The sequence below is a fragment of the Roseburia zhanii genome (assembly GCF_014287635.1).
Taxonomy (GTDB): Bacteria; Bacillota; Clostridia; order Lachnospirales; family Lachnospiraceae; genus Roseburia_B; species Roseburia_B zhanii.
On record NZ_JACOPH010000017.1, the window covers coordinates 1 to 47,991 of the forward strand.

Here is a 47,991-nt window from a genome sequence, read left to right on the forward strand (position 1 = left end):
CCTAGTGTAGAAAATATAGCACAATAGCACATATCGCTACGAAACAAAAAACGGCTGCTAGCCTTGATTTTACTGTCTATACAACCGTTTTTTTACTTCCCAACTGTCAAAGATGGGATGGTATTTTCTCCCAAAAGTCAAAAAAAACTGCAAAGACAGTCGTTTTTACCTGCCTTTACAGCCTTTACCTATATTCTTGTCAATACATACTGAATGAGTACATCAATGCCGGCTGCCCATAATAAAACAGCTCCTATTCCGTATGCTTTCTTTTTCTGTTCAAATCCAAAGCGGTATCCTGTGTAAACACCTGCGATCACCATTAACAGTGAACAGACCCCCAGTAAAAGGATACATGCTCTCATACGAATCTCCATGAGTCCAAATGCAAATCCTGCAAGCAGAGTATAGATTCCTGTTCCGACAATCCCCAGCAGGATTTTTTTCCAGCTGAACGTATCCTGCCTGTGTTCATAGATACGTTCATTGCGGACTGCCTTTATGATCAGATGAACCCCTAAGCCTGCAAAAATGATCGCTGCGATCACATTCGAAAGCAGTATCTCATTTTCTGCAACACCTTCCTGACGCATCAGCCGTCCGGAACCTAAACTGCCTAAATATAATACAGCCATCTGGAATACAACTGTAAGAATACTGATCTCTGCCAGTTTCTTTTTATCAATTTTTGCAACCACAGAGCCTTCACACTCCATGGTTGCAAAGATATCTAAGGATACACCGCCTATTATCAACAGATTTTCTATCCAGTTCATAAGCGTATCTCCTTTGTATTATTTTATTTCTTCTGACTTGATGATGAATTTTACATCTCCGGTCACTTTGTCAGATTTTCCTGCAAAGCTGTCATATCCTTTTCCTGCATCTACAACTTTCTGAAGTCTGTCAACAAATGGTTTGATATCTCCGGTATAGCTGTTGACTAATTTTTCAATTCCTTCTTCATCGAATTTAACGATACCGTCTGCTAATTCTTCAGAACCATCTTTTAACTTGCCGATACCATCAACCAACTGGTTTTTACCATCGGTTAATTTTGCTGCACCGCTGTTTAATTCATCATTCTTAGATGCAAGTGTCTGGCTTCCTGTATACAATTTATCGATTCCAGATGTCAATTCCGGCATCTTTCCTGACATACCATTGACTGCTGTATCTAAAGCTGACATTCCGCTTACTAAGCTGTAGCCTGTTTTCTTATCTTTCTTCTCAATGCTTGCTGCGATCTGTTTCTTCGCTGATTCTGCACCTTCTACAGCTGCCTGGCCTGCTGCTGTTCCTGCGGCTGTCTTAGCGGCTGTTTTTACACTTTCTGCTACGGATGTACCTATAGAATCTTTTGCCTGTGCTGCAACGCCTCTGACAGTTGATTCAGCAGTCTGCGGTGCAACCTGTGTTGCTGTTGCAACTGCTACCTGTCCGGCACTCTCTGTGATCGCCTGCTGTAATCCGGCAGATACATTTGCTGCTGCGGCTGCTCCTGCTGCCTGTGCTCCTCCATCATTTAGCATCACATCTGCGGTTGCTGCTCCGACTAAAGTAGACTGCATTGCACTGATCTGCTCTGCGGTAAATCCTGCTGCTGTGTACTTTGCGATCATTTCCTGTACTTTTGCCTGAATTGCTGCCTGACCTGCTTCAGACTGTGCATACTGCATCTGTCCTGCTGCTTGTGCTGCACTTGCGATCTGGGAAAGCTGTGACTGGACGGCTGCATTCTGGGAAAGCTGTGCTGCTGCCTGTGCTTTTGCCTGCTCAGAGATCTGTCCTGCCTGCGCCTGAACGGTTGCTGCTGCCTGATCTTTGACTGCTGCGATATTTGCATCAGATGTTAAAGTACCTGCAAACTGTTCCCCTGCAGTTGCTTTGATGTTCTGGTAACTCTGTGCATTATTGGTATCTGCAAACTGTGCCTCAACTGCTTTTTCTGCTGCTGCTTTTGCTGTCTGCATAGCTGCATTCTTTTCGTCACTGCTCATTGCTGTGTTTAAAGATTTATCTAATAATTTCACACCGCTATTCAATGTGCTGACACTTGATGTAAGCTGTGAAACACCATTGACTAACGTTGTGCTCTGTGATTTTAAAGTTCCGATTCCGTCTGCTAAGGTCTTTGTTCCTGCTGTATAAGCACTGATACCACTCTGTAAGGAATCCATTCCTGTGGAAAATTCACCCACACTGTCACTTAAAGTACCAAGTCCGTCTGAAAGATCTCCGGAACCATCTTTTAACTGATCCATGGCATCTGTCACATCATCTACTTTATCATCGATCTCTGAAGTATCAACGGTCTTATCAGACATTAAATCTGAGCAGCCGCTGACAACACTCATGATCGTGCTTAACTTAAAGTCTTTTACATCGGCTGTCATTTCTACATATTCCGGGATTGTTACATCATCTGTAAAGTCGCTGTCGGTAACCTGTAAACTTTCTTTTAATCCCGGAAGGGCTGTTCCTACTACCATGTTGTTATTTCCATTGGATATGACTTTTCCGTTGGTTACTTTGATGTTTGTGAAGTCTTCATTCAATACCATACCGGAGATTACCATGAATGGTACATAAACATCACCGTCTTTTTCGTTATTGGTATAATCAATACGGATCTTTACTTTTCCGCTCTGTCCTGCTAATTTATCCGGCTCGATTTTCTTACCATCTAAGTAATAGGTGATCTTTGTTGTTACCGGAGATTCTTTTGTGGTTGTTCCCTGATAATAAATATCATTACCGTCTGCTTTCCATTTTACGGAATCACCAGACTGTGTGAACGTTTCATCTCCTTTGACATTCTTGATATCTTTCAGATCAGATACATCTTCTAAGGTATCTGTTCCATCGAGGTTTTTCAGCCATTCACTGACGATCGTGGATTTTGCATTACCGGCAGCATCTGTGATCACATATACAGTTTCATCTTTTCCAACGGTATCTTCTGCATCATCACTGTTATCTTTTGCCGTTGTATCTGTTTTCTTTGTAGTATCCTTTGTATCTTTCGTATCAATCTTTGTTTCTGTAGATTCTACTGTTTCTGTCTTTGTGCTCTTTGCTGCGTATACATTATATACGGTTGCGCTGCTGCTTACGACTGCAACGGTTAAAACACCTGCTACGATACGGATCATATATTTATTTTTGAATCTGTTTTTTAACTCTGCTAATTTCATGTTGTTTCCTCCTATGATAATGAATAATTATTTATTGCTGCTATCCGGTTTGAATCCGATACTTGTATGAAGGATCAGCTTATCAAATACCATGAACATTGCCGGAAGGATAAATGCTACTACAAACAAACTGATGATCGCACCTCTTGCAAGCAGTGTACACAAGGAACTGATCATATCAATACTTGAATATAAACCTACACCAAAGGTTGCTGCGAAGAAACTCAATGCACTGACTAAGATTGACTGTAAGGAACTGTTTAGTGCAGTTGCGATCGCTGATTTCTTATCTGCTCCATGATTTCTTTCCCGCTTATATTTGTTTGTCATTAAAATTGCATAGTCAACGGTTGCTCCTAACTGGATCGTTCCGATTACGATAGATGCGATAAACGGAAGAACCGTATGTGTGTAATGCGGAATACCCATATTGATAAAGATTGCAAATTCGATTACCGATACTAAAATAACCGGAAGGGAAATGGATTTTAGTACAACCGCAATGATGATAAAGATCAATACGATCGATGCTGCATTTACGACTTTGAAATCTGTGTCTGTGATCGTGATCAGATCTTCTGTACAAGGTGCTTCACCGATCAGCATTGCGGATTCATCATATTTCTTGACGATCTCACGGATCGCATCACACTGTGCATTGACTTCATCTGTACCTGTCTTATACTCTGACATTACATAGATCATCTGGTACTTACCATTATTCAACATCTCTTTGATATCAGATGGAACAAAAGAATCCGGCACCATCGGACCTACAACGGAATCTAAACCTAATGCGAACTGTACACCGTCTACTTTTTTGATTTCATTTTCCATCTGGTTTGCTGTCTTAGATGGCAGATCACTTGATGCAAGGATCACATGGGTTGCACCCATGTCAAAATCACTTTCCAATGCATTTCCTGCTTCTACACTCTCTAAGTTCTCCGGAAGTGTTCCAACCAGATCATAATATACGGAGTTATGATTCTGACCATAGAACATCGGGCCTACAACGACTAAGAATATGATCAGGAATACCACATAATGTTTTGTTACAAAATTTCCGATCTTTCCGATCTGCGGTACGATCGGTCTGTGTTTTGTCTTTTCGATCGGTTTATCTAAAATCAGGATCATTGCCGGAAGGATCGTTACACAACCGATAACACCAAAGACAACACCCTTTGCCATAACGATTCCAAGATCCATACCTAAGGTAAATGTCATAAAGCACATTGCAAGGAATCCTGCGATTGTTGTAATGGAACTTCCGACTACAGATGTGATCGTCTGGGAAATCGCATGTGCCATCGCACGTTTCTTATCTCCCGGATAACGTTCCTGATTTTCTTCATAACTGTGCCATAAGAAAATGGAATAGTCCATTGTAACGGCTAACTGAAGAACTGCTGCAAGTGCCTGTGTAATAAAGGAAATCTCGCCTGACACAAAGTTTGTTCCTAAGTTATAGATGATCGCCATTCCAATACTTAATAAAAAGATCACCGGAATTAAGAAGGAATCCATCGTCAGTGCCAATACTAAAATAGATAAGCCTGCTGCGATCACAACATACATGATTGCTTCACTGTTACAGATCTTTTTAATATCGGTAACGACTGCTGACATACCACTCAATAAGCACTGTCTGTCGGTCAGTCCTCTGATCTCCTCAACCGCATCTAATGTTTCATCGGCTGACATGGATGTATCAAATGTAATGATCATCAAAGAACTTCCTGTATCTGCATCATAGAGCATATCTTTCATATCAGATGGAAGTACATCCATTGGAATGGAGATATCAGCAATGGAACCATACCATAAAACATCTTTGACATGTGCCACATTTTTGATTTCATCTTCAAGTACTGTAATTTCCCTATCTTCCATTCCCGAAACAACTGCTACACTGAATGCTCCTGTTCCAAATTCATCTAACAGGATATCCTGCCCCTGCATGGTTTCGATATCTTTTGGAAGATACGAAAGAATATCATAATTGATTCTTGTATTCAGATATCCGATCGCTGATGGTATCAGAAGCAGAAGGCTTATGATTAGTATCGGTATCCGGAATTTGACTACTTTTTTTCCAAACTTAATCATATCTTTTCATCATCCTCTTTCTTATTTTTCTGTAACTTAGTATAAAAAAAAAGATTGAATATGAAAATATTCAATCTTTCCTGTCTGTTTTTTGTAAATATACAAATTGGGAGATTTGTATATCTGTCGAAAACATTGTATTAAATTTGTTCGTATGATTAAGTGTTCATATGTTGTTATTTTTCTAAAACAACACATCATCAATCGAAGTCTTCATCACATATTTATAAATCTCAGAGAGCTCCTTCGGTGAAACCGTCATACCACTTTTGATCCATGAAATCACGATCGAGCACATCGACTGTGCATAATAATCTGCGATACGTTCCGGTGTCAGCCAGTGGAACTTCGGTATCTTATTCTTTGCACTTTTTTCAATGATCTCTAATAAGATCTCTTTGACACAGCCTTTCGCAATGGATTCAAACGAATTCTGTCCTTCTAACTTGACCGCCTGCATATAAAAATCGCGGTCTTTTTCAATACTTGAAAACAACAGAACAAATGCTTCTGTTACCATACGGTTCTCGATCAGTATGCCGATCGGTTCTAAAAGTTCTGTTAAGATGATCTTCTCTAACAGTTCATACTTATCCTGAAAATGATTGTAAAACGTCGGGCGTATCACACCCGCACCATCCGTGATCTCTTTAATGGTGATCTTTTCAATCGGGCAATGCACTGCAAGCTCTTTAAAACTATTTGCAAGCAGGATATCCACATCATTCTTTCCCTGCAAGGCTACATTTCCTCCGTTTCTCTCTTTTAAGCCTACCTTTAAGCTCTTTCTGTGATCATTTTATCTAAATTTGTCCTGACTTTCTTCATATAATATAGTGTAATGCAAAATGCAGCAATCTCTGCGATCGGGAATGAGAACCATACGGCTGTCAGATTTCCTGTCAGAGATAAGAGATAAGCTGCCGGAATCAAAATTCCAAGCTGACGTATCAGCGATAAGATCAGGCTATAGACACTTTTTCCAAGTCCCTGAAATACACCGCTGGCTACAACGGAAATTCCTGCAAATATATAACTTAAACATAAGATACGAAGTGCCGGAACACCGATCTGTAATAAGGTTTCAGATGCATTGAACAATAACAGCAGTTTGTCCGGTATCAGTTCTGCGGTCAAAAGTCCGATGAACATGATCGTAACACCTGCGATCATACTGCTTTTCATTACTTTTAAGATTCTCTCTTTATGTCCTGCACCAAAGTTGTATGCCACGATCGGGATCAGACCATTGTTCATGCCGAATACCGGCATAAAGATGAAGCTCTGCAACTTGAAGTAGACACCGAATACCGCTACTGCTGTAGATGTAAATCCTAATAAGATCTTATTCATTAAAAATGTCATAACAGAACCGATTGCCTGCATTAAGATCGCCGGAACTGCTACTTCATAGATCTGCTTTAAAACGACTGCGTGTGGACGCACCTGTCTGATGGAAAGTGTGATCTCTTTGTTCTGTTTCTGATTAAAGAAAAATGCAAAAAACATTGCCACGATCTGTCCTGCTACGGTTGCAACTGCCGCACCTGCAATGCCCATTTTCGGGAAGCCGAACAGTCCAAAGATCAGGATCGGATCAAAGATCAGATTAATGACTGCACCGGTTGTCTGCGTGATCATCGTACATACGGTTCTTCCTGTTGCCTGCAGCAGACGCTCAAAGCAGAACTGACCAAACATACCAAAACTACATGCTGTACAGATCAGCAGGTAGGTCTTACCATATTCGATGATCTCCGTAATATCTGTCTGCATCTTAAAAAACATATCCGAAAACAGCACTCCGATCACCAAAAAGAACAGATAGTTACATAGTGCCAAAAAGACTGCTGTATTTGCTGTCTTATTGGCTTCTTCAAACTTCTTCTCGCCTAAACGCTTTGACAGCAGGGCATTGACACCGACACCGGTTCCTGCTGCTACAGCGATCATAAAATTCTGCACCGGAAATACCAAGGATACCGCTGTCAGCGCATACTCATCGATCTGTGCCACAAAGATACTGTCCACAATATTATAAAGTGCCTGTACTAACATGGATATGACCATAGGCAGGGAAATATTGACAAGCAGTTTATTCACCGGCATCGTTCCCATTTTATTTTCTTTTACTTCCATTTTCTTTTGTTCCTCTCTAGGATAATCACAACGTTCACAGACGGTCTGTAAACGCTATGCCTGATCTATTCGTCAAATTCCACCGTCACAAAATAACCTTTCGGTGTTTCTTCTATATTGACCACTTTTCCTTCTTTGGATTTTAATCTTTCATTTGCCCTGTAATTTGCAGACATGGCATATGCCTTGCCTAAGGTATAATAATAAGAACTGGGAAGTTTTCCCTCTGTTATAGGAAGAATCTCTCCAATCTTTAACAGCCCCTGCCGTTCCATCTTAAATTCCATCTGCCGCATCTTATATATCCTCTTCTTCTAAGATCTCGCTGTCTACGGCTTTTGCCTGTGCAAGAATACTCTTTGCGGTTTTATTCACACGGCTGATGATCCACAGATCAGACAGCCCGTCATAGATCAGTGCCACACCGACTACCGTGAGGGCAACTGTGATCACGCCAAAGCAGTCAATGATACACAAAATACCAAGTGCCATACCAAGCAGTCCTAACAGCAGTATCACCCACCAGTTATCATAACTGCCACGTTTTGTTTCCAATGCATATTTAAAATCTTCAAATCCATGCACGAACAGTACCACACCGATACCGATCAACAGAAGATTCTCAATACTTGCCGGTCTTAAAAAGATGAATACACCAACAAGTGTAAGTACTAAACCAAGCGGCAGATTGATGCCGTGATTTTCTTTGGTATTCATAAAATAACTGATCACTCTTACCACGCCTAAAACCGCGATTACTGCTCCGATGAGCTTACATGCTGCGATCGTCACTTTTACCGGCCATAAGATCAGTACCACACCAAATGCAAGACATAAAAGTGCACTGATGATCGCATCCATTTTTACTCTCTCAAAAAATTCTTTCATAACTAATCCTCCTTATCCTATGTTATTTTTCCTCCACTAAGATCGACGGAAGTGCGATCTCACTATATTGTGTAGAAATGATCTTTCCACGGGAAACCCTTGAATAGATTCCCTGAAATACTCCGTCATAGACGAATAATCCTGTCAGATTCGACACATCGATAAAGTCTGCATCTGCCCCTTTTGAAAAATCAATATTTTTTGTCTGATATGGTGTACAGAATTCCTGCACCAGATAACCATGGATACGGTGTGCATCAACAATCTCTTTCCACTCTGCTTCTGATTCATATTCCACTCCGGCAAACACGCCTTTTGAACCATAGGAATCTAACGGCTTTAAGATCCAGTTATCCTTCTGTGTGATGATCTTCTCATATGGAAGATACTCTGCATCCATCAATGCGGTATAGGGCACATGTGCCTCTACATAGGCATTTTCGGATTCTGTTAAAAATGTCTTCGTTTTCGGGTGGTGCAGGATATGATAGAGCACCTTGTTATGGACGATCTGTGTCGTAAAATCACCGATCAGGCAGACTGCTTCTGCCTTGACTGCTGCAATAAAATCACTGACTTCCTCATAATGTGCCATAATATCACTCGTGACTGCACGACGATAGATCAGATCGATCGGCTTTTCTTCTTTTCCATATAATCTGCCATCTTTAAATGTCAGATCACGTATCTCACAGATCTCACATTCTATCCCATGTTTTCTGTAACAGTCTGCAAAGATCTCAAATTCATTATTCGTCGCACTTTCCATGAAATCCACGATCGCAACATGAGGCTTTTCTACGGCTCCTTCTGTCTGTGCATAGATCGCAAGTGATGTTTTTACCCACGATTCAAATAATTCAAATGTATGCAGGTGATATTTTTCTGATAAATATTCATATCCCTTTGTATAGCGGATGCCACGGTTTAATTCACGATCCTCATTCATGGCACTAGAGCCATCTGTATTAAACTCACAGAAGCAGAATTCTTTTGTTGCTTCATTATAAAAGATGTCGATCCTTGCGATCGGAATATTACTATTGTAACGTTTTTCCCTTAAGATCAGTTCTTCTAACCGTTTGTCATATCCAAACAGACTGCGGTACTCTGCATCGCTTCTGTAATGGTCGATGACCTTATCGAAAATACCGTACAATTCTTTGATCAACTGTCTGAAATAAGCAATGTCCTCTGTCGTAAACATCTTTGGTACATATAAGGTACTGACGCATCTGCCATGATATTTCGCTGTGGAACCGTTCATATACGAAATCTCTTTTAAGGCACTTTTTGCATGTACTTTTCTATCCTGTCTGATCTGTTCGCAATATTCTCTGTTTAACTCTGCAAGCTGTAACATAAATATCCCCTTTTCTTATTTACGGTCTTTTTATAATGTCTGCATATTTTGCCGGAATGACCGCCATCAGATCTGACGGTGCTAATGCGATCGTAAGACCGATGCGTCCACCGCTGATATAGATCTTATCAAATGTTTCTGCCGTATCATGGATCACCGTCTGAAACTGTTTTTTCATGCCAAGCGGAGAACAGCCTCCTCTTACATAACCTGTGATCTTTGTTAAATCTTTGACAGCGATCATTTCGATCGATTTTTCACCGACTTCTTTTGCGGCTTTCTTTAAATCCACTTCTTCTGCGATCGGTACGACAAATACATAAAACTGATTGCTTTTTCCTTTGAGCACTAATGTTTTAAAAGAAGCCTCTACCGGTGCACCCGTCAATTCTGCTGTATGCAATCCATCAATAAATTCGTCACATTCATATGTCAATGCCTCATATGTGATCTTATGTTTATCTAACATACGCATGGCATTTGTCTTTGCTTCTTTTCCCATTGATTTATCTCCTATCGATAATAGATTTCGCTTTTTCTGCCATTGTATTCATCAGACGGATTGCTTCATTGGCATCTGTATCACCAAGCTGTGCGATCAACCGGTCGACAAAATCTAAGATCCTCTGATGTTCCTTTTCATAAACTGACAGATTCCCGTCATTTAATTGTATCAGAATCTGCCGTTTATCTTCATTCGAACGCTTACGGATTATCATTCCACGCTTTTCTAATCCTGTCAATACCTTATTCATCTGCGATTTTAACAATCCGGTCTTTTTACACAGATCCGTTGCAGTCAGTGCACCCTTATGCTCCATTTTCGCACGATACAAAAGGTTACAGATATGTGTTTCATTATAAGACATGGCATCTACCATCCGGTCGTTGCGGACAGATGCAGACAGGTTCAGCCATGCGGCAAGCAGTTCTTCGTTCATTTGCTGCATAATCAGATGCTCCTTTAACTCCATAGATGGTTATAGTATAGCAAAATTTCCTTGTTTTTACAACGAGTGGAATCCTAAACTTTCCATAAACATGGACGTCTAACATTTAAATGCTACTATTCACAGTTACCTTTCCATACATTCGCAATCCCGCACTTCGTGCTTCAAACCTTGCTTCTCAAGCGGATTGCTCATTACTGGAAAGTTTATAAAAAGTTTAGAATTTTTGTTAGCACTCCCTCTTGACGAGTGCTAATTTTAGTGCTATAACATAGTCAACAAAGGAAACAAGGAAACGATCCAAAGATTGCAATGCACATAGATTTTTGTAAAGCAGCCGGATCGTTACTGACAACATACATATAGAAACAAGGAGGAATGACTTATGTTGATGCCTAGTATTTTTGGAGAAACTTTATTCGATGATTTATTTGATGACTTTACAACTCGCCCGGCGAACCGTCCGGCAAGATATGCTGCAGCAGATCCATCTGTGATGCGTACAGATATCAAGGAACAGAAAGACGGCTATGAACTAGAGATCGATCTTCCGGGTTATAAAAAAGAAGATATTGCCGCAGAATTAAAAGACGGTTACTTAACGATCACTGCTTCTTCGAAAAAAGAGGCGGAAGAAAAAGATGAAAAAGGTACCTATATCCGCAGAGAAAGATATTCCGGTTCGTGCAGCAGAAGTTTTTATGTTGGCGAAGATATCACACAGGAAGATATCAAAGCAAAATTTGAAAACGGCATCTTAAAGATCGGTGTTCCGAAAAAAGATGCTAAGCCTAAAGTTCCGGAAAATAAATTCATTACGATTGAAGGCTGACACCAAAGGGATACCAGTGATACCGCTGTGTATCCCTTTTCTTTTTTCTATGACAGGAGGTGATGTACCATGGCAGCAAAAGATTATTATGCGATTTTAAATATCAAACGTGATGCAGATGAAAAAGAGATCAAACGTGCCTACCGGAAACTTGCCAAAAAATATCATCCCGACACCAACCCCAATAATAAAGAAGCGGAACAGAAATTTAAAGAAGTCACAGAAGCCTATAACGTCCTAAGTGATCCTGAAAAGAAAAAGAAGTATGACCAGTACGGATCTGCTGCTTTTGACGGTAACTTTTCAGATGGCTTCAATGCGTCAGACTTCTATGGAAATCATTTCCATGAACAGACATTCCATGACGGCAGCAACGGATTTCACTTTCATTTTTCAGGCAATGCAGATGGTGATATGTTTGACGACCTGTTTGGCAGTTTCTTCCATGGCAGCACAGGCAGTACAAAAAATACTTATACGAATGACGGCTTTTCTTTTCATAATAATTATAATGAAAAAGGTGCTGATGCTCATGCTGATATCCATATCAGTTTTGATGATGCCGTTTTTGGCTGTGATAAGGTGTTACAGATCAAAACAGATAACAGCACTTCAAGTTCGTTAAAAGTCCACATTCCAGCCGGTATTGACGAAGGACAGAGCATCCGTTTAAAGGGCAAAGGTGAAACCGGTATTCATGGCGGCATGGCTGGAGATCTTCTGTTAAAAGTACATGTCGATAAAAAAGCCGGCTATGAACGGAAAGGCAATGATGTCTATGTAACCACGAATATCCCTTATCCGACAGCCGTTCTTGGCGGGGAAGCGATCGTACCTACCTTAACCGGAAAGGTATCTTGTAAGATTCCTGCCGGAACGCAGTCAGGAAGTAAGATCCGTTTGAAAAATAAAGGTATCTGTTCCATGAAAGATCCGGCAAAAAAAGGGGACGAATATCTGGTTATCCAGATCGATGTCCCGAAACATCTGACCTTAGCAGAACAGCAGAAATTACGGGAGTATGATTTACTTTTTTCACAACATTCTGTATAATGTATATTTACAACAGTACATGTGAAAGGGTTTCCCCTATGATTTCTATATTGTTATATATCGTCCTTGGCTATCTTTCCGGCAGTATTTTATTTGCACGGATCGCAGCAGGACTTTTTCATAAAAATACGATCTTAACGGAGAGCGCAGATGCAAATCCGGGAACTTCCAATGCGTTTGTCTATGGCGGTTTTTGGTGTGGGATATTTACACTGTCAGGTGACCTGTTAAAAGGATTCCTTCCGGTGTATCTGTTTTTGCACACACAATATGCATCTGCCCTGCCGTTTTCTTTTCTCTTAGCGGCTCCGGTACTTGGACATACATTTCCCATTTTTTACAGATTCAAAGGCGGCAAAGGAATCGCCGTCAGTTTCGGCTGTCTGCTCGGGCTATTGCCCGAACGTCTGCCGGTTGCCATACTGATTTTTTATTTTTTGTTTTTTACACTTATCCTTCAGATCTATCCAAACTTTTACCGTACGTTGATCACTTATCTGTGCAGTGCGGTGACTATGAATATTTTACTGCCGGATACAGGCGTGATCTTAGGATTCTGGTTCATTACCGCTATCTTGTTCTGGCGTTTTCATATCAGCAGCGAAAAAAGAGAAGAAATGAGGTTTGCATTTTTATGGAAGCATTGATCTTATCGTGCGGCACCGGCGGCGGTCACAATTCTGCCGGTATTGCAGTCAAGGAAGAACTTCTGTTACGTGGTCATCATGTGACCATGTTAAATCCTTATACTTTATATCAGAACAGTCTTGCAAAACGTGTAGATAAAACCTATATCAATATCGCACAACATGCCCCAAAAGTCTTTGGTGCTATTTATCGTGCCGGTAATCTCTACCGCAGGCTGCCCGGACATTCTCCTGTCTATTATGCAAACGGACATATGGCAGAGATCGTCAGAAAATTTTTAGAAGAACATCCTGTGGATATCATCATCATGCCGCATATTTTTCCTGCAGAGATCTTAACCTATTTACGGGAACATGATGTTGCGATTCCGAAAACGATCCTGATCTCTACCGATTATACCTGTATCCCTTTTGTGGAAGAATGTCTCTGCGATGCCTGCATCGTTCCTTCCGAAAAACTGATTTCTGAATTTTGCGGCTGGGGGATCAAAAAAGAGCAGATGTACCCATTTGGTATTCCTGTCCGGAAATGTTTTCATTCTGAAATTTCTAAATCAGATGCCAAAAAAGCATTACATTTAGATGAAGATAAGCGTTATCTTTTGATCTCCGGCGGAAGTATCGGTGCCGGAAAATTAAAAGAAACATTAAATATCCTTTGTGAGATCACAAAAGGGACACCCTACTGCCTGATCGTGATCTGTGGCAATAACGCATCCCTTTATAAAAATCTGGAACATTATCAAAGTGAGTATGTGACCATACTCGGACAAACAAATGACATGGCACTCTATCTTCGTGCCTGTGAAGTCTTTTTTACAAAACCCGGCGGACTCTCCACAACAGAAGCTGCCGTTATGGAAGTACCGCTTGTATTATTACCGCCGATCCCCGGCTGTGAATCGAAAAACTTACGCTTTTTCACAGAAAATGGTATAGCAGTAAAGGCAGAACTTTCGGCTGACGGTCTTCGCAAGATCCTTGCACTTTCAGAATCTGCATCTGCATGTGATAAGATGTGCCGCTCCCAGCGGAATGTGATCTCAAAAGATGCCGCAGAAAACATCTGTGATCTTGCCGAAACCCTCTGCGATTCTGCATCAGAATAACTTACTGCACTTTATGATCTAATGGATACATATTTGTGCTAAGGTATTTCATTCCGTTATCTGCAAGTATTACGACAATATTCTTACCTGCATTTTCCGGACGCTTTGCAACGGTTGTGGCTGCATAGATGGCAGCCGCTGCGGACTGTCCTAAGAATACACCATCTGTACGTGCGATCTCACGTCCTGTCGCATAAGCATCTTCTCCCTTCACATCAATGCATTCTTTATAATCAAATCCAACGATGAACGGTGCTTTAATTCCTATGCCTTCCATAATGATCTCTCCCCATTCGTTTTGATTTTTTACAACTTTATTATAAAAAAATGTGCCATTGGATATAGGCACATTTTTGTATGTTTGTGTTTATTTAATAGAAGATGTTTCTGAATCTGATGTATTTTCAAGATCCACTTCATTTAATTCCTTCGCACCGTCTAAATAGATCCACTTGATATTGTAAGTCTTTCCCACACAGTTTCCAATATTATTGACGTAGTCCTCTAATAATTTTTGTGCTCTCTGCTGTGCATTTGCAAGCAGTAATGTGTCCTTTTCTGCTTCTTCTTTCATGTGATCCTGTGCTTGTTTAAAGGCTTCTGTCTGATGCTCTGCTTTTACTTTTGCAGACTTCGTATCTACAATATAGGAATCCTCATTCAGCGTTGTTTCATCTACTTCAAAGCCTAATACCTTTGCCGGTGGAATCGTGATCGTCACCGTATCATTGTCTACTTCGATATCCACAAGCGATGCATCGATTCCCATCGTTACAATACCATCATACTCAATCCAGAATCTTCTGTCCTTTTTCCACCATAAAATACCTGCTGCATCTTCCCTGGTATATTTAGCGACATTGTGATAATAGCATTTCATTGTTGCCAGTTCACAGATTGCTTTCATCTGCGATGCCTGAGGAACGATCTCCTGTTTCGGTTCGGTCGTTTTTACACACGCCATACAGGAAAAAGCCAGCATAAAAACAAGTAGTATACTTATTATTTTTTTCATCTTAAAAGCCCTCCTTAATCAATCTGGAGCCGATATTCACTATCAAGCTGTTCAACAAACGGACTGATCAATGCTTCTATGATGTTCTGAAGATTCTGCTCTGCAATATCATAAATCGCATTCTTTGTTTTGCTTTCCTCTATGGCATCTTCCTTGCATTTTTTATAGGCTTCTTCTGATACGGTTGCTGTATTCGCCGCATTGTTTATAAATATGTAATCTAACGATGCTATATCGACATTGACCTCCTGAATTTCAATCTCCGGCAATTTTACTGTGATCACTTTCTGATCATGATCCACATCAACTTCCACTTTTTCAAAATCAATTCCGGCTTTTATCCTTGCATCATAGGATACGTAGTAATCTACATTTTCTGGGTTCTGTTCATTCATTACTTTTGCAACACCATTGTATACCGCTTCATATGTGGAAAGATCACTGACTTTGATGATCTTTTCCAGCGTTGATTTGCTGATGATCTCTGCTTCTGTGTTCTTTGGTCTAAATACAGCGAATCGCAGGATAATGATAGCAATGAGTATGACTGCTATAAGCACGGTATAAAATTTTATCTTATTTGCTGCAAGTTTTCCTAATTTTTTCATCAGCATTATGGATTCCCCTTTTTCTAATTTTTAAAATGTATAAAAGATAAAATGCCCTATCTGACATTCATTCCGGGATTTTCCTTTCTGGGTATTAAAAACCGCCATTCTGATACGCTCTGGCAATAACATAAGATGGCTCATAAAATGCACTGCAATTATAATTATCAATCGTATTACAGATTTCATCATTATATACACGTATCATTCCCTCTACAAAATCTTCATCTTTTCCAAGCGTATCCACGATCAATCTTTGATATACTTCCCCCATCTCTAATGGCGATGGAATTTTAGATACTAACTCTCCATCTACATCCGTTATGTCATATCTGCCTTCTTCTAAACCATACTCCTTAATCCAATCAGCTTCTACCTGTAATGGATTCGCGCAATGAAGTACATTTGCACAACTGATCAGATGATACCATTCCTTTTTTGCAATTCCATTTACCACATACCGGTTCTTTTGATGCAGATGTCGTGCTATTCGCTCTATCATATAACAAATAAAGTACAAATCGTTTATTTTTATCTCCTCATCTTCAAAATAAATATTTTTCATAATTTGTCACTTCCTTCAAAACGAATACATGCAAGTGCTTGCTGGTTGCAAAAGACGGTCCAGCCACTTCAAGATTGCTTCCATGATAAATGATATTCTTCTCCATGTATGCAGCCTCCTAGTCTTTGTTTCAATTTATTTTTATAAATGATATTCCTTATATAACTTCTCACGATATTCTAAATCTGCAAGCACTTTTTCCACATTTTCGCTCTGATTGCCCTGCATCATAAGCTGTAATAATTTTGTTAAACGAGATTCGCCTTCTATTATACCAGCCTGTTTTCCCTCTAAAATGCCAGCCTGTTTCCAGATTTCTCTCTCACTTTTCAAATGCTTTTCTTCATCATATTCAAATATGCTCATCTCGATCGCCTCCGCACGATTTTTCCTTATCTTTAAACAACATACGGAATACTGTATCCTTATAATTACGATTTACATTGCTCTCTGTCATCTCATCTCCTCCTTGTATTTGCAGGAGTATTCAAAATCCCCCTGCTTATTTTTGTTTGATTGGAATATAAAGCATGGGTTTTCTGAATGTTTAGAAATTAACAGACTCTTTGATTTGATTATAGAAAATATGCTTTTTTTGATTCTAGCATGAATCCTTAAACTTTGCAATCAACTTAAGTGCAGGGAGCATGTATTGATATACAATGATCGGATGACTATGGTATAATGATAAAAGAATTTTTGACCACGCGGATTTTGTGGAGTGTGTAAACTACAATTTAATCACATCATGCAACAAACCATAACCTTGTAAACATACTTTCCTTGATAACAGACTGTTCCTATATGAGTCAGCATACGAAATTGTCTGTCAGTTATTATAAAATTGTATCGGAGGAGTGCCATATGAGTGAATTGATTAAATCTGACAATGAATATAAAGAATGGATTACGAATTTGTCATGTGAATATAAAAAAAATCAGCTTAGAGCAGCAGTAAAGGTAAATGAGGAAATGCTTAGATTTTACTGGATGTTAGGTAAGGGTATTTCTTTATTAAGTGATAAATACGGATATGGTTCTGGATTTTACAAAATTGTAAGTGAGGATTTTAAAGATATTTTTCCAGAAGTGAAATCATTTTCTCCAACTAACCTTAAGTATATGCGTTATTTTTATGAAATGTATCCTAATGCACAGAATCGTCCACAAGCTGTGGACGATTTAACCATGATTTTTAGAATCCCATGGGGACATAACAGGACAATAATAGATAAATGTAAAAATAACACTGAAAAAGCTTTATTCTATGTGCAAAAAACTTTGGAAAATAGTTGGTCTCGTGATGTATTACTTAATTTTTTAGATAGTGATTTATACGAACGACAGGGAAAAGCAATAACAAATTTTTCTGATACGTTACCGGCAGAGCAGAGTGACTTGGCACAGGCAATAACAAAGGATCCATATAATTTTGATTTTTTGACTTTGCGTGAAAAGTATGATGAAAAGGAATTAAAGAATGCACTTATAGAGAAGGTTAATAATTTTCTTATGGAGTTAGGGACAGGCTTTGCATATATGGGCAGAGAAGTCCGAATTGAGGTTGGTGAAACAGAAAAATATATTGATATGTTATTTTATAACACCCAAAGACATTGCTATGTTGTGGTAGAAATAAAGACAGGAAAATTTGATTCTTCTTATGCCGGTCAGTTGGGCACTTATGTAGTAGCTGTTAATCATCAAATGAAAACAGAGGCAGATAATCCTACTTTGGGACTATTGGTCTGCAAAGATATGGACAAAGTGGAAGCACAATATGCGTTGGAATCTACCAGTCAGCCTCTTGGAATTTCCAGTTATGAATTGTCAAAACTTGTTCCAGAGGAATTTAAGGGCAGTATGCCAACGATTGAAGAAATTGAGGCAGAACTGAATGAATAGTTTACTCACTTTGTAAATACTGTTTCTTCCCATTTTACACAATACCCATTTATAGCATCAGGAGGACAACATATGGCTGCTACAATCATTTATTTAACAATTTCATTATTAGTTTCACTTATTTTTATCATACCTGGAATAAAACAGTACAAATCTGAAAAACCAGTAACAATTAGCACTGGAGAAAACCCACCTTGTGAAGATGAACTGACAAGTGTTACAGAATGGAACCACAGACATGGCAGAAATTTTATTATCTTAGGTTGTGCACTTTTTATGACACTGTCCGTTTTTGTATATTTCATTGAAAAGCTTGATAGTGTAATATTTCAGGTCATCATTCTAATGATAATGATATTTGCTGAAATCGCCTGGGTTATAATTGATCACAATGTAATGAAAAAGAACATGATAAAAAAATAGAATTTATAGCCATCTAGTGCATCTTATCATCAATTTATGCATCTTACCGTCCGATTTATTGCACAAAACAATCCTACCTATATAGTAGTAACTAACAAGATCAATTTTACTATTTATCAGGAGGACATAAAATGATGTATAAACTCTATAAGAAAAATGAAGTTACTTTTGCGATTGTTTTGATCATAATCTATGTGATCGGCACTTCCACAACCGAAGCAGTCACAGAAACCATAGGTGTGCTCAAACTTGTACCCGCTATTTTTCATCTTACTTTTACTATCGTAATGATCAGATGGCTAAAGCACCACAAACTGAACCATAAATATGGACTTTTTCTTCCTAAGTATAACTTGAAATATGTCTGGTTCTTTATACCGCTTTTTATTGTTGCTGGCTTAGGTCTGGTAACAGGATTCAAGATCAGGTATTCTTTACCTGAAACCATATTTTATATTACAAGTATGCTGTGTGTCGGCTTTTTGGAAGAAATCATATTCAGAGGTTTTTTATTTGTAGGAATGTCTAAAAACAATTTACGTTCCGCAGTTATTGTATCCTCTATCACTTTTGGAATCGGGCATCTGGTAAATCTTTTTAACGGTCAGTCATTTTTTGAAACAATGATACAGATCCTTTTTGCGATTGCTGTAGGATTCACGCTTGTCGTTCTTTTTTATAAAGGTAAAAGCCTGATTCCCTGCATCATTTTCCATGGACTGAATAATTCGCTTTCCGTGATTGAAAAAACGAATCGTGAAGCCGCTGAATTTTTTTCCATGAGTGAACAGCAATTTGAAATCATATTTGTTGGAATTGCCATCTTTCTTCTTATGATATATAGTATCTGTATTATGAAAAACTGTAACGATGAAGATGCAAAATAGTTACAAAATTTAAAATATTCGGAGAGAAAACATGGATTTAAAGGTTACTCAGATTCCCAAAAGTGAAACGGAAACTTTAGAGATCAGATGCCATAAGGTGTCCGATGAAGTGAGAGAAATCGTTTCCTTTATTAAATCAAGACAAGGTATGATAAGTGGAAAAATTGACGGAAATATCTGTGAAATACCCATTTTAGATATTTATTATTTTGAATCAGTCGACAAGCGTTCGTTTGCTTATACCGCATCAGATAATTATGAAATAAATATGCGGATTTATGAACTAGAGGAACTGCTGCGTCATGGCTCATTTGTCCGAATACAAAAGGGAATGTTAGTAAATCTTTTAAAGATAAAATCCATAAAGCCGGGATTAAGCGGCAGATATGTTGCACTGCTTAAGAATAAAGAAGAAGTGATCATTTCCAGAAATTATGTTCCGGCTCTCAAAAAGACATTAAAAGGAGGCAGCATATGAATTTGAAACATAAATTTTATCAGGCAATAAAATTATATTTTATGCTCGTGACTTTCATCAGCATTTTACTAATGATTCTTGGACTTGCATTTGATTCAGAGCGGACGTTTAGCTATTCTGTATTTCTCTCCCCTCTGATCTATGCAGCAGTTGGTGTCCTTCCGGTTTTTCTGCCGGGACACGACAAAGAATTAAGTGTAAAAATGCTGATCTTAAAGAAAATCATCGAACTTGTTATCATAGAAACCATTATTTTTATCCTTGCGTTCTCATCAGATACGATCCCTACAGAAAAGCGAACGATCGTCGCAGGGATCGCACTTGGAATATTTGTGATATATATTTTAGCAAATGTATTGGAATATTTGTTTGAAAAGAAAGAATCAAAGGAATTGAATGACAGCCTTCTGAATTATCAGGAATCCGCCGGAATTTCTCCTTTTAAACCCACCGAAGATAATGTATAATCGTCTATAGATAAAATCAGTTACAGATCAACAATATTTATCGAGGATATATACATGAACAAAAAAGCATTACACACATTAGAATATGATAAGATCATAGATACCCTGACAGAGTTTGCCTATAGTCAGGCCGCAAAAGAACAGTGCCGTAATCTACTGCCGATGACCGACCTTGAAGCGATCAATACCGCACAGCGGCAGACAGATGATGCACTTTTACGGATATTTAAAAAAGGCAGTCTTTCTTTTTCCGGTATTCACCCTGTCAGTGCTTCTTTGAAGCGTTTAGAGATCGGTGGCAGCCTCAGTATGTCTGAGTTTTTACAGATCAGCTCTTTACTTGAAGTTGCAAAGCGGGCAAAGAATTTCAGCCGAATGGACCTTACCGATGAGAAAAAAGATTCTTTAGACGATATGTTTGAGGTATTAGAACCGCTCACTCCGCTCAATGACGAGATCAAACGCTGTATTCTCTCCGAAGACGAAGTCAGTGACGATGCCAGCAGCACATTGCGGTCGATCCGCCGCTCGATCGGTGGTATGAATGAACGTATCCGTACACAGATGAATAAAGTTATGAATCAGGCTAACGGCAGCGGTTATCTGCAGGATGCCGTGATCACGATGCGTGATGGCAGATATTGTCTTCCGGTCAGGGCAGAGGCAAAAAATCAGGTCCCGGGTATGATCCACGACCAGTCCTCAAGCGGTTCTACTCTGTTTATCGAACCTGCGGCTGTTGTCAACCTGAATAACGAGTTAAAAGAATTATTTTTAAAAGAAGCAAAAGAGATCGAAGTCATTCTGGCAGACCTTAGTGTCAAAGTCTATGAATATGCAGCACTTATCAATGATGATTACAAGATCTTAACCACATTAGATTTTATTTTTGCAAAAGCACAGTTAGCAAAAATTCACAACGGTGTTGCTCCTATTTTTAATACCAACGGACGCATCAATATCCGAAAAGGCAGACACCCGCTGTTAAATCCGAAAAAAGTTGTTCCTATTGATGTGATGCTCGGTGATACGTTTGACCTTCTGATCGTCACAGGACCGAATACGGGTGGTAAAACGGTATCATTAAAGACTGTCGGGCTCTTTACTCTGATGGGACAGGCAGGACTTCATATTCCGGCAAATGACCGTTCGGAACTTGCTGTTTTTGAAGATGTATTTGCAGATATCGGAGATGAACAGAGTATTGAGCAGAATTTGAGTACTTTTTCTTCCCATATGACAAATATCGTATCCATTTTAAAACATGCCAACGAGAAATCTTTTGTTTTATTTGATGAATTGTGTGCCGGAACTGATCCGACAGAAGGTGCTGCACTTGCGATTTCTATTTTATCAAGGCTCCATGAACGCGGTATCCGCACAATGGCAACCACACATTACAGTGAGATCAAAGTATTTGCACTTTCTACAGATGGTGTGGAAAATGCCTGCTGTGAATTTTCTGTAGAAACCTTAAGCCCTACTTACCGCCTGCTGATCGGTATTCCGGGAAAAAGTAACGCTTTTGCGATTTCCGGAAAACTCGGCTTAGCACCTGATCTGATCGAAGATGCAAAAAGCAGGATCACAGAATCCGAAGCGAATTTTGAAGATCTGCTCTCAGATCTTGAACACAGCCGTCTGACGATTGAAAAAGAACAGGCAGAGATCAACTCCTACAAGCGGGAAATTGCCTCATTGAAGCAGCGTTTAGAGCAGAAACAGGAACGTATTGAAAGCAGTCGTGATAAAATCTTAAAGGAAGCAAATGAACAGGCTCTTGCAATCTTAAAAGAAGCCAAAGACTTAGCCGATGAAAGTATCCGTAATTTCAATAAATTCGGACAGATCCATGCACCGGCAAGTGAAATGGAAAAGGAACGTACAAAGCTCCGCAAAAAAATGTCTGATACACAGGCACAGCTTTCTAAAAAGAAAAATGATAACGTTCCAAATCACCGTGCCCCGAAAAAACTCCGTATCGGTGATTCTGTCAAAGTGCTTTCGATGAATCTGACCGGAACGGTACACACACTCCCGAATGCGAAGGGTGATCTGTATGTACAGATGGGTATTTTGCGTTCTCTTGTAAATATCAATGATCTGGTCTTATTAGAAGAAGATACTTCTCCGACCAGCAAAAAATATGCCAAAACCAGTGCAGGTAAGATCAAAATGAGTAAATCTGCTTCTGTTTCCACAGAGATCAATCTGATCGGCAAAACAACCGATGAAGCAATCGCTCTTTTGGATAAATATTTAGACGATGCCTACCTTGCACATCTTTCTTCTGTCCGCATTGTACATGGCAAGGGTACCGGAGCCCTGCGCGCGGCAGTACAAAAGCACTTAAAACGGCAGAAATATATCAAATCTTTCCATCTTGGAGAATTTGGTGAAGGTGATGCCGGTGTCACGATCGCAGAATTCAAGTAATTTTATGAATATATAGGAGGTACTCATGGTTGCAAAACAGAAAATACTAATTGTCGACGATGATGTCAATATTGCAGAACTGATCTCGCTTTATCTGACAAAAGAATGTTTTGATACAAAAACCGTCAATGATGGGGAAGAAGCCCTGATGGCATTTGAGCAGTATGCACCGAATCTGATCCTTTTAGATCTGATGCTTCCGGGCATTGACGGTTATCAAGTCTGCCGCGAGATCCGCAGCAAATCCGATACGCCGATCATCATGCTCTCTGCCAAAGGTGAAATCTTTGACAAAGTCTTAGGCTTAGAACTTGGAGCAGATGACTATATTATGAAGCCGTTCGATTCCAAAGAATTAGTTGCCCGTGTCAAAGCTGTCTTAAGACGTTATCAGCCTGTGGCAAAAAATGAACCTGTCACGGTCAACATCAAATGCGTGGAATATCCGGGACTTGTTGTAAATCTGTCGAATTATTCCGTACTTTACAACGGACAGCCGGTCGATATGCCGCCAAAAGAATTAGAACTCCTCTATTTCCTTGCTTCCTCTCCGAATCAGGTATTTACCAGAGAACAGCTTTTAGACCATATCTGGGGCTATGAATACATCGGTGATACCCGTACCGTAGACGTTCATGTCAAACGTCTGCGTGAAAAAATAAAAGACAATGCTTCATGGAGTCTTGCAACCGTCTGGGGCATTGGCTATAAATTCGAGGTAAATGGGTGATCTTATGAAAAAAACAATCTATCCCAAGCTGCTTGGCGGCTATTTACTATTTGGTATTCTGGGATTTATCGTCATTTCCACGTTTACAGCCCATTTTTCTTTTGAATATATTGAGCAGAAAGAAGTGTCTAATCTCTATAAAGAAGTGAATCTGGTAGCTTCTGACTATGCCGTCAGTTATTACAGCAATGACATCACGCTTGCTGTTTTTGAAGACCGCTTAAAAGCCTTAGACAACTATCTCTCTGCGGATATCTGGGTAGTCAGTACAAATGGCGATATTCTGGTAAATTCAGCAAAAAAAACCGATCTTTTAAACTTAGATCATATCGATAGTTTTGACATCGGGGATTTTGGCAACCGCTATTATCAGACCGGAAAATTTTATAATTACTTTGATGAAGAACAGCTGAGTGTATTCGCACCGATCTCAATCAATTACCATGTGCGTGGATATGTCTTTATACATAAACCGATTGAGCGGCTGCATACCTATACAGAAGGGCTTTTGGATATTGCCTATCTCACATTGGCGATCCTGTTTCTCTGTGCATTTATGCTGCTTGCCATCTTCGCCTATACGATCATCCATCCGATCAAAAAGATCACAAAAGCAGCAAATGAATACGCCTCCGGCAACTTTGAACACCCTGTCGATGTACATTCCAATGACGAGATCGGTTATCTGGCGGCTTCCTTAAGTTATATGGCAAATGAACTGAATACTTTAGAGGAAGATCAGCGGAAATTTGTTTCGAATGTATCACATGATTTCCGTTCCCCATTAACTTCCATCAAAGGTTATGTAGAGGCTATGCTTGATGGTACGATTCCTGTTGAAAATCAGGAAAAATACTTAAATATCATTCTATTTGAAACAGAACGCTTAAACAAGCTGACAAAAAGCCTGTTGGAACTGAATAAATATGGCAGACGGGGAATGATCCTTGATATTACAACATTTGATGTGAATTATATGATAAAAATGACGGTTCAGACTTTTGAGGGAATCTGTAAGAATAAACGTATTTCGTTTGAACTGATCTTAACCGGACAGACATTGTTTGCCCGTGCCGATATGAGTAAGATCCAGCGTGTGGTCTATAATCTGATCGACAATGCAATCAAATTCTCATCATCGGATTCGGTCATTACGATTGAGACTACGGTAAAAAATGAGAAAATCTTTATTTCTGTCAAGGATCGGGGAATCGGTATTCCGAATGACAGCATCAATAAGATCTGGGAACGCTTTTATAAGACCGATCTCTCAAGAGGCAAAGACAAGAAAGGTACCGGTCTTGGACTTTCAATCGTAAAAGAGATCATTCAGGCTCACAAGGAAAATATCAATGTTATCAGTACCGAAGGCGTTGGTACGGAGTTCATCTTTTCTCTGCCTTTATATCAGCCGGAAGATGAATAAGTGGATACCACTTATTCATCTTTTTTTCTGCGGTAAAAGAATAATACCACGCCTGCCACTAATGTAAAAATAGATATAAACTGCGAGGTTGATAAACTACCCACAGAACCTCTTTCTAAATCTCCCCGGAAAAATTCAAGTACAAACCGTCCGATACTGTATGTCATAATATAGACAGCACCGATCGTTCCACGTTTCATATCTTTCTTTTTCCACAAATAATACAGGAAAACAAAATTCAGAAAATCGAGTCCTGAAGAAACAAGCTGTATCGGAAATACTTTAATTCCCACCGGTGCATAGAGAGAATTCTCAAATTCAACTCCAAAGATACTGTCTGTGTGTTTTCCATAACAGCAGCCTGCTAAAAAGCAGCCTATCCTTCCAAATCCCTGTGCCAATGCGATCACCGGAGCTGCAATATCAAATGCTGCCCAGAAATCCACCTTTTTGATCCTGCAATATACATACGCTGTCAAAATCCCACCGATCAGACCGCCATATACCACAAATCCATTTGATAACTCATGCAGAATGATCGACGGATTCTTAATTAGTTCTGGTAAGATCGTGATCAGATATAATATCTTTGCTCCTAAAAAGCCTCCTGCGACAGCGATCACTCCCATTGTGGTGATAAATCCATCCTCTGCTAAACCACTTTTCTTTGCTTCATGCTCTCCTAAATACAATGCCACAATTACACCTATGGCGATCATCAGCCCATAACTGTAAATCGTAACTGGCCCAATCTTAAATAATTCCGGTAACATATGGATTCCTTTTCCTTTCTTATATGTCAAAAAACTCCGGTCTCTAACAACCGGAGTTTCAATTCTTACAATATCAATCTTATACAAGCTCTAAAAGAACTTCTAATGCACCGTCACCTTTACGCTGACCGATCTTAACGATTCTTGTATAACCACCGTTACGATCTGCATATTTTGGAGCAATTTCATCAAATAATTTTGCTACAAGATCGATCTCTTTTGTATTTTTCTTTCTACCAGCAGCTTCTGTCGGAACATCTTTTGCTGAATAAAGAACTTTTAACATTTCACGTCTTGCATGAAGACGGGATGGCTTATCTTTCTTGATTGTTTTTTCAACTTCGTCATATACAGTAACTTTCTTACCATCTACAACTTCTTTTACTCTTTTGCCATCTTTATCTTTGCGGGCAACTTTTGCTTTTACAGTAACTTCTTCAAAGTTATCTTTTTCTTTTACTGCTAAAGCGATGATGCCTTCAACGATTTTCTGTACTTCTTTTGCTTTTGCTTCTGTTGTAACAATCTTACCGTCTTTGCTTGCGATCAAAGATGTTACCTGTCCTCTTAATAAAGCTTTTCTCTGGGAAGATGTTCTTCCTAATTTTCTATATTTTGCCATTTTTCTATTCTCCTTTTTGTGGTACATCCGGCACGCTCATTGGTCTTACTGTCCGAATGCTGCATATAGGTGCACTTACTGTTTCTGTAACGATCTTATGCAATGCAGTTTTGCATTGCCTGCAATCGCTGCCTGATTCCACTTCATGAGATGACAGGACTTTGCTCTTTGGACTTACAAATCCTGCCATATATGAATCTTAAATGTCTTCGCTCTGATTTAAGTGAAGACCTAATTCTTTTAATTTTGCTAATACTTCTTCTAAGGACTTACGTCCAAGGTTACGAACTTTCATCATATCTTCCGGTGTACGGTTTGTAAGTTCTTCAACGGTATTGATACCTGCTCTCTTTAAGCAGTTGTAAGAACGTACTGATAATTCAAGTTCGTCAATATTCATTTCTAAGACTTTGCCTTTTGCATCGTCTTCTTTCTCTACCATAACCTCTGCAGCGATTGCTGTTTCAGAAAGGTTAATAAAGAGATTCAGATGTTCACTTAAAACCTTAGCAGCTAAACTTACTGCTTCGTCCGGTTCTAATGTACCATTGGTATATACATCTAATGTGAGTTTATCGTAATCAGTAATCTGACCTACTCGGGTATTCTGAACGGTTAAATTGACACGCTCTACCGGAGTGTAAATGGAATCGATCGCAATGACACCGATCGGCACATCTTCAGATTTATTCTTCTCTGCACTGACATAACCTCTGCCTTTTGTAATGGTAAGTTCCATATACAGTTTGCAGTCAGCTCCACCGTTTAAATTGGCAATGACCAATTCCGGATTTAATATCTGAATATCAGGATCTGCCTGAATATCAGCAGCCGTAACAACGCCTTCACCCTCAAATTCAATGTAAGCAACTTTTGGCTCATCTGTCGGACATGTATTTTTCAGTGCAAGATTCTTGATGTTCATGATAATTTCTGTCACATCTTCTTTTACGCCCGGTATAGAACTGAATTCGTGTAATACACCATCAATCTTTACCTGACTTACCGCTGCACCCGGTAAGGAAGAAAGCATGATTCTTCTAAGAGAGTTACCTAATGTTGTACCATAGCCTCTCTCTAAAGGTTCTACGACAAATCTTCCATACTTTTTGTCTTCTGAAATTTCAGCGATCTCAATTTTCGGTTTTTCAAAATCGAACACTACAAAGCCCTCCTTTTTCGGGTATATGCCTATCTCAATCTGCCAAATTCAGATTACTTACTATATAACTCGACGATAAGCATTTCGTCAACAGGTACATCAATCTGATCTCTGGAAGGTAATTCTTTTACAACTCCTTTAAGATTCTCTGCATCCATATCAATCCATTCAGGAACTAATCTTCCGCCTGTTACTTCAACAATATCCTTAAATCTCTGAAGTCCTTTGCTCTTTTCTCTGATCTCGATCACATCGCCAGCTTTTACCAGATAAGATGGAATATTTACACTCTTACCATTTACAGTAACAAACTTATGTCCAACGATCTGTCTGGATTCACGTCTTGTTCTAGCTAATCCCATACGGAAAATTACGTTATCGAGTCTGCTCTCTAACATAGTCATGAGGTTTTCACCAGTCATGCCTTTCATCTGATCAGCTTTCTCATAGTAATTATGGAAAGGTTTCTCTAATACTCCGTAAATGAATTTTGCTTTCTGTTTTTCTCTTAACTGAAGACCATATTCAGAAATCTTCTTATTTGCTCTTTTTAATTCTCTGTTTGATTTTTTATCTATTCCTAAGTAAATTGGATCTAAACCAAGTGATCTGCATCTTTTAAGAACAGGAACTTTATTTACTGCCATCTTAGACTATCCCTCCTATTAGATTAGACTCTTCTACGTTTTGGTGGACGACATCCGTTATGAGGAACTGGTGTTACGTCTCTGATACTTGTTACTTCAAGACCACATGCAGAAAGTGCACGGATTGCTGCTTCCCTTCCTGATCCCGGTCCTTTTACCATAACATCTACTGATTTTAAGCCATGAACTAATGCTGCTTTGGTTGCAGTTTCAGCTGCCATCTGTGCAGCATATGGAGTAGATTTCCTTGAACCTCTGAAACCAAGACCACCAGCACTTGCCCATGATAAAGCATTACCCTCAGCATCTGTGATTGTTACGATTGTATTGTTAAAAGATGACTGAATATGTGCCTGTCCGCGTTCAACGTTTTTCTTAACGCGCTTTTTTGTCACTTTTTTTGTAACTTTAGCCATAATAAAACTAACCTACTTTCTATATGATTATTATTGAATTACTGGTAATTACTAAATTGAATTACTCGTGTGTTTATTGTATCACTGTGTAACTAAGGAAGTTCGCACTAACCTCAAGCTGCGCTTATCAGCTTGCTTTCGCTAAGTGCTCTACTTTTTCTTATTAGCAACAGTTCTCTTTGGACCTTTTCTGGTTCTTGCATTTGTCTTTGTCTTCTGACCACGAACCGGAAGTCCTTTTCTATGACGGATTCCACGATAGCATCCGATTTCCTGAAGTCTTTTGATGTTTAAAGCGATCTCTCTTCTTAAATCACCTTCTACAGTCTGTGTTTCATCAATTACTTCACTAATTCTTTTTACTTCTTCGTCTGTTAAATCACGACAACGTGTATCAGGATTTACATTTGCTGCTGCAAGAATACGGTTAGAGCTTGTTCTACCGATTCCGTAAATGTAAGTTAAACCGATTTCGACACGTTTTTCTCTTGGTAAATCTACACCTGCGATACGAGCCATTCGTCGCTACCTCCTATAAAAATCTAAAAAAATCGTTAAAGCCGTTTCTCTCTTTAACCTCTTACTGATCCAGACAACAACCCTATGCAGCTCCGGTTCCCCGGCCTGAAATGTTGTGCATACACTCATTGCCTTTCTTTTGAAAGCATATGCTTTCATCCTCATTTTTGATTTCTATGGGATCACATCACATAGAAATCCATAACCTAAAATCAAAAGACGTCTGACCGGACTTCGGTATGTTAATCCGGAAACAGACTGCGTCAGTACAATGTACTGTGTTATTATGAACAGCGTCAACAACCTATCCCGGTGTTCCGCTGCAGCCGCACATAATTACTTTGACCGGAAATTAACCCTGTCTTTGTTTGTGTTTTGGATTTTCACAGATAATTCTGATGCTTCCTTTTCTCTTAATTACCTTGCATTTTTCGCAAATAGGTTTAACTGATGATCTTACCTTCACAGCAAATCCTCCTTTCCTACAAGTACCCTGTGCAGTGAATATTACATAAAATATCCACGGGTTTCCAAAAACGTCCGTTTATCATTATAGCATAGTGATTCTTTGGAGTCAACTACATTTTTGGACAGTTTTTATTTATCTCTCCAGATGATCCTTCCCTTTGTCAGATCATATGGGGACATTTCAATCGTTACTTTATCTCCCGGTAAAATACGAATGAAATTCATTCTTAATTTACCACTGATATGTGCTAAGATCTGGTGTCCGTTTTCTAACTCCACCTGAAACATTGCGTTTGGAAGTTTTTCAACTACTGTTCCTTCTACTTCAATTACATCTGCTTTTGACATTTTTTATTTGCCTCCTACTTATTGATTGATCGTTTATATTTTTTGACTGCTAACCGTATGGTATCATCATTCCATGCATTTTCTTCTATCTGGCTTACAACCTCTGTGGGAATCTGCTTTATAATCTGAAAATGCTTCGTATTTTTCTTTTTAGGTTTTAAAAGGGTATGTGTGGTTCCATTCACCAGCCATGCAAAACGTTCTTCCTGTTTTAGGATCAGATAGATCTCGTCTTTATCATGTCCGGATAAGGATTTTGCCAGTTCTATCTTCATACATTCCCTCCCGGTGTCCAGATACCTTCTGCAATCTCATCCTCCGTAATGGATAAAATTTCCGGTTTTCCTTTTGTGATCAAGATGGTATTTTCATAGTGGGCGGATAATCTGCCGTCCTGTGTTACGACTGTCCAGTCATCATCTAACCATTCCACATTTGCTGTTCCTTCATTAATCATCGGTTCCACCGCTAATGTCATACCGGAACGAAGTCTGATGCCTCTTGTCAGTTTCGGATAATTCGGTATCTCCGGCTCCTCATGGAGATGAGATCCGATCCCATGGCCAACGAGATCACGTACAACTCCATATCCATAATGTGCTGCATAGTTTCCAACGGCTGCGGATATCTGATGCAGATGATTTCCTGCGGTCGCATATCTCATTCCTGCAAAGAAACTCTCTCTTGTGTGAAGGATCAACTGACTTGCTGCTTTAGATATCTCACCGACTCCATGTGTTCTTGCTGCATCCGAATGATAGCCTTTATAGATTACACCGATATCTAAACTTACGATATCGCCTTCTTTGATCATATGTTTTGCGCTTGGAATCCCATGTACCACTTCATCATTTACCGATACGCAGACAGATGCCGGATATCCCTGATAATTTTTAAAAGAAGGGATACAGCCATAGCTTCGGATCATTTCTTCTCCGATACGGTCAATCTCTAATGTAGTCATCCCCGGCTTCAATGATTTTCCAAGATCCTGATGTACTTTTCCAAGAATCTTACCGGCCGCCCGCATAAGTTCTATCTCACGGGCTGATTTCACTGTTACTGGCATATACTAAGCTCCTAAAATTGTGACAATATCCGCAAACACTTCTTCTAATGGACGTGTTCCGTTTACAGTTTTCAAAATGCCCTGCCTGTTATAGTAGTCGATCAACGGCTGTGTCTGCTCATGGTATACGCTTAAACGTTTCTGAACAGTTTCCGGCTTATCATCATCTCTTAAAACAACTTCGCTGCCACATTTATCACAAATGCCTTCTACTTTTGTAGGGATACTTACAATATGATATGTTGCTCCACAGTTTAAGCAGACCCTTCTGCCGCCCATACGACGTACGATATTCTCATCCGGTACATCAACGTCAATGGCATAATCCATTTTCTCGCCCATTTTGCTTAATGCAGCATCCAGTGCTTCTGCCTGTGGGATTGTTCTTGGGAAACCATCTAAAATGAAACCCTTCTTACAGTCATCCTGTTTGATCCTGTCGACAACTAAGTCACAAGTCAGTTCATCCGGTACTAAAAGTCCCTGATCCATATATGTTTTTGCTTTCTTTCCGAGTTCTGTGCCGTTTTTGATATTGGCACGGAAAATATCTCCAGTGGAAATATGCGGGATTGAATATTTTTCTGCGATCTGTTTTGCCTGTGTTCCTTTTCCTGCTCCCGGAGCACCTAACATGATAATCTTCATAGTATTCTTCTCCTTTCAGACAATAAGAAAATAATAGCACATTTGGAGATACGGCAAAAGCCAGTATCTCCAAATGTATAGTATTAGTTATTTAAAAAACCTTTATAGTTTCGTACCAACATCTGTGATTCAATCTGTTTAATTGTTTCAACAACTACACCTACGATAATGATGATAGATGTACCACCAAATGAAATATTTGCATTAAACACACCACTAAAGAAGATTGGCATAAATGCAACGATGGATAAACCAACAGCACCTATAAAGACAATGTAATTTAAAATTTTTGTTAAATAATCGCTTGTCGGTTTTCCCGGACGGATACCCGGAATGAAACCACCCTGTTTTTTCATGTTATTTGCAATCTCTAATGGATTGAATGTGATCGATGTATAGAAATATGCAAATGCGATGATAAGTGCGATATAAACTACCAGTCCGATGGAATAGATCGGCTCTTGCGGATTACACCAGTTAGACTGTGATAAACCTTTTAAGATCTTGCTTCCTACTCCTGAACCATTGCCTTTGCCTAACAGTGAAGCAATGATGACTGGTGTCTGCATCAGTGACTGTGCAAAGATGACTGGGATAACACCACCGGTATTTACCTTAAGTGGAATATGGCTTGACTGACCGCCAACCTGTTTTCTACCCTGAATCTTCTTTGAATACTGTACCGGAATTCTTCTTTCAGCATCCTGAAGGAAAATAACGAATACAACAACTGCGATAATAACTGCAACAATAATCACTGCTGCTAATACAGCCTTTGCCGGAACACTCTGTCCTACAATGAACTGTTCGTATAACGTGGTAAAATCCTGTGGCAGACGGGAAATAATATTGATGATAAGTACGATAGAAATACCATTTCCAACACCATTTTCTGTGATACGCTCACCTAACCACATAAGTACTGCGGAACCAGCAGTTAAAGTTACTACAACCATAATGACGTTCAAGGCATTATACTCTGCTAAATATCCGCTTCTTCCAAATCCGACCGCCATAGCGACAGATTCGATAAGTGCAAGTCCGATCGTAACATAACGGGTGATCTCAGCAATTTTCTTTCTGCCTTCTTCACCGTCTTTCTGGATCTCCTCCAGTTTTGGAATTGCGATCGTTAAAAGCTGCATAATAATAGAAGATGTAATGTACGGTGTAATATTTAATGCAAAAATTGACATCTGTTCAAAAGAACCACCTGTCACTGCATCAAAGAAACTGAATGCATCACCACTCTGTGTAGCAAACCAGTTCGCAAATACATCCCTGTCGACACCAGGAACCGGAAGCTGACTTCCGATTCTGATGACGATCAGCATTAAAAACGTATAGAATAATCTATTCCGTATTTCTTTAATCTTAAATGCATTACGGAGTGTCTTTAACATTAGATCACCTCTGCTTTTCCACCAAGAGCCTCAATCTTTTCTTTTGCGCTTGCACTGAATGCGTTTACCTGAACAGTGAGCTTCTTGGTAAGTTCGCCTCCGCCAAGAATCTTAACACCATCTCTCGGGTTTTTAACGATTCCTGCTTCGATTAAGCTGTCAACGGTAACAACTGCATCATTGTCGAATACTTCAAGAGCAGACATATTGATTCCAACGATCTCTTTGGAATTTCTACATGTAAATCCTCTCTTTGGAAGTCTTCTATATAATGGCATCTGTCCACCTTCAAAACCAGGTCTTGGAGCTCCTGAACGAGCCTTCTGTCCTTTGTGTCCTTTACCAGCGGTCTTGCCATTTCCTGAACCGTGTCCACGTCCTCTTCTGAAATTATCATTCTGTACAGAACCTTCTGCCGGTCTTAAGTTTGATAAATCCATTCTGACACCTCCTTATCCCTATAATTAGATTTCTTCTACTTTTACTAAATGTCTAACGTTCTGGATCATTCCACGAACTGCCTTGTTATCCGGCATTTCTACAGTTTTGCCGATCTTGTTAAGACCTAAAGCTTCAACTGTTTTTCTGTTCTTTGGAACTGCACCGATTGTAGACTTTACAAGTGTGATTTTTAATTTCTCTGCCATCTTAATGCCTCCTTAACCCACGATCTCTTCTACGGATTTTCCGCGGAGTTTCGCTACTTCTTCTGGAGATTTTAACTGGCTTAAAGCATTGATTGTAGCAAGTACAACGTTCTGCTTATTGTTGGATCCTAAAGATTTTGTACGGATATTTGTAATACCTGCAAGCTCACATACGCTACGAGCAGGACCACCTGCGATAACACCGGTACCTTCAGGAGCTCTCTTTAATAATACGGATGCGCCAGTATGTTTTCCCATAGTATCATGTGTAATACTATTGTTCTCATCTAACTTAACTTCGATCAACTTCTTCATAGCGTCTTCTTTTCCTTTGCGGATTGCTTCAGGAATTTCAGATGCTTTTCCTAAACCTGCACCAACATGACCATTATTGTCACCAACAACAACCAAAGCTGTAAAACGGAAGTTACGTCCACCTTTAACAACTTTTGTTACACGTTTGATTGATACCACTTTTTCGTTTAATTCTAATTGACTAGCATCAATGATTGTACGTTTCATGTATTCGCTTCCTCCTTCTAAAACTCTAACCCAGCTTCACGAGCTGCATCAGCTAAAGCTTTGATTTTACCTTGATAAATGAATCCGCCTCTGTCAAAGACAACTGTATTGATACCTTTGTCTAATGCTTTTTTAGCGATTACTGTTCCAAGATGTGCTGCTGCTTCCACATTATTGGTTTTTTCAAGTTCTGCCTTTACTTCTTTATCTAAAGTAGAAGCAGACACAAGTGTATTTCCAACTGTATCATCGATTACCTGAGCGTACATATGATTGTTGCTTCTGAAAACAGCTAAACGAGGTCTGTCTGCTGTTCCGGCAAGATGATTACGAAGTCTTCTATGCTTTTTTTCACGAACTTCTGTTCTTGATTTTTTGCTTACCATTCTTTGTCCACTCCTTTACTTATTTCTTACCAGTCTTACCGACTTTACGTCTAATAACTTCATCAGCATACTTGATACCTTTTCCTTTGTAAGGTTCAGGTCTTCTCTTATCTCTGATTTCAGCAGCGTACTGGCCAACTTTTTCTTTATCGATACCTTTAACGATGATCTTATTTCCATCAACTGTAGATTCCAGACCTTCTGGGTCGATCATTTCTACCGGATGGGAATATCCTAAGTTTAAGGTTAATTTGTTTCCTGATTTTGATGCTCTGTAACCAACACCATTTACTTCAAGTTCTTTTGTATAACCTTCTGTTACACCAACTACCATGTTGTTGATCAGTGTTCTGGTTAAACCATGTAAAGATTTCATTTTCTTTAAATCATTAGGTCTTGTTACGATAACTTCAGAACCTTCTAACTTAATATCCATCTCTGCTGGAAGTGTTCTTTCCAGAGTCCCTTTTGGACCTTTTACAGTCACATGATTATTTTCTGCAATATCCACAGTAACACCTGCTGGAACTGCGATTGGCATTCTTCCTATACGTGACATGCCCGTACCTCCTATTTTTTAATTGATAGTGTATATATTAGTTCAACCGTTCCAGAAAAAGAAGCTTGTTAGCTGCTTTTTCTAAGACGGAACTGGTTCCATTCCACTGGCACGTTAGCTTCGTCTATGACTCGGCAACGTGAAGTGTCGGAATAAGGATGTTCTGTTCGCTAACCTCAGCCGTCGCCTTTGGCTCGGCTTCGCTAATCTCACAGAACGCCCTCGCACTATACAATTGAACATTAGCAGTTCAATTGTCATGAGTTCGATCTGCGCCTGTGGCTTGATCTCACTAAGTTGCTTTCGGGCTACCAAACAAATGCAAGAACTTCTCCACCTACCTGAAGTTTTCTAGCCTGTTTGTCAGTTACGATTCCCTGATTTGTAGAAAGGATTGCAATTCCTAATCCACCAAGAACCTGAGGGATTTCGTCTTTTCCAGCATATACACGAAGTCCTGGTTTGGAGATTCTTTTAATACCGGAAATGATTTTTTCGTTCTTGTCTGCACCGTATTTTAATGTAACACGGATTGTCTTGAAGCTGTTCTCTTCAATAATTTCATATTTTACGATATATCCTTCATCTACTAAGATGTCAGCGATTGCAATTTTCATCTTAGATGCCGGAATATCAACTGTATCATGTTTAGCAGTATTTGCATTACGGATTCTTGTAAGCATATCTGCAATTGGATCGCTCATTGTCATGATGAATTTTCCTCCTTACCAGCTTGCTTTTTTCACGCCTGGGATCTGTCCTTTGTATGCCAGCTCACGGAAACATACTCTGCAGATGCCGTATTTTCTTAAATATGCATGTGGACGACCACAGATTCTGCAACGATTATATTCTCTGGTAGAGAATTTCTGTTTACGCTGCTGTTTTACTTTCATAGATGTTTTAGCCATTAAAATTCCCTCCTAATTACTTTGCGAACGGCATACCGAACTGTGTTAATAACTCACGGCCTTCTTCATCGGTTTTTGCTGTTGTTACAAAAATAACATCCATACCTCTTACTTTGTCAACTTTATCGTACTCGATTTCAGGGAAGATCAACTGCTCTTTGATACCAAGTGCATAGTTTCCTCTGCCGTCGAATGCATTCGGGTTGATACCACGGAAGTCACGTACACGAGGTAATGCAAGGTTCACAAGACGGTCTAAGAACTCATACATTTTTTCTCCTCTTAATGTAACTTTACATCCGATTGGCATACCCTCTCTGATTTTGAAGTTAGCAACAGAATTTTTAGCTTTTGTAGTAACTGCTTTCTGACCTGTGATCGTTTCTAAGTCTTTTACAGCAGCTTCTAATAATTTTGCATTTTCTTTTGCTTCACCAACGCCCATGTTTACAACGATCTTGTCTAGCTTTGGTACTTCCATAATATTTTTATATCCAAACTTTTTCGTTAAAGCATCTACGATCTCGTTCTGATACTGATCTTTCAATCTACTCAACTGTTTTGTCCTCCTCTCTGCGATTAATCGATTACATCACCAGTTGATTTGGCAAAACGAACTTTTTTATCTCCATCTAATTTGAAACCTACACGAGTAGCTTTTCCTTTGTGAAGATACATTACGTTTGACGCATCAATTGGTCCTTCCTGATGAACGATACCACCCTGCTGATTTGCCATACTTGGTTTTGCATGTTTTGTGATCATGTTGATACCTTCTACAAGAAGTGTGTTGTCTTTTTTATTTACGGAAATAACTTTTCCTTCTTTATCTTTGTCTTTACCGGCGATCACTTTGACCATGTCGCCTTTTTTAATTTTCATTGTAGCCATCTAAAGCACCTCCTACAATACTTCCGGAGCTAAAGAAACAATTTTCATGAACTGTTTCTCACGAAGCTCTCTAGCTACTGGTCCAAAGATACGTGTTCCTCTAGGAGTTTTGTCATCTTTGATAATTACAGCAGCGTTCTCATCAAATTTAATATAAGAACCATCTTTACGACGGGCACCTTTTTTTGTACGAACAACTACAGCTTTTACTACATCACCTTTTTTAACAACGCCGCCTGGTGTTGCATCTTTAACTGTAGCAGTGATCACATCACCGATATTCGCATATCTTCTGGTAGATCCACCCATAACACGAATGCAAAGGATTTCTTTTGCTCCTGTGTTATCGGCTACTTTCAGTCTACTTTCCTGTTGTACCATGCTTGTAGCCTCCTTCTATTATTTAGCTCTCTCTATGATCTCTACAAGTCTCCATCTCTTGTCTTTAGATAAAGGTCTTGTTTCCATTACTCTGACTGTATCACCGATCTTGCAATCGTTATTTTCATCATGAGCTTTTAATTTATAAGTTTTCTTCACGATTTTATTGTAAAGCGGATGTCTTACGTTATCTCTAACTGCAACAACGATAGTCTTATCCATCTTGTCACTTACAACCACACCTGTACGTGTTTTTCTAAGATTTCTTTCTTCCACGGTCTTCGTTCTCCTTCCCGTCTTATTCTGCTACGCTTGCCTTCTCAGTGATAATTGTCTGAATCCGGGCAATATTCTTTCTAACCTCTTTGATTCTGCTTGTGTTATCTAACTGATTGGTCGCATTCTGGAATCTCAAATTGAAAAGCTCTTTCTTTGCTTCCACTAACTGTGCATTTAAATCTGCAACAGACTGGGATTTTAATTCTTCTAAATATTTACTAGTTTTCATTTGATTCACCGCCTTCTAAGTCTGCACGAGAAACTACTTTACATTTACAAGGTAATTTATGTGTAGCAAGACGTAATGCTTCTTTTGCGATTTCTTCCGGTACTCCGGAGATTTCAAATAATACACGTCCTGGCTTTACTACAGCTACCCAGTACTCTAATGTTCCTTTTCCGGAACCCATACGAGTTTCAGCTGGTTTTGCAGTTACTGGTTTATCTGGGAAAATCTTGATCCAAACTTTACCACCACGCTTGATATAACGTGTCATAGCGATACGGGCTGCCTCGATCTGGTTAGATTTGATCCAGCATGGCTCCATGGCAACAATACCATAATCACCATTTGTAATTTTATTTCCTCTTAACGCTTTTCCGCGCATACTTCCACGGAACTGTTTACGACGTTTTACTCTTTTTGGCATTAACATAATTACTGAGCTCCTCCTTCCTTATTTCCTTTTGTAGGAAGTACTTCTCCTTTGTATACCCAAACTTTAACACCAACTTTTCCGTAAGTTGTGTCTGCTTCAGCAAAACCATAATCAATGTCTGCTCTTAATGTCTGAAGTGGAATAGTTCCATCGCTGTAGAACTCTGTACGAGCCATATCAGCTCCACCAAGACGTCCGGAACAAGAAGTTTTGATTCCTTTTGCTCCTGCTTTCATACAACGACCCATGCATGACTTCATTGCTCTACGGAAGGAAACACGGTTCTCTAACTGTAATGCAATGTTCTCAGCTACTAACTGAGCATCTTTGTCTGGTCTTTTTACTTCTTTGATATCAATAACTAACTTTTTATCTGTTAATTTCTGAACTTCTGCTTTGATCTTTTCGATCTCCGCTCCACCTTTACCAATTACAACACCTGGTTTAGCTGTGTAAATGATAACTTTTACGCGGTCAGAAGCACGTTCAATTTCAATCTTTGAAACGCCTGCTGCGTATAATTTTTTCTTAAGAAATGTTCTGATATTGTAGTCTTCTACTAAAAAGTCTGCAAAATCTGCTTCCGCATACCATTTAGAGTCCCAGTCTTTAATAACACCGACTCTTAAGCCATGAGGATTTACTTTCTGTCCCATGTTTGACCTCCTTATTTCTTCTCATCCAGCACGATTGTAATGTTGCTCATTCTCTTTTCGATTCTGTAAGCTCTACCCTGTGCTCTTGGTCTGATTCTCTTCATTGTCGGTCCCTTATTTGCATAACACTCTGCAATGTAAAGGTCCTCTGCTTTCATTCCGTTATTGTTTTCTGCATTAGCGATGGCAGATTTTAATAACTTCTCGATTACACTTGAAGCATATCTTGGATTATAAGCTACAATAGCAAGTGCTGTTGTAACATCTTTTCCACGGATAGCATCTAACACGAAACAAGCCTTCTGAACTGATACTCTAGCATAAGATAATTTTGCGGAAGGTCTTGTATCTTTTACTTCGTTTCTTTCTCTCTTAATCTGGGATCTATGTCCTTTTGCCATGGATAAAACCTCCTTTCAATTATCTCACGCCTGATTTCTTTTCGTCTTTTCCATGTCCTCTGTATGTTCTGGTTGCTACGAACTCACCGAGTTTGTGTCCAACCATATCTTCTGTAACATATACAGGCACATGTTTTCTACCATCATGTACTGCTATTGTATGTCCAACGAACTGTGGGAAAATTGTAGAACGGCGGGACCATGTTTTAATAACAGATTTGTCGCCGGAAGCGTTCATTGCATCAATTTTCTTTAATAAACTTTCGTCCGCAAAAGGTCCTTTCTTTAATGAACGAGCCATACCTTCTTAACCTCCTTATTTGATCGCCTTACCGTCTCTTCTTCTTACGATAAGTTTGTTAGATTGTTTGTTCTTCTTTCTGGTCTTTAAGCCGAGTGCAGGTTTGCCCCAAGGTGTACATGGACCTGGACGTCCGATTGGTGCTCTACCTTCACCACCACCATGTGGATGGTCATTCGGGTTCATAACGGAACCGCGAACTGTTGGGCGGATACCCATATGTCTCTTACGACCAGCTTTACCGATGTTAATAAGGTTATGGTCACCGTTTCCGATTACTCCGATTGTTGCACGGCAGTTGATCGGAACCATACGCATTTCTCCTGAAGGAAGTCTTAATGTAGCGTATTTACCTTCTTTTGCCATTAACTGTGCAGCAATACCGGCAGAACGTACTAACTGTCCGCCTTTTCCCGGATGTAACTCAATGTTATGAACCTGAGTACCAACTGGGATATTCTCTAATGGTAAGCAGTTACCAACACGTACTTCTGCATCTGCACCGCTCATAACAGTCATTCCGTCTGTTAATCCTGCCGGTGCAAGAATGTAAGATTTCTGTCCGTCTGCATAACAGATCAATGCGATATTTGCTGTTCTGTTTGGATCGTATTCGATTCCGATCACTGTAGCCGGTACTCCATCTTTTCTTCTCTTGAAATCGATGATTCTATATTTTCTTCTGTTTCCACCGCCATGGTGTCTTACAGTAATTTTACCCTGATTGTTACGACCAGCGTTTTTCTTCAGAGAAACACATAATGACTTTTCCGGTGTGCTCTTTGTGATTTCAGAGAAATCAGAACCAGTCATGTTTCTTCTGGAAGGTGTATATGGGTTATATGTCTTAATTCCCATTGTAGTTCTCCTTTCAATGCTTTTTTATCACGCAAGCGTGCGTATAGTTGAATGATGCTCTTCTTGTTTTTTCTCGAAGAACGGCTTTCTCACCAAGCTCAATCTGTGCCGATGGCTTGATTTCACTAAGCAGTCAATGCCTACAGTCCACTGAAGATTTCGATATCTGCACTATCTTCTGTCAGCTGAACGATTGCTTTTTTAGCTGCTGCTGTCTTTCCAACAGTCATGCCACGTCTTTTCTTCTTACCATCTAAGTTCATGGTATTAACGCTTGCAACTTTTGCTCCTTCGAACATTTTCTCAACTGCTTCTTTGATCATGGATTTGTTTGCTTCCGGATGAACGAAGAATGTATATTTCTTCTCAGCCATTGCATTCATACTTTTTTCGGTTACTACCGGTTTGAGGATTACGTCATAATATTTAATGTTTGCCATTATGCATACACCTCCTGAATTGTTTCTACAGCAGCTTTTGTTACTACTACTGTGTTGTATTTCAAAATATCAAATACATTGATTGTTTCTGTAGAAGCTGTCTTAACTGTTGGTACGTTTGCTGCTGATTTCACAACATTCACATCGTTGTTGTTTAATACAACTAATGCTTTCTCAACATTTAAGTTCTTCATAACCTCAACAAATTTCTTTGTTTTGATCTCATCGAATTTTAATTCATCAACTACGATAAATTTGTTTTCCTGGACTTTAGATGTTAAAGCGGATTTTAAAGCTGCTCTCTTTTCTTTTTTATTCATCTTGAATGAATAATCTCTTGGAGTTGGTGCAAATACAACACCGCCGCCTGTCCACTGTGGAGCTCTTGTTGATCCCTGTCTTGCATGACCGGTTCCTTTCTGTCTCCATGGTTTTCTTCCACCGCCACGAACTTCTGAACGAGTCTTAGCTTTCTGTGTTCCCTGACGATTATTTGCAAGCTGCTGAACCACTGCCATGTGTACTAAATGTTCATTCACATTTACACCAAAAACGGCATCGTTTAATTCCATGGTTCCAACTTCTTTGCCTTCCATATTTAAAACAGATACTGTTGCCATCTGTGTATTCCTCCTTTCCTGTAAGCGCACTATTTAGCTGCTTTCACTGATTCCTTGATTGTTACTAAAGATTTCTTAGGTCCTGGTACTGCACCTTTGATTAACAGCAGATTGTTTTCTGCATCAACGCGAACAACTTCAAGATTCTGAACTGTTGCTTTTACATGTCCCATATGTCCCGGCATTCCTTTACCTTTGAACACACGGCTTGGTGAAGAACAAGCACCGTTAGATCCCTGATGGCGATGGAATTTAGAACCATGAGCCATAGGTCCTCTGTGCTGGCCATGTCTTTTGATAGCACCCTGGAATCCTTTACCTTTTGTGATTGCAGTAGCGTCTACTTTGTCGCCTGCAGCAAAGATGTCAGCTTTGATCTCATCTGCTAAGTTATATTCCTCAGCATTTTCAAATCTGAACTCTTTTACATATCTCTTGCTTGTAACTCCGGCTTTTGCAAAGTGACCTTTCTCAGCTTTGTTTACACCGTGTCTGTTTCTGATTTCTTTTTTGCCATTAGCGTCTTTGCTGACTACTTTTTCTTTCTTGTCAACAAATCCAACCTGTACTGCACTGTATCCGTCGTTCTCTACGGTCTTAACCTGAGTTACGACACATGGTCCAGCCTGTAATACTGTAACAGGTACTAAAACGCCATCTTCGTTGAAGATTTGAGTCATTCCGACTTTTGTGCCTAAAATAGCTTTCTTCATTACCTTTACCTCCTGTTTTCCTACAGCGGAACGCTTCATGCCCATGACTATGGGGTAGCGGAACCGTTCATCCTAGACAGTCAATATAAGTGGATGTAAGTGGCATGTTATGACATAACTTCTACATAACTTCTATATTAAACCTTCGAGGATTGTTTCATTTCATAAATTTGTGTTGCTGATCATTTTTAGACTAAGCAGTTTTGCATCACTTATTTCATTTTGATATCGATGAAAACACCAGCCGGCATCTCTAAGCGGGATAACGCATCAACTGTCTTCTGAGTTGGTGTTGTGATATCGATCAGTCTCTTGTGTGTTCTCTGCTCGAACTGTTCTCTGGAGTCTTTGTACTTGTGTACAGCTCTAAGAATTGTAACTACCTCTTTCTTAGTTGGAAGTGGTACTGGTCCACTCACCTGAGCTCCGTTCTTCTTTACAGTTTCAATGATTTTCTTTGCAGATGCATCAACAAGTTCATGATCATACGCTTTTAATGTGATTCTCATTACCTGACTTGCCATAAAAAAAGTCGCCTCCTTTTCGCACTTTACTTCAGTACGACAAGCGGTGACTGTACACTTTACCGGGTGTATCATGAAAATACACTCGCAATTTCTACTTATCCTGTAGACCTTATTGTGATACAGTGACTTGTCGCCAGTTTCCTAACTTGACATTCGCTCCACGGAAAACCTACTGATATCCAGTAGCAACCTCACGTTTCAACGCTATCATGCCACAGCACATAAAAGTATACAGGATAGTTTTAGAAATTGCAAGTGTTTTTTCTATGTTTTTTACAAATTTTTCAAATAAATTTTGTATAACATTTATCGGCTTTTTACTTCGTGATCTTCATTGTTTTCTTAAATCCGCTCTTACTGTTAAAGAGTTTCTTATAAGCTCTCAGTTTCTTCTTCGGGCAGTAGATACGTGCGTTCTTTTTAATGTTTTTGATCGCATTTTTGCCAACGGATTTTACTTTAGAAGATCTGATCGTAATATTTTTCAGTTTTTTGCAGCCATTGAATGCATCTTTGCCAATACTTGTTACATTTGTGCCAATAACTATTTTCCGGATCTTCTTATGATTCTTAAATGCTTTTGCTGAAATTGCACTTACCTTATACGTAATACCGTCAACGGTGATTGCATCAGGAATGACCACGGTCTTTGTCTGGCTGCCTGTACTTTTGACAACGCTTACCATTCCACCGCTGGTTCCGGGTACTGTAACTGCATAGATCAGATCATCATCATAAAACAGTGTTCCCTTCTCCGGTGCACCCATAGCCGCTGTTGCTACTATTTTATGCTCTCCACAGTTTACACAGATATAAGATGCCGTTCCACCCTCTGTTGCTGTTGCTTCTGTTAAAATTCCCTCATATGCCCAGACATGCCCTGTTGGCGGTACAACAGTTCCCTTACGGATCAGTGCCTGACAGTCTATACAATACATATCACCGGAATAGCCGGCCGTTACACAGGTTGGTGTTGTCACATTCCTCATTCCAATATTCTGATGATCTGTTACTGCTACCGGTAAAACAGTCGTCACTCCGCAGTAAATACAGCTGCAGGTCTTTTCGCCCTCCTTACTGCAGGTCGGCTGTACTGTGATCATGCCATCGTTCCATTCGTGTTCCACACAATCTACTTTTACGGTCAGATTCACAACGACTGATTTGTAAACCTTTTTGTCCGGGCAGTAATATGCCATATAGGTCATTTGTCCGGTCTGTGTCATTTTCACTGTCGGATCAGCCCATGTGTAAAACTCCGGCAGTATAATAGAAGAAAGTGGTTTACCGGCAATACCTGAAAGTTCCGGCAGTTCATCCGGAAGATCCGGTGTTATTTTTTCTATCACATCTGTTTTATGGATATAACTGCTCTGCGACTGCTCAAGATATGGATTCGGCTGGATCGCATAACATAACATATCTTCTGCCACTTTAAATCCGCAAATATTATACACTGCGGTATCTGTATCTTCCGGCAATTCGGCTGTCGATGGTATGTACAGTGTACCAGGTGTCTGCATAGTAAGATCGTACTTTGTAATCTTCTTTGCTTCATTAAATATCAGCATATCTTCATATTTTTGCAGATAAGAAAACGCTCCCAGATAATAACTGCCAGCATTATCTGCCTTCCAGCTTTTCGGATCGATCGTATATAAAACAGTATCCGCTCCATTTAAAATATCATCTGTTTTGATCAGTTCTCCTGTCGACTGATTGATATAATACCAGTAACCTTCATCATAGATGATACTTCCATCTGACTTTCCCCATGTTATGGAATCAAATGTGGTATCCGATGCTTTTTCATATTCATCCCATCCACTATGACCTGTCTTCGTGATCCCCGTATCGCTTAAAAGGAAGTTGTTATGTGTAACACGTCCGATGACGTCCCATGTCGGATCATCCCATGTCACATCCACATGATAATACTGACCTCCGATCTCGATCAGATTCCATGCATGTGAAATCGAATCACTGCTGACTACCAGACAGGATATTCCAAGTTTGTTCTGCATAATATACTGATATGCTTTTGAATACCCATCACAGACAGCAACTTTCTGTGCCAATGCTCCATATGCGGTATGTGATACAGCCGGAACGTTATTTGCCAGATAATGTTCATAATCATATTCGCAGTAAACTGCAAGCCAGTCATGGATTGCAAGTGCTTTTTCATAATCTTCCATATCATCAGAAACCATATCCAACGCTTCTTCTGCGGCAGCATCGACCACCTGTAATGCTTCTTCCGCAACAGATGCACTCATATTATACTGTGGCACAATGCCGGTAACATATCTTCCATTTGTATATGCGGAATATGCAGAATCTACAAAAAACAGTTCTGCATTGCTAAACAATGTCCGGAAATAATCTGTATGAACCGCATCGCTGCTCATTTTAAAACCAGACACATCGATCAGTTCTGCATGAAGCCGTAACTGTTCTGCAACGGTTTCTTCAAATGTTTTCCCATTGACTTCTGCTGCTCCGGTAGCATCTATCCCCTCTGTTCCATCTGTTTTCCCAAATGGCCGGTAGTATTTCGGGTCATACCGTTCTTCCTCTGTCAGTTCCACCTTTTCTGTCAGCTGTTCTGCTGATACTGCCTTTGTCTGTCCGCACACCAGCAGAAATACTGCAACAAATCCCATGCATAATCCATAAATTTTCTTTTTCATCATGCACCCTCCTTCATTTCATGTCTGTTACGAAAGTACTAAATAAATATGTTAGTTCTATTTTATCACACTTATTTGAGATTGCCACTACCAAAAGTTCGCAAACCCTTGTAAATTATCTAAAAAAGATGATATGATACATAGGTCAAAGTTGCACAGCAACTTCCACAATTCTATATTATATAAGGAAAGGATTTATCTATGTGGTTAGCAGATCAATGGAAAGATTATGAAGTTATCGACTGCTCCTGCGGTGAAAAACTAGAACGCTGGGGCGATTATATATTAGTACGTCCTGACCCCCAGGTCATCTGGGACACACCGCACAATGCTTATGGCTGGAAACACAAGAACGGTCATTATCACCGCAGTAAAAAAGGTGGTGGGGAATGGGAATTTTTTGACCTGCCGGAACAATGGAGTATCCATTACCGGAATCTGACCTTCCAGTTAAAACCGTTTAGTTTTAAACATACCGGACTATTCCCGGAGCAGGCAGTCAACTGGGACTGGTGCGCAGATAAGATAAAAAAAGCCAACCGTCCGATCAAAGTATTAAACCTCTTTGCCTATACCGGAGGTGCTACACTTTCGGCTGCCGCAGCCGGAGCTAGCGTTACGCATGTAGACGCATCAAAAGGAATGGTCACATGGGCAAAAGAGAATGCCATTTCTTCTGGTTTAAAAGATGCTCCGATCCGCTGGATCGTCGATGACTGCGTCAAATTTGCAGAACGTGAGATCCGCCGCGGCAATCACTATGATGCGATCATTATGGATCCACCATCTTATGGAAGAGGACCAAAAGGGGAAATCTGGAAAATCGAAGAATCCATTCACCCATTTATCAGGCTTTGCAGCAGATTACTGACAGATGAACCGTTATTTTTCCTGATCAACTCCTATACAACAGGGCTTCAGCCTGCTGTTATGGCTTATATGTTAGGAACCGAATTAAAGAAATTCCATGGAAAGATCACCGCAGACGAGATTGGTCTGCCGGTTTCCTCAAACGGTCTTGTCCTTCCATGTGGTGCTTCGGGACGTTTTGAATTAAATTAAGTAAAATATTTGAGCGCACAGTCTGCAGTTTTTACAAAATATTCCATGGCAGCTACCGGATAGTTTCCTGCTGCAGTTTCTCCTGTCAGCATGATCGCATCAGCTCCTTCAGAAACAGCACGGAAAACATCCGATACTTCTGCCCGCGTCGGCACTTTCTCATATTCCATCGAGGCTAACATCTGGGTAACGACCATGAATTTTCTGTTCTTTTTCTTACACCGTTCTTCGATCTGGTGCTGGACTACCGGAAGTTCCCATAAAGGCACTGCATTTCCTAAATCCCCTCTGGCAATGACTATCATATCGCACCCTTCTATGATCTCATCTAATGCCTGTATGCCTTCCCTGTTTTCGATCTTGGCATAAATCTTTAAGGATTCACTTTCTGATTCTTTCAATGCCTGTTTCAATGCATCTAAATCCTTCTTTCCACGCACAAACGGAAGCATGACACCTGTAACTCCATAGGCTTTGGCTGCTTTGATATTCTGAATGTCTGCTGCTGTCAAAGTTGGAAGTGCGATCCTCTGATCTTTTATCGCAATGCTTTTGCCGGAAGATAATATCCCGCCTCTTAACACCTTACACAGATATCCGTCTGTAACTTTCTGATCTGTCTGCAATAAAATTTTTCCGTCATTTAGCAGTAGTTCCATCTGCGCTGTAAATACAGCTGCAAGTTCGTCCGGTATCCCGATCTCTTTTTCATACACAGCATTTTCGTCTGTATGATCGCTATATACTTCCTTTTCCTGTGCATCACTCCTTAGCAATACTTTTTCTCCTTCCGTCAGATGCATTTTTCCTGCTAACCTGATCCGAAGTTCAGGTCCCTGCAAGTCGATCAACAACTGTGGATTCACTCCTGCTGCCTCTGCTGCCTGACGGATATTTTTTATCCATGCATCTGCACTTTCCAATGAGGAATGGGATGCATTCAGCCGGATGCCTGTCATGCCCAGACGAAACATTTCTTCTAATTGTCTGACCTGCTCACATGCCGGTCCGATCGTTCCATATATTTCCATTTGCGTTCTCCTTTCGCACGTTACCATTCATAGGCGTTTGCGAAACGCCAAACACCGCATAAATACGGTATTTTTTGTTGTTAAAATAAAATATCTCCTCAAGGTTTATGGTAAAATAGAGTTGACTAGAAACTAAATACCAATCCACC

The 47,991-nt window shown here is 39.7% G+C and carries 65 protein-coding genes; 13 read left to right on the top strand and 52 right to left on the bottom strand.

All coding sequences use genetic code 11. From position 1 onward, the window contains the following. Nucleotides 1-188: 188 nt before the first annotated feature. The 10 genes from H8S17_RS13905 to H8S17_RS13950 form a co-directional block, all read right to left on the bottom strand. Nucleotides 189-776, bottom strand: coding sequence for a manganese efflux pump MntP (locus tag H8S17_RS13905; RefSeq protein WP_186867688.1), 588 nt, complete (start codon nt 774-776; stop codon nt 189-191). An 18-nt stretch (nt 777-794) separates the two neighbouring features. Then, nucleotides 795-3,197 (bottom strand): hypothetical protein, encoded by a 2,403-nt coding sequence (locus H8S17_RS13910; protein ID WP_186867689.1) that lies wholly within the window; start codon nt 3,195-3,197, stop codon nt 795-797. 27 nt (nt 3,198-3,224) lie between these two features. Beyond that, nucleotides 3,225-5,309, bottom strand: coding sequence for an efflux RND transporter permease subunit (locus tag H8S17_RS13915; protein WP_186867690.1), 2,085 nt, complete (start codon nt 5,307-5,309; stop codon nt 3,225-3,227). 184 nt (nt 5,310-5,493) lie between these two features. After that, a complete protein-coding gene (locus tag H8S17_RS13920; RefSeq protein ID WP_186867691.1) occupies nt 5,494-6,048 on the bottom strand; it encodes a TetR/AcrR family transcriptional regulator C-terminal domain-containing protein in 555 nt (184 codons plus the stop codon). A 38-nt stretch (nt 6,049-6,086) separates the two neighbouring features. After that, nucleotides 6,087-7,448 carry an MATE family efflux transporter gene (locus tag H8S17_RS13925; protein ID WP_178051080.1) on the bottom strand — a complete coding sequence of 454 codons (1,362 nt, stop codon included), beginning with the start codon at nt 7,446-7,448 and terminating at the stop codon, nt 6,087-6,089. Nucleotides 7,449-7,513: 65 nt separating this feature from the next. Continuing rightward, nucleotides 7,514-7,744, bottom strand: coding sequence for a hypothetical protein (locus H8S17_RS13930; protein ID WP_178051081.1), 231 nt, complete (start codon nt 7,742-7,744; stop codon nt 7,514-7,516). A 1-nt stretch (nt 7,745) separates the two neighbouring features. Next, nucleotides 7,746-8,336 (bottom strand): HdeD family acid-resistance protein, encoded by a 591-nt coding sequence (locus H8S17_RS13935; RefSeq protein ID WP_186867692.1) that lies wholly within the window; start codon nt 8,334-8,336, stop codon nt 7,746-7,748. 22 nt (nt 8,337-8,358) lie between these two features. Continuing rightward, a complete protein-coding gene (locus H8S17_RS13940) occupies nt 8,359-9,699 on the bottom strand; it encodes an ATP-grasp domain-containing protein (protein ID WP_186867693.1) in 1,341 nt (446 codons plus the stop codon). A gap of 19 nt (nt 9,700-9,718) precedes the next feature. Further along, a complete protein-coding gene (gene ybaK / locus H8S17_RS13945; protein ID WP_186867694.1) occupies nt 9,719-10,201 on the bottom strand; it encodes a Cys-tRNA(Pro) deacylase in 483 nt (160 codons plus the stop codon). A gap of 4 nt (nt 10,202-10,205) precedes the next feature. Further along, nucleotides 10,206-10,649: a MarR family winged helix-turn-helix transcriptional regulator gene (locus H8S17_RS13950; RefSeq protein WP_186867695.1), complete on the bottom strand. Its 444-nt coding sequence runs from the start codon at nt 10,647-10,649 to the stop codon at nt 10,206-10,208. Between the two features lie 385 nt (nt 10,650-11,034). On the opposite strand from H8S17_RS13950, the gene H8S17_RS13955 reads away from it, so the two are divergent. The 4 genes from H8S17_RS13955 (at nt 11,035) to H8S17_RS13970 (ending at nt 14,290) form a co-directional block, all read left to right on the top strand. Further along, nucleotides 11,035-11,481, top strand: a complete 447-nt coding sequence (locus H8S17_RS13955) for an Hsp20/alpha crystallin family protein (protein WP_186867696.1) — start codon at nt 11,035-11,037, stop codon at nt 11,479-11,481. Between the two features lie 69 nt (nt 11,482-11,550). Continuing rightward, nucleotides 11,551-12,534: a DnaJ C-terminal domain-containing protein gene (locus H8S17_RS13960; RefSeq protein ID WP_186867697.1), complete on the top strand. Its 984-nt coding sequence runs from the start codon at nt 11,551-11,553 to the stop codon at nt 12,532-12,534. A 38-nt stretch (nt 12,535-12,572) separates the two neighbouring features. Beyond that, complete coding sequence (locus H8S17_RS13965; RefSeq protein WP_186867698.1) at nt 12,573-13,181, top strand: glycerol-3-phosphate acyltransferase; 609 nt, start codon at nt 12,573-12,575, stop codon at nt 13,179-13,181. Then, nucleotides 13,169-14,290, top strand: coding sequence for an MGDG synthase family glycosyltransferase (locus H8S17_RS13970; RefSeq protein WP_186867699.1), 1,122 nt, complete (start codon nt 13,169-13,171; stop codon nt 14,288-14,290). Before H8S17_RS13965 ends, H8S17_RS13970 begins: the two co-directional genes overlap by 13 nt. Nucleotide 14,291: 1 nt before the next feature. Here H8S17_RS13970 and H8S17_RS13975 read toward each other — a convergent pair whose 3' ends face one another. From H8S17_RS13975 to H8S17_RS13995, 6 genes are all read right to left on the bottom strand, one after another. After that, complete coding sequence (locus H8S17_RS13975; protein ID WP_178051090.1) at nt 14,292-14,567, bottom strand: hypothetical protein; 276 nt, start codon at nt 14,565-14,567, stop codon at nt 14,292-14,294. 90 nt (nt 14,568-14,657) lie between these two features. After that, a complete protein-coding gene (locus H8S17_RS13980) occupies nt 14,658-15,305 on the bottom strand; it encodes a DUF4230 domain-containing protein (RefSeq protein ID WP_186867700.1) in 648 nt (215 codons plus the stop codon). A 14-nt stretch (nt 15,306-15,319) separates the two neighbouring features. After that, complete coding sequence (locus tag H8S17_RS13985) at nt 15,320-15,919, bottom strand: DUF4230 domain-containing protein (RefSeq protein WP_186867701.1); 600 nt, start codon at nt 15,917-15,919, stop codon at nt 15,320-15,322. A gap of 88 nt (nt 15,920-16,007) precedes the next feature. After that, complete coding sequence (locus tag H8S17_RS13990) at nt 16,008-16,478, bottom strand: hypothetical protein (RefSeq protein ID WP_178051093.1); 471 nt, start codon at nt 16,476-16,478, stop codon at nt 16,008-16,010. Next, entirely contained in the window at nt 16,459-16,584 is a 126-nt protein-coding gene (locus H8S17_RS16785; protein ID WP_279287817.1) for a hypothetical protein, read from the bottom strand. The genes H8S17_RS13990 and H8S17_RS16785 overlap by 20 nt, the downstream gene beginning before the upstream one ends. 35 nt (nt 16,585-16,619) lie before the next feature. Beyond that, on the bottom strand, nt 16,620-16,844 hold the full coding sequence (locus H8S17_RS13995; protein WP_186867702.1) for a hypothetical protein: 225 nt from the start codon (nt 16,842-16,844) through the stop codon (nt 16,620-16,622). A 498-nt stretch (nt 16,845-17,342) separates the two neighbouring features. Between H8S17_RS13995 and H8S17_RS14000 the strand changes: the two genes are divergently transcribed. From H8S17_RS14000 to H8S17_RS14035, 8 genes are all read left to right on the top strand, one after another. Continuing rightward, the gene (locus H8S17_RS14000; protein ID WP_186867703.1) at nt 17,343-18,383 is read left to right on the top strand and encodes a PDDEXK nuclease domain-containing protein; all 1,041 of its coding nucleotides are present in this window, start codon (nt 17,343-17,345) and stop codon (nt 18,381-18,383) included. Between the two features lie 72 nt (nt 18,384-18,455). Next, a complete protein-coding gene (locus H8S17_RS14005) occupies nt 18,456-18,806 on the top strand; it encodes a hypothetical protein (protein WP_186867704.1) in 351 nt (116 codons plus the stop codon). Nucleotides 18,807-18,937: 131 nt separating this feature from the next. Further along, nucleotides 18,938-19,693: a CPBP family intramembrane glutamic endopeptidase gene (locus tag H8S17_RS14010; RefSeq protein ID WP_186867705.1), complete on the top strand. Its 756-nt coding sequence runs from the start codon at nt 18,938-18,940 to the stop codon at nt 19,691-19,693. 31 nt (nt 19,694-19,724) lie between these two features. After that, on the top strand, nt 19,725-20,171 hold the full coding sequence (locus tag H8S17_RS14015) for a LytTR family DNA-binding domain-containing protein (protein ID WP_178051098.1): 447 nt from the start codon (nt 19,725-19,727) through the stop codon (nt 20,169-20,171). After that, nucleotides 20,168-20,638 carry a hypothetical protein gene (locus tag H8S17_RS14020; RefSeq protein WP_178051099.1) on the top strand — a complete coding sequence of 157 codons (471 nt, stop codon included), beginning with the start codon at nt 20,168-20,170 and terminating at the stop codon, nt 20,636-20,638. The genes H8S17_RS14015 and H8S17_RS14020 overlap by 4 nt, the downstream gene beginning before the upstream one ends. A gap of 54 nt (nt 20,639-20,692) precedes the next feature. After that, a complete protein-coding gene (locus H8S17_RS14025) occupies nt 20,693-23,074 on the top strand; it encodes an endonuclease MutS2 (protein WP_186867706.1) in 2,382 nt (793 codons plus the stop codon). A gap of 25 nt (nt 23,075-23,099) precedes the next feature. After that, a complete protein-coding gene (locus tag H8S17_RS14030) occupies nt 23,100-23,804 on the top strand; it encodes a response regulator transcription factor (RefSeq protein WP_178051101.1) in 705 nt (234 codons plus the stop codon). Between the two features lie 4 nt (nt 23,805-23,808). Continuing rightward, a complete protein-coding gene (locus H8S17_RS14035; protein WP_186867707.1) occupies nt 23,809-25,230 on the top strand; it encodes a HAMP domain-containing sensor histidine kinase in 1,422 nt (473 codons plus the stop codon). 11 nt (nt 25,231-25,241) lie between these two features. Here H8S17_RS14035 and lgt read toward each other — a convergent pair whose 3' ends face one another. From lgt to H8S17_RS14205, 34 genes are all read right to left on the bottom strand, one after another. Then, a complete protein-coding gene (lgt, locus tag H8S17_RS14040) occupies nt 25,242-26,033 on the bottom strand; it encodes a prolipoprotein diacylglyceryl transferase (RefSeq protein WP_330595801.1) in 792 nt (263 codons plus the stop codon). 49 nt (nt 26,034-26,082) lie between these two features. Then, the gene (locus H8S17_RS14045; RefSeq protein WP_186867708.1) at nt 26,083-26,625 is read right to left on the bottom strand and encodes a bL17 family ribosomal protein; all 543 of its coding nucleotides are present in this window, start codon (nt 26,623-26,625) and stop codon (nt 26,083-26,085) included. Between the two features lie 199 nt (nt 26,626-26,824). Beyond that, nucleotides 26,825-27,787, bottom strand: coding sequence for a DNA-directed RNA polymerase subunit alpha (locus H8S17_RS14050; RefSeq protein ID WP_178051105.1), 963 nt, complete (start codon nt 27,785-27,787; stop codon nt 26,825-26,827). 53 nt (nt 27,788-27,840) lie between these two features. Beyond that, a complete protein-coding gene (rpsD, locus tag H8S17_RS14055; protein WP_186867709.1) occupies nt 27,841-28,434 on the bottom strand; it encodes a 30S ribosomal protein S4 in 594 nt (197 codons plus the stop codon). 23 nt (nt 28,435-28,457) lie between these two features. Then, nucleotides 28,458-28,850: a 30S ribosomal protein S11 gene (rpsK, locus tag H8S17_RS14060; protein WP_120407293.1), complete on the bottom strand. Its 393-nt coding sequence runs from the start codon at nt 28,848-28,850 to the stop codon at nt 28,458-28,460. 150 nt (nt 28,851-29,000) lie between these two features. Continuing rightward, nucleotides 29,001-29,369, bottom strand: coding sequence for a 30S ribosomal protein S13 (rpsM, locus tag H8S17_RS14065; RefSeq protein ID WP_178051107.1), 369 nt, complete (start codon nt 29,367-29,369; stop codon nt 29,001-29,003). A 352-nt stretch (nt 29,370-29,721) separates the two neighbouring features. Next, nucleotides 29,722-29,835, bottom strand: a complete 114-nt coding sequence (gene rpmJ / locus H8S17_RS14070; RefSeq protein ID WP_003022746.1) for a 50S ribosomal protein L36 — start codon at nt 29,833-29,835, stop codon at nt 29,722-29,724. 131 nt (nt 29,836-29,966) lie between these two features. Beyond that, a complete protein-coding gene (gene infA / locus H8S17_RS14075) occupies nt 29,967-30,185 on the bottom strand; it encodes a translation initiation factor IF-1 (RefSeq protein ID WP_016213352.1) in 219 nt (72 codons plus the stop codon). 14 nt (nt 30,186-30,199) lie between these two features. Beyond that, complete coding sequence (locus H8S17_RS14080) at nt 30,200-30,460, bottom strand: KOW domain-containing RNA-binding protein (RefSeq protein WP_186867710.1); 261 nt, start codon at nt 30,458-30,460, stop codon at nt 30,200-30,202. Next, nucleotides 30,457-31,254: a type I methionyl aminopeptidase gene (gene map, locus H8S17_RS14085; protein ID WP_186867711.1), complete on the bottom strand. Its 798-nt coding sequence runs from the start codon at nt 31,252-31,254 to the stop codon at nt 30,457-30,459. The genes H8S17_RS14080 and map overlap by 4 nt, the downstream gene beginning before the upstream one ends. A gap of 3 nt (nt 31,255-31,257) precedes the next feature. Next, on the bottom strand, nt 31,258-31,902 hold the full coding sequence (locus tag H8S17_RS14090; RefSeq protein WP_186867712.1) for an adenylate kinase: 645 nt from the start codon (nt 31,900-31,902) through the stop codon (nt 31,258-31,260). Nucleotides 31,903-31,985: 83 nt separating this feature from the next. Continuing rightward, on the bottom strand, nt 31,986-33,305 hold the full coding sequence (secY, locus tag H8S17_RS14095; RefSeq protein ID WP_186867713.1) for a preprotein translocase subunit SecY: 1,320 nt from the start codon (nt 33,303-33,305) through the stop codon (nt 31,986-31,988). Continuing rightward, nucleotides 33,305-33,745 carry a 50S ribosomal protein L15 gene (gene rplO / locus H8S17_RS14100; RefSeq protein WP_178051112.1) on the bottom strand — a complete coding sequence of 147 codons (441 nt, stop codon included), beginning with the start codon at nt 33,743-33,745 and terminating at the stop codon, nt 33,305-33,307. Before rplO ends, secY begins: the two co-directional genes overlap by 1 nt. A gap of 24 nt (nt 33,746-33,769) precedes the next feature. Next, nucleotides 33,770-33,952, bottom strand: coding sequence for a 50S ribosomal protein L30 (rpmD, locus tag H8S17_RS14105; RefSeq protein WP_120407299.1), 183 nt, complete (start codon nt 33,950-33,952; stop codon nt 33,770-33,772). A gap of 12 nt (nt 33,953-33,964) precedes the next feature. Then, nucleotides 33,965-34,474, bottom strand: coding sequence for a 30S ribosomal protein S5 (gene rpsE / locus H8S17_RS14110; protein ID WP_178051113.1), 510 nt, complete (start codon nt 34,472-34,474; stop codon nt 33,965-33,967). A 17-nt stretch (nt 34,475-34,491) separates the two neighbouring features. Then, nucleotides 34,492-34,860, bottom strand: coding sequence for a 50S ribosomal protein L18 (gene rplR, locus H8S17_RS14115; protein ID WP_178051114.1), 369 nt, complete (start codon nt 34,858-34,860; stop codon nt 34,492-34,494). 19 nt (nt 34,861-34,879) lie between these two features. Next, complete coding sequence (rplF, locus tag H8S17_RS14120; RefSeq protein WP_178051115.1) at nt 34,880-35,419, bottom strand: 50S ribosomal protein L6; 540 nt, start codon at nt 35,417-35,419, stop codon at nt 34,880-34,882. 308 nt (nt 35,420-35,727) lie between these two features. Then, a complete protein-coding gene (gene rpsH / locus H8S17_RS14125) occupies nt 35,728-36,129 on the bottom strand; it encodes a 30S ribosomal protein S8 (RefSeq protein ID WP_178051116.1) in 402 nt (133 codons plus the stop codon). Nucleotides 36,130-36,144: 15 nt separating this feature from the next. Continuing rightward, nucleotides 36,145-36,330, bottom strand: coding sequence for a type Z 30S ribosomal protein S14 (locus H8S17_RS14130; protein WP_178051117.1), 186 nt, complete (start codon nt 36,328-36,330; stop codon nt 36,145-36,147). 16 nt (nt 36,331-36,346) lie between these two features. Continuing rightward, nucleotides 36,347-36,886, bottom strand: a complete 540-nt coding sequence (gene rplE / locus H8S17_RS14135) for a 50S ribosomal protein L5 (protein ID WP_178051118.1) — start codon at nt 36,884-36,886, stop codon at nt 36,347-36,349. Between the two features lie 23 nt (nt 36,887-36,909). Beyond that, a complete protein-coding gene (gene rplX / locus H8S17_RS14140) occupies nt 36,910-37,221 on the bottom strand; it encodes a 50S ribosomal protein L24 (protein ID WP_178051119.1) in 312 nt (103 codons plus the stop codon). A gap of 12 nt (nt 37,222-37,233) precedes the next feature. Next, entirely contained in the window at nt 37,234-37,602 is a 369-nt protein-coding gene (rplN, locus tag H8S17_RS14145) for a 50S ribosomal protein L14 (RefSeq protein WP_178051120.1), read from the bottom strand. 18 nt (nt 37,603-37,620) lie between these two features. Next, complete coding sequence (rpsQ, locus tag H8S17_RS14150; protein WP_178051121.1) at nt 37,621-37,878, bottom strand: 30S ribosomal protein S17; 258 nt, start codon at nt 37,876-37,878, stop codon at nt 37,621-37,623. 22 nt (nt 37,879-37,900) lie between these two features. Continuing rightward, a complete protein-coding gene (gene rpmC, locus H8S17_RS14155) occupies nt 37,901-38,110 on the bottom strand; it encodes a 50S ribosomal protein L29 (protein ID WP_178051122.1) in 210 nt (69 codons plus the stop codon). Beyond that, on the bottom strand, nt 38,100-38,537 hold the full coding sequence (gene rplP, locus H8S17_RS14160) for a 50S ribosomal protein L16 (protein ID WP_186867714.1): 438 nt from the start codon (nt 38,535-38,537) through the stop codon (nt 38,100-38,102). The genes rpmC and rplP overlap by 11 nt, the downstream gene beginning before the upstream one ends. A gap of 2 nt (nt 38,538-38,539) precedes the next feature. Next, nucleotides 38,540-39,196, bottom strand: a complete 657-nt coding sequence (gene rpsC / locus H8S17_RS14165; RefSeq protein ID WP_186867715.1) for a 30S ribosomal protein S3 — start codon at nt 39,194-39,196, stop codon at nt 38,540-38,542. A gap of 11 nt (nt 39,197-39,207) precedes the next feature. Further along, on the bottom strand, nt 39,208-39,597 hold the full coding sequence (rplV, locus tag H8S17_RS14170; RefSeq protein WP_178052495.1) for a 50S ribosomal protein L22: 390 nt from the start codon (nt 39,595-39,597) through the stop codon (nt 39,208-39,210). 19 nt (nt 39,598-39,616) lie between these two features. Next, nucleotides 39,617-39,898: a 30S ribosomal protein S19 gene (gene rpsS, locus H8S17_RS14175; protein WP_178052496.1), complete on the bottom strand. Its 282-nt coding sequence runs from the start codon at nt 39,896-39,898 to the stop codon at nt 39,617-39,619. A 15-nt stretch (nt 39,899-39,913) separates the two neighbouring features. Continuing rightward, nucleotides 39,914-40,756: a 50S ribosomal protein L2 gene (gene rplB, locus H8S17_RS14180; RefSeq protein WP_178052497.1), complete on the bottom strand. Its 843-nt coding sequence runs from the start codon at nt 40,754-40,756 to the stop codon at nt 39,914-39,916. A gap of 140 nt (nt 40,757-40,896) precedes the next feature. Continuing rightward, a complete protein-coding gene (gene rplW / locus H8S17_RS14185; RefSeq protein ID WP_178052498.1) occupies nt 40,897-41,196 on the bottom strand; it encodes a 50S ribosomal protein L23 in 300 nt (99 codons plus the stop codon). Further along, a complete protein-coding gene (gene rplD, locus H8S17_RS14190) occupies nt 41,196-41,816 on the bottom strand; it encodes a 50S ribosomal protein L4 (protein ID WP_178052499.1) in 621 nt (206 codons plus the stop codon). The genes rplW and rplD overlap by 1 nt, the downstream gene beginning before the upstream one ends. A 29-nt stretch (nt 41,817-41,845) precedes the next feature. Next, the gene (gene rplC, locus H8S17_RS14195) at nt 41,846-42,529 is read right to left on the bottom strand and encodes a 50S ribosomal protein L3 (protein ID WP_178052500.1); all 684 of its coding nucleotides are present in this window, start codon (nt 42,527-42,529) and stop codon (nt 41,846-41,848) included. A 212-nt stretch (nt 42,530-42,741) separates the two neighbouring features. Further along, the gene (gene rpsJ, locus H8S17_RS14200) at nt 42,742-43,053 is read right to left on the bottom strand and encodes a 30S ribosomal protein S10 (protein WP_178052501.1); all 312 of its coding nucleotides are present in this window, start codon (nt 43,051-43,053) and stop codon (nt 42,742-42,744) included. A gap of 320 nt (nt 43,054-43,373) precedes the next feature. Then, nucleotides 43,374-45,749, bottom strand: coding sequence for a leucine-rich repeat domain-containing protein (locus tag H8S17_RS14205; RefSeq protein WP_186867716.1), 2,376 nt, complete (start codon nt 45,747-45,749; stop codon nt 43,374-43,376). A 201-nt stretch (nt 45,750-45,950) separates the two neighbouring features. On the opposite strand from H8S17_RS14205, the gene H8S17_RS14210 reads away from it, so the two are divergent. Continuing rightward, nucleotides 45,951-46,811, top strand: coding sequence for a class I SAM-dependent methyltransferase (locus tag H8S17_RS14210; protein WP_186867717.1), 861 nt, complete (start codon nt 45,951-45,953; stop codon nt 46,809-46,811). Here the strand turns inward: H8S17_RS14210 and pyk are convergent. After that, a complete protein-coding gene (pyk, locus tag H8S17_RS14215; protein ID WP_186867718.1) occupies nt 46,808-47,842 on the bottom strand; it encodes a pyruvate kinase in 1,035 nt (344 codons plus the stop codon). The two genes, H8S17_RS14210 and pyk, sit on opposite strands and share 4 nt — an antisense overlap. Further along, nucleotides 47,808-47,991 (bottom strand): hypothetical protein (locus H8S17_RS16420; RefSeq protein ID WP_207723423.1); only part of this gene is annotated, 184 nt, incomplete at its 5' end. The genes pyk and H8S17_RS16420, both read right to left, overlap by 35 nt.

What these genes read in the sequence shown, in the direction of transcription:
- H8S17_RS14015 (WP_178051098.1), top strand. Translation starts at nt 19,725, where the DNA reads ATGGATTTAAAGGTTACTCAGATTCCCAAAAGTGAAACGGAAACTTTA.
- H8S17_RS14030 (WP_178051101.1), top strand. Translation starts at nt 23,100, where the DNA reads ATGGTTGCAAAACAGAAAATACTAATTGTCGACGATGATGTCAATATT.
- H8S17_RS14025 (WP_186867706.1), top strand. Translation starts at nt 20,693, where the DNA reads ATGAACAAAAAAGCATTACACACATTAGAATATGATAAGATCATAGAT.
- H8S17_RS13915 (WP_186867690.1), bottom strand. Translation starts at nt 5,309, where the DNA reads ATGATTAAGTTTGGAAAAAAAGTAGTCAAATTCCGGATACCGATACTA.
- H8S17_RS13985 (WP_186867701.1), bottom strand. Translation starts at nt 15,919, where the DNA reads ATGCTGATGAAAAAATTAGGAAAACTTGCAGCAAATAAGATAAAATTT.
- pyk (WP_186867718.1), bottom strand. Translation starts at nt 47,842, where the DNA reads ATGGAAATATATGGAACGATCGGACCGGCATGTGAGCAGGTCAGACAA.
- H8S17_RS13930 (WP_178051081.1), bottom strand. Translation starts at nt 7,744, where the DNA reads ATGCGGCAGATGGAATTTAAGATGGAACGGCAGGGGCTGTTAAAGATT.
- H8S17_RS16785 (WP_279287817.1), bottom strand. Translation starts at nt 16,584, where the DNA reads ATGGAGAAGAATATCATTTATCATGGAAGCAATCTTGAAGTGGCTGGA.
- H8S17_RS14020 (WP_178051099.1), top strand. Translation starts at nt 20,168, where the DNA reads ATGAATTTGAAACATAAATTTTATCAGGCAATAAAATTATATTTTATG.
- rplR (WP_178051114.1), bottom strand. Translation starts at nt 34,860, where the DNA reads ATGGTAAGCAAAAAATCAAGAACAGAAGTTCGTGAAAAAAAGCATAGA.
- H8S17_RS13995 (WP_186867702.1), bottom strand. Translation starts at nt 16,844, where the DNA reads ATGAGCATATTTGAATATGATGAAGAAAAGCATTTGAAAAGTGAGAGA.
- H8S17_RS14000 (WP_186867703.1), top strand. Translation starts at nt 17,343, where the DNA reads ATGAGTGAATTGATTAAATCTGACAATGAATATAAAGAATGGATTACG.
- rplV (WP_178052495.1), bottom strand. Translation starts at nt 39,597, where the DNA reads ATGGCAAAAGGACATAGATCCCAGATTAAGAGAGAAAGAAACGAAGTA.
- H8S17_RS14205 (WP_186867716.1), bottom strand. Translation starts at nt 45,749, where the DNA reads ATGAAAAAGAAAATTTATGGATTATGCATGGGATTTGTTGCAGTATTT.
- H8S17_RS13965 (WP_186867698.1), top strand. Translation starts at nt 12,573, where the DNA reads ATGATTTCTATATTGTTATATATCGTCCTTGGCTATCTTTCCGGCAGT.
- H8S17_RS14010 (WP_186867705.1), top strand. Translation starts at nt 18,938, where the DNA reads ATGATGTATAAACTCTATAAGAAAAATGAAGTTACTTTTGCGATTGTT.
- H8S17_RS13970 (WP_186867699.1), top strand. Translation starts at nt 13,169, where the DNA reads ATGGAAGCATTGATCTTATCGTGCGGCACCGGCGGCGGTCACAATTCT.
- rplN (WP_178051120.1), bottom strand. Translation starts at nt 37,602, where the DNA reads ATGGTACAACAGGAAAGTAGACTGAAAGTAGCCGATAACACAGGAGCA.
- map (WP_186867711.1), bottom strand. Translation starts at nt 31,254, where the DNA reads ATGCCAGTAACAGTGAAATCAGCCCGTGAGATAGAACTTATGCGGGCG.
- rpsC (WP_186867715.1), bottom strand. Translation starts at nt 39,196, where the DNA reads ATGGGACAGAAAGTAAATCCTCATGGCTTAAGAGTCGGTGTTATTAAA.
- secY (WP_186867713.1), bottom strand. Translation starts at nt 33,305, where the DNA reads ATGTTAAAGACACTCCGTAATGCATTTAAGATTAAAGAAATACGGAAT.
- H8S17_RS13960 (WP_186867697.1), top strand. Translation starts at nt 11,551, where the DNA reads ATGGCAGCAAAAGATTATTATGCGATTTTAAATATCAAACGTGATGCA.
- H8S17_RS13940 (WP_186867693.1), bottom strand. Translation starts at nt 9,699, where the DNA reads ATGTTACAGCTTGCAGAGTTAAACAGAGAATATTGCGAACAGATCAGA.
- infA (WP_016213352.1), bottom strand. Translation starts at nt 30,185, where the DNA reads ATGTCAAAAGCAGATGTAATTGAAGTAGAAGGAACAGTAGTTGAAAAA.
- rplX (WP_178051119.1), bottom strand. Translation starts at nt 37,221, where the DNA reads ATGGCTACAATGAAAATTAAAAAAGGCGACATGGTCAAAGTGATCGCC.
- rplB (WP_178052497.1), bottom strand. Translation starts at nt 40,756, where the DNA reads ATGGGAATTAAGACATATAACCCATATACACCTTCCAGAAGAAACATG.
- H8S17_RS14045 (WP_186867708.1), bottom strand. Translation starts at nt 26,625, where the DNA reads ATGGCAAAATATAGAAAATTAGGAAGAACATCTTCCCAGAGAAAAGCT.
- H8S17_RS13925 (WP_178051080.1), bottom strand. Translation starts at nt 7,448, where the DNA reads ATGGAAGTAAAAGAAAATAAAATGGGAACGATGCCGGTGAATAAACTG.
- H8S17_RS14090 (WP_186867712.1), bottom strand. Translation starts at nt 31,902, where the DNA reads ATGAAGATTATCATGTTAGGTGCTCCGGGAGCAGGAAAAGGAACACAG.
- H8S17_RS13955 (WP_186867696.1), top strand. Translation starts at nt 11,035, where the DNA reads ATGTTGATGCCTAGTATTTTTGGAGAAACTTTATTCGATGATTTATTT.
- H8S17_RS13975 (WP_178051090.1), bottom strand. Translation starts at nt 14,567, where the DNA reads ATGGAAGGCATAGGAATTAAAGCACCGTTCATCGTTGGATTTGATTAT.
- rpsK (WP_120407293.1), bottom strand. Translation starts at nt 28,850, where the DNA reads ATGGCTAAAGTTACAAAAAAAGTGACAAAAAAGCGCGTTAAGAAAAAC.
- rplC (WP_178052500.1), bottom strand. Translation starts at nt 42,529, where the DNA reads ATGAAGAAAGCTATTTTAGGCACAAAAGTCGGAATGACTCAAATCTTC.
- rpsH (WP_178051116.1), bottom strand. Translation starts at nt 36,129, where the DNA reads ATGACAATGAGCGATCCAATTGCAGATATGCTTACAAGAATCCGTAAT.
- H8S17_RS14080 (WP_186867710.1), bottom strand. Translation starts at nt 30,460, where the DNA reads ATGAAGATAGAACTGGCAAAATCCTTATCCGGACATGATAAAGACGAG.
- H8S17_RS13950 (WP_186867695.1), bottom strand. Translation starts at nt 10,649, where the DNA reads ATGCAGCAAATGAACGAAGAACTGCTTGCCGCATGGCTGAACCTGTCT.
- H8S17_RS14035 (WP_186867707.1), top strand. Translation starts at nt 23,809, where the DNA reads ATGAAAAAAACAATCTATCCCAAGCTGCTTGGCGGCTATTTACTATTT.
- H8S17_RS14005 (WP_186867704.1), top strand. Translation starts at nt 18,456, where the DNA reads ATGGCTGCTACAATCATTTATTTAACAATTTCATTATTAGTTTCACTT.
- H8S17_RS13905 (WP_186867688.1), bottom strand. Translation starts at nt 776, where the DNA reads ATGAACTGGATAGAAAATCTGTTGATAATAGGCGGTGTATCCTTAGAT.
- rplP (WP_186867714.1), bottom strand. Translation starts at nt 38,537, where the DNA reads ATGTTAATGCCAAAAAGAGTAAAACGTCGTAAACAGTTCCGTGGAAGT.
- H8S17_RS13910 (WP_186867689.1), bottom strand. Translation starts at nt 3,197, where the DNA reads ATGAAATTAGCAGAGTTAAAAAACAGATTCAAAAATAAATATATGATC.
- rpsJ (WP_178052501.1), bottom strand. Translation starts at nt 43,053, where the DNA reads ATGGCAAGTCAGGTAATGAGAATCACATTAAAAGCGTATGATCATGAA.
- rpsS (WP_178052496.1), bottom strand. Translation starts at nt 39,898, where the DNA reads ATGGCTCGTTCATTAAAGAAAGGACCTTTTGCGGACGAAAGTTTATTA.
- H8S17_RS14210 (WP_186867717.1), top strand. Translation starts at nt 45,951, where the DNA reads ATGTGGTTAGCAGATCAATGGAAAGATTATGAAGTTATCGACTGCTCC.
- rpmD (WP_120407299.1), bottom strand. Translation starts at nt 33,952, where the DNA reads ATGGCAGAGAAATTAAAAATCACACTTGTAAAGTCTACAATCGGTGCA.
- rpsD (WP_186867709.1), bottom strand. Translation starts at nt 28,434, where the DNA reads ATGGCAGTAAATAAAGTTCCTGTTCTTAAAAGATGCAGATCACTTGGT.
- rpmC (WP_178051122.1), bottom strand. Translation starts at nt 38,110, where the DNA reads ATGAAAACTAGTAAATATTTAGAAGAATTAAAATCCCAGTCTGTTGCA.
- H8S17_RS13990 (WP_178051093.1), bottom strand. Translation starts at nt 16,478, where the DNA reads ATGAAAAATATTTATTTTGAAGATGAGGAGATAAAAATAAACGATTTG.
- ybaK (WP_186867694.1), bottom strand. Translation starts at nt 10,201, where the DNA reads ATGGGAAAAGAAGCAAAGACAAATGCCATGCGTATGTTAGATAAACAT.
- H8S17_RS14130 (WP_178051117.1), bottom strand. Translation starts at nt 36,330, where the DNA reads ATGGCTAAAACATCTATGAAAGTAAAACAGCAGCGTAAACAGAAATTC.
- rpsM (WP_178051107.1), bottom strand. Translation starts at nt 29,369, where the DNA reads ATGGCTCGTATCGCAGGTGTAGATTTACCAAGAGAAAAACGTGTCGAA.
- rplO (WP_178051112.1), bottom strand. Translation starts at nt 33,745, where the DNA reads ATGGATTTATCAAACTTAAGACCGGCAGAAGGTTCTGTACAGAATGAT.
- rpsE (WP_178051113.1), bottom strand. Translation starts at nt 34,474, where the DNA reads ATGAAACGTACAATCATTGATGCTAGTCAATTAGAATTAAACGAAAAA.
- H8S17_RS13935 (WP_186867692.1), bottom strand. Translation starts at nt 8,336, where the DNA reads ATGAAAGAATTTTTTGAGAGAGTAAAAATGGATGCGATCATCAGTGCA.
- rplF (WP_178051115.1), bottom strand. Translation starts at nt 35,419, where the DNA reads ATGTCACGTATAGGAAGAATGCCAATCGCAGTTCCAGCAGGTGTTACT.
- H8S17_RS13980 (WP_186867700.1), bottom strand. Translation starts at nt 15,305, where the DNA reads ATGAAAAAAATAATAAGTATACTACTTGTTTTTATGCTGGCTTTTTCC.
- rplW (WP_178052498.1), bottom strand. Translation starts at nt 41,196, where the DNA reads ATGGCAAACATTAAATATTATGACGTAATCCTCAAACCGGTAGTAACC.
- rplD (WP_178052499.1), bottom strand. Translation starts at nt 41,816, where the DNA reads ATGGCAACAGTATCTGTTTTAAATATGGAAGGCAAAGAAGTTGGAACC.